The organism is endosymbiont 'TC1' of Trimyema compressum, from assembly GCF_001584725.1.
In the GTDB taxonomy this organism is placed as follows: Bacteria; Bacillota; TC1; order TC1; family TC1; genus TC1.
This window is the reverse complement of the sequence record NZ_CP014606.1, coordinates 1,434,135-1,491,805: the sequence shown is the minus strand read 5'-3', so window position 1 is coordinate 1,491,805 and position 57,671 is coordinate 1,434,135. Positions and strand designations below refer to the sequence as shown.

The 57,671-nt window shown below is 31.4% G+C and carries 57 protein-coding genes, 1 other RNA gene and 16 pseudogenes (1 of these 74 only partly in view); 39 read left to right on the top strand and 35 right to left on the bottom strand.

Annotated elements, in window-relative coordinates:
- The first annotated feature begins 306 nt into the window (after positions 1 to 306).
- The 6 genes and pseudogenes from AZF37_RS13545 to AZF37_RS13535 all read left to right on the top strand — a co-directional run.
- Positions 307 to 423, top strand: a complete 117-nt coding sequence (locus tag AZF37_RS13545; protein WP_088370698.1) for an NAD(P)H-dependent oxidoreductase — start codon at positions 307 to 309, stop codon at positions 421 to 423.
- Between the two features lie 378 nt (positions 424 to 801).
- Positions 802 to 1,053: a hypothetical protein gene (locus AZF37_RS09275; protein ID WP_088370517.1), complete on the top strand. Its 252-nt coding sequence runs from the start codon at positions 802 to 804 to the stop codon at positions 1,051 to 1,053.
- Complete coding sequence (locus tag AZF37_RS09270; protein ID WP_088370516.1) at positions 1,044 to 1,847, top strand: hypothetical protein; 804 nt, start codon at positions 1,044 to 1,046, stop codon at positions 1,845 to 1,847. The genes AZF37_RS09275 and AZF37_RS09270 overlap by 10 nt, the downstream gene beginning before the upstream one ends.
- On the top strand, positions 1,832 to 2,338 hold the full coding sequence (locus tag AZF37_RS09265; protein ID WP_088370515.1) for a hypothetical protein: 507 nt from the start codon (positions 1,832 to 1,834) through the stop codon (positions 2,336 to 2,338). The genes AZF37_RS09270 and AZF37_RS09265 overlap by 16 nt, the downstream gene beginning before the upstream one ends.
- Positions 2,323 to 2,448 carry a MucBP domain-containing protein gene (locus AZF37_RS13540; protein WP_425425472.1) on the top strand — a complete coding sequence of 42 codons (126 nt, stop codon included), beginning with the start codon at positions 2,323 to 2,325 and terminating at the stop codon, positions 2,446 to 2,448. Before AZF37_RS09265 ends, AZF37_RS13540 begins: the two co-directional genes overlap by 16 nt.
- A pseudogene (locus tag AZF37_RS13535) lies at positions 2,436 to 2,666 on the top strand (MucBP domain-containing protein); the annotation flags it as partial. The gene AZF37_RS13540 and the pseudogene AZF37_RS13535, both read left to right, overlap by 13 nt.
- 743 nt (positions 2,667 to 3,409) lie before the next feature.
- Here AZF37_RS13535 and AZF37_RS09250 read toward each other — a convergent pair.
- Positions 3,410 to 3,640 (bottom strand): hypothetical protein, encoded by a 231-nt coding sequence (locus AZF37_RS09250; protein ID WP_088370514.1) that lies wholly within the window; start codon positions 3,638 to 3,640, stop codon positions 3,410 to 3,412.
- Between the two features lie 795 nt (positions 3,641 to 4,435).
- Here AZF37_RS09250 and AZF37_RS09245 point away from each other — a divergent pair.
- The 4 genes and pseudogenes from AZF37_RS09245 to AZF37_RS12560 form a co-directional block, all read left to right on the top strand.
- The gene (locus tag AZF37_RS09245) at positions 4,436 to 4,864 is read left to right on the top strand and encodes a hypothetical protein (RefSeq protein ID WP_088370513.1); all 429 of its coding nucleotides are present in this window, start codon (positions 4,436 to 4,438) and stop codon (positions 4,862 to 4,864) included.
- Position 4,865: 1 nt separating this feature from the next.
- Positions 4,866 to 5,177: a hypothetical protein gene (locus AZF37_RS09240; protein WP_088370512.1), complete on the top strand. Its 312-nt coding sequence runs from the start codon at positions 4,866 to 4,868 to the stop codon at positions 5,175 to 5,177.
- Positions 5,158 to 5,280, top strand: coding sequence for a hypothetical protein (locus tag AZF37_RS12565; protein ID WP_281178871.1), 123 nt, complete (start codon positions 5,158 to 5,160; stop codon positions 5,278 to 5,280). The genes AZF37_RS09240 and AZF37_RS12565 overlap by 20 nt, the downstream gene beginning before the upstream one ends.
- Positions 5,281 to 5,295: 15 nt before the next feature.
- Positions 5,296 to 5,511, top strand: a pseudogene (locus tag AZF37_RS12560) (InlB B-repeat-containing protein); the annotation flags it as partial.
- Here AZF37_RS12560 and AZF37_RS09230 read toward each other — a convergent pair.
- Positions 5,501 to 6,557 (bottom strand): annotated as a pseudogene (locus AZF37_RS09230) (DDE-type integrase/transposase/recombinase). The pseudogenes AZF37_RS12560 and AZF37_RS09230 overlap by 11 nt on opposite strands.
- Positions 6,558 to 6,594: 37 nt before the next feature.
- On the opposite strand from AZF37_RS09230, the gene AZF37_RS09225 reads away from it, so the two are divergent.
- Positions 6,595 to 7,227: a helix-turn-helix domain-containing protein gene (locus AZF37_RS09225; RefSeq protein WP_088370510.1), complete on the top strand. Its 633-nt coding sequence runs from the start codon at positions 6,595 to 6,597 to the stop codon at positions 7,225 to 7,227.
- A gap of 26 nt (positions 7,228 to 7,253) precedes the next feature.
- Here AZF37_RS09225 and AZF37_RS11965 read toward each other — a convergent pair.
- The 5 genes and pseudogenes from AZF37_RS11965 to AZF37_RS12935 form a co-directional block, all read right to left on the bottom strand.
- A pseudogene (locus AZF37_RS11965) lies at positions 7,254 to 7,865 on the bottom strand (phosphopantothenoylcysteine decarboxylase domain-containing protein).
- Between the two features lie 138 nt (positions 7,866 to 8,003).
- Positions 8,004 to 8,413: pseudogene (locus AZF37_RS11960) on the bottom strand (flavoprotein).
- A 155-nt stretch (positions 8,414 to 8,568) separates the two neighbouring features.
- Complete coding sequence (locus AZF37_RS09215) at positions 8,569 to 9,054, bottom strand: type III pantothenate kinase (protein ID WP_088370509.1); 486 nt, start codon at positions 9,052 to 9,054, stop codon at positions 8,569 to 8,571.
- Positions 9,055 to 9,201: 147 nt separating this feature from the next.
- On the bottom strand, positions 9,202 to 9,648 hold the full coding sequence (locus tag AZF37_RS09210) for a hypothetical protein (RefSeq protein ID WP_425425430.1): 447 nt from the start codon (positions 9,646 to 9,648) through the stop codon (positions 9,202 to 9,204).
- A gap of 58 nt (positions 9,649 to 9,706) precedes the next feature.
- On the bottom strand, positions 9,707 to 9,877 hold the full coding sequence (locus AZF37_RS12935; protein ID WP_342668659.1) for a hypothetical protein: 171 nt from the start codon (positions 9,875 to 9,877) through the stop codon (positions 9,707 to 9,709).
- A gap of 612 nt (positions 9,878 to 10,489) precedes the next feature.
- Between AZF37_RS12935 and AZF37_RS09205 the strand changes: the two genes are divergently transcribed.
- The 3 genes from AZF37_RS09205 to AZF37_RS09195 all read left to right on the top strand — a co-directional run bounded on the left by AZF37_RS09205 (position 10,490) and on the right by AZF37_RS09195 (position 13,830).
- A complete protein-coding gene (locus tag AZF37_RS09205; protein WP_088370508.1) occupies positions 10,490 to 11,032 on the top strand; it encodes an ABC-2 transporter permease in 543 nt (180 codons plus the stop codon).
- Between the two features lie 165 nt (positions 11,033 to 11,197).
- A complete protein-coding gene (locus AZF37_RS09200) occupies positions 11,198 to 11,614 on the top strand; it encodes a DUF4064 domain-containing protein (protein ID WP_088370507.1) in 417 nt (138 codons plus the stop codon).
- Positions 11,615 to 13,674: 2,060 nt separating this feature from the next.
- Complete coding sequence (locus AZF37_RS09195; protein WP_245611956.1) at positions 13,675 to 13,830, top strand: helix-turn-helix transcriptional regulator; 156 nt, start codon at positions 13,675 to 13,677, stop codon at positions 13,828 to 13,830.
- 753 nt (positions 13,831 to 14,583) lie between these two features.
- Here the strand turns inward: AZF37_RS09195 and AZF37_RS09190 are convergent.
- From AZF37_RS09190 to rpmH, 8 genes are read right to left on the bottom strand one after another with little or no spacing between them, the layout of a single operon-like run.
- Positions 14,584 to 14,850 carry an alpha/beta fold hydrolase gene (locus tag AZF37_RS09190; RefSeq protein ID WP_088370506.1) on the bottom strand — a complete coding sequence of 89 codons (267 nt, stop codon included), beginning with the start codon at positions 14,848 to 14,850 and terminating at the stop codon, positions 14,584 to 14,586.
- A 39-nt stretch (positions 14,851 to 14,889) separates the two neighbouring features.
- The gene (rsmG, locus tag AZF37_RS09185; protein ID WP_088370505.1) at positions 14,890 to 15,591 is read right to left on the bottom strand and encodes a 16S rRNA (guanine(527)-N(7))-methyltransferase RsmG; all 702 of its coding nucleotides are present in this window, start codon (positions 15,589 to 15,591) and stop codon (positions 14,890 to 14,892) included.
- 4 nt (positions 15,592 to 15,595) lie between these two features.
- Positions 15,596 to 17,479 (bottom strand): tRNA uridine-5-carboxymethylaminomethyl(34) synthesis enzyme MnmG, encoded by a 1,884-nt coding sequence (gene mnmG / locus AZF37_RS09180; protein WP_088370504.1) that lies wholly within the window; start codon positions 17,477 to 17,479, stop codon positions 15,596 to 15,598.
- 15 nt (positions 17,480 to 17,494) lie between these two features.
- Positions 17,495 to 18,850 (bottom strand): tRNA uridine-5-carboxymethylaminomethyl(34) synthesis GTPase MnmE, encoded by a 1,356-nt coding sequence (gene mnmE, locus AZF37_RS09175; RefSeq protein WP_088370503.1) that lies wholly within the window; start codon positions 18,848 to 18,850, stop codon positions 17,495 to 17,497.
- A 29-nt stretch (positions 18,851 to 18,879) separates the two neighbouring features.
- Positions 18,880 to 19,602 carry an RNA-binding cell elongation regulator Jag/EloR gene (gene jag, locus AZF37_RS09170; RefSeq protein ID WP_088370502.1) on the bottom strand — a complete coding sequence of 241 codons (723 nt, stop codon included), beginning with the start codon at positions 19,600 to 19,602 and terminating at the stop codon, positions 18,880 to 18,882.
- 5 nt (positions 19,603 to 19,607) lie between these two features.
- Positions 19,608 to 20,309, bottom strand: a complete 702-nt coding sequence (locus tag AZF37_RS09165) for a YidC/Oxa1 family membrane protein insertase (protein ID WP_162474050.1) — start codon at positions 20,307 to 20,309, stop codon at positions 19,608 to 19,610.
- 28 nt (positions 20,310 to 20,337) lie between these two features.
- Positions 20,338 to 20,655 (bottom strand): ribonuclease P protein component, encoded by a 318-nt coding sequence (gene rnpA, locus AZF37_RS09160; protein WP_088370500.1) that lies wholly within the window; start codon positions 20,653 to 20,655, stop codon positions 20,338 to 20,340.
- 12 nt (positions 20,656 to 20,667) lie between these two features.
- Positions 20,668 to 20,802: a 50S ribosomal protein L34 gene (gene rpmH, locus AZF37_RS09155; RefSeq protein ID WP_088370499.1), complete on the bottom strand. Its 135-nt coding sequence runs from the start codon at positions 20,800 to 20,802 to the stop codon at positions 20,668 to 20,670.
- 302 nt (positions 20,803 to 21,104) lie between these two features.
- Between rpmH and AZF37_RS10770 the strand changes: the two genes are divergently transcribed.
- From AZF37_RS10770 to AZF37_RS09135, 4 genes and pseudogenes are all read left to right on the top strand, one after another.
- Positions 21,105 to 21,284: a hypothetical protein gene (locus AZF37_RS10770; protein ID WP_162474049.1), complete on the top strand. Its 180-nt coding sequence runs from the start codon at positions 21,105 to 21,107 to the stop codon at positions 21,282 to 21,284.
- A 200-nt stretch (positions 21,285 to 21,484) separates the two neighbouring features.
- A complete protein-coding gene (locus AZF37_RS09145; RefSeq protein ID WP_088370497.1) occupies positions 21,485 to 21,871 on the top strand; it encodes a glucosaminidase domain-containing protein in 387 nt (128 codons plus the stop codon).
- A 160-nt stretch (positions 21,872 to 22,031) separates the two neighbouring features.
- Positions 22,032 to 22,234: pseudogene (locus tag AZF37_RS09140) on the top strand (helix-turn-helix transcriptional regulator).
- Positions 22,234 to 22,647 carry a hypothetical protein gene (locus tag AZF37_RS09135; RefSeq protein WP_088370496.1) on the top strand — a complete coding sequence of 138 codons (414 nt, stop codon included), beginning with the start codon at positions 22,234 to 22,236 and terminating at the stop codon, positions 22,645 to 22,647. The pseudogene AZF37_RS09140 and the gene AZF37_RS09135 overlap by 1 nt, the downstream one beginning before the upstream one ends.
- A gap of 132 nt (positions 22,648 to 22,779) precedes the next feature.
- Here the strand turns inward: AZF37_RS09135 and AZF37_RS11955 are convergent, their stop codons facing one another.
- Positions 22,780 to 23,040: a hypothetical protein gene (locus tag AZF37_RS11955; RefSeq protein ID WP_245611955.1), complete on the bottom strand. Its 261-nt coding sequence runs from the start codon at positions 23,038 to 23,040 to the stop codon at positions 22,780 to 22,782.
- Positions 23,041 to 23,081: 41 nt separating this feature from the next.
- Between AZF37_RS11955 and AZF37_RS11950 the strand changes: the two genes are divergently transcribed.
- The 5 genes from AZF37_RS11950 (at position 23,082) to AZF37_RS11940 (ending at position 24,597) form a co-directional block, all read left to right on the top strand.
- A complete protein-coding gene (locus AZF37_RS11950) occupies positions 23,082 to 23,339 on the top strand; it encodes a YdjY domain-containing protein (RefSeq protein ID WP_342668724.1) in 258 nt (85 codons plus the stop codon).
- Positions 23,330 to 23,479 carry a hypothetical protein gene (locus AZF37_RS11945; protein ID WP_245611954.1) on the top strand — a complete coding sequence of 50 codons (150 nt, stop codon included), beginning with the start codon at positions 23,330 to 23,332 and terminating at the stop codon, positions 23,477 to 23,479. Before AZF37_RS11950 ends, AZF37_RS11945 begins: the two co-directional genes overlap by 10 nt.
- Complete coding sequence (locus AZF37_RS09125; RefSeq protein WP_088370495.1) at positions 23,479 to 23,682, top strand: hypothetical protein; 204 nt, start codon at positions 23,479 to 23,481, stop codon at positions 23,680 to 23,682. Before AZF37_RS11945 ends, AZF37_RS09125 begins: the two co-directional genes overlap by 1 nt.
- A 208-nt stretch (positions 23,683 to 23,890) precedes the next feature.
- Positions 23,891 to 24,013 carry a hypothetical protein gene (locus AZF37_RS12555; RefSeq protein WP_281178870.1) on the top strand — a complete coding sequence of 41 codons (123 nt, stop codon included), beginning with the start codon at positions 23,891 to 23,893 and terminating at the stop codon, positions 24,011 to 24,013.
- Positions 24,014 to 24,342: 329 nt separating this feature from the next.
- The gene (locus AZF37_RS11940; protein WP_342668723.1) at positions 24,343 to 24,597 is read left to right on the top strand and encodes a VTT domain-containing protein; all 255 of its coding nucleotides are present in this window, start codon (positions 24,343 to 24,345) and stop codon (positions 24,595 to 24,597) included.
- A gap of 60 nt (positions 24,598 to 24,657) precedes the next feature.
- Here AZF37_RS11940 and AZF37_RS09115 read toward each other — a convergent pair whose 3' ends face one another.
- Positions 24,658 to 25,680: an XdhC family protein gene (locus AZF37_RS09115; RefSeq protein ID WP_088370494.1), complete on the bottom strand. Its 1,023-nt coding sequence runs from the start codon at positions 25,678 to 25,680 to the stop codon at positions 24,658 to 24,660.
- Positions 25,681 to 25,829: 149 nt separating this feature from the next.
- On the opposite strand from AZF37_RS09115, the gene AZF37_RS09110 reads away from it, so the two are divergent.
- Complete coding sequence (locus tag AZF37_RS09110) at positions 25,830 to 27,002, top strand: iron-containing alcohol dehydrogenase (RefSeq protein WP_088370493.1); 1,173 nt, start codon at positions 25,830 to 25,832, stop codon at positions 27,000 to 27,002.
- A gap of 243 nt (positions 27,003 to 27,245) precedes the next feature.
- Here the strand turns inward: AZF37_RS09110 and feoB are convergent, their stop codons facing one another.
- The 5 genes from feoB to AZF37_RS09085 form a co-directional block, all read right to left on the bottom strand.
- Complete coding sequence (feoB, locus tag AZF37_RS09105) at positions 27,246 to 29,243, bottom strand: ferrous iron transport protein B (protein WP_088370492.1); 1,998 nt, start codon at positions 29,241 to 29,243, stop codon at positions 27,246 to 27,248.
- On the bottom strand, positions 29,233 to 29,904 hold the full coding sequence (locus AZF37_RS09100) for a metal-dependent transcriptional regulator (protein ID WP_172793111.1): 672 nt from the start codon (positions 29,902 to 29,904) through the stop codon (positions 29,233 to 29,235). Before AZF37_RS09100 ends, feoB begins: the two co-directional genes overlap by 11 nt.
- Before the next feature lie 411 nt (positions 29,905 to 30,315).
- Positions 30,316 to 30,516 carry a hypothetical protein gene (locus tag AZF37_RS09095; RefSeq protein WP_088370490.1) on the bottom strand — a complete coding sequence of 67 codons (201 nt, stop codon included), beginning with the start codon at positions 30,514 to 30,516 and terminating at the stop codon, positions 30,316 to 30,318.
- 789 nt (positions 30,517 to 31,305) lie between these two features.
- Entirely contained in the window at positions 31,306 to 32,028 is a 723-nt protein-coding gene (locus tag AZF37_RS09090) for a hypothetical protein (RefSeq protein ID WP_162474048.1), read from the bottom strand.
- 599 nt (positions 32,029 to 32,627) lie between these two features.
- Entirely contained in the window at positions 32,628 to 32,942 is a 315-nt protein-coding gene (locus AZF37_RS09085) for a PadR family transcriptional regulator (protein ID WP_088370696.1), read from the bottom strand.
- 218 nt (positions 32,943 to 33,160) lie between these two features.
- Here AZF37_RS09085 and gyrB point away from each other — a divergent pair, with 218 nt between their 5' ends.
- The 5 genes and pseudogenes from gyrB (at position 33,161) to tsaA (ending at position 40,266) form a co-directional block, all read left to right on the top strand.
- Complete coding sequence (gene gyrB, locus AZF37_RS09080) at positions 33,161 to 35,080, top strand: DNA topoisomerase (ATP-hydrolyzing) subunit B (protein WP_088370488.1); 1,920 nt, start codon at positions 33,161 to 33,163, stop codon at positions 35,078 to 35,080.
- 27 nt (positions 35,081 to 35,107) lie between these two features.
- Positions 35,108 to 37,552 (top strand): DNA gyrase subunit A, encoded by a 2,445-nt coding sequence (gene gyrA / locus AZF37_RS09075; RefSeq protein ID WP_088370487.1) that lies wholly within the window; start codon positions 35,108 to 35,110, stop codon positions 37,550 to 37,552.
- A gap of 6 nt (positions 37,553 to 37,558) precedes the next feature.
- Positions 37,559 to 38,821 carry a serine--tRNA ligase gene (serS, locus tag AZF37_RS09070; protein WP_088370486.1) on the top strand — a complete coding sequence of 421 codons (1,263 nt, stop codon included), beginning with the start codon at positions 37,559 to 37,561 and terminating at the stop codon, positions 38,819 to 38,821.
- A 59-nt stretch (positions 38,822 to 38,880) separates the two neighbouring features.
- Positions 38,881 to 39,687, top strand: a complete 807-nt coding sequence (locus tag AZF37_RS09065) for a MerR family transcriptional regulator (RefSeq protein ID WP_088370485.1) — start codon at positions 38,881 to 38,883, stop codon at positions 39,685 to 39,687.
- Positions 39,688 to 39,784: 97 nt separating this feature from the next.
- A pseudogene (gene tsaA, locus AZF37_RS09060) lies at positions 39,785 to 40,266 on the top strand (tRNA (N6-threonylcarbamoyladenosine(37)-N6)-methyltransferase TrmO).
- A gap of 48 nt (positions 40,267 to 40,314) precedes the next feature.
- Here tsaA and AZF37_RS09055 read toward each other — a convergent pair.
- Positions 40,315 to 41,105 (bottom strand): annotated as a pseudogene (locus AZF37_RS09055) (P-loop NTPase).
- 167 nt (positions 41,106 to 41,272) lie between these two features.
- On the opposite strand from AZF37_RS09055, the gene AZF37_RS10765 reads away from it, so the two are divergent.
- On the top strand, positions 41,273 to 41,419 hold the full coding sequence (locus AZF37_RS10765; protein WP_162474047.1) for a hypothetical protein: 147 nt from the start codon (positions 41,273 to 41,275) through the stop codon (positions 41,417 to 41,419).
- 196 nt (positions 41,420 to 41,615) lie between these two features.
- Here AZF37_RS10765 and AZF37_RS09050 read toward each other — a convergent pair whose 3' ends face one another.
- Positions 41,616 to 41,969 (bottom strand): hypothetical protein, encoded by a 354-nt coding sequence (locus AZF37_RS09050; RefSeq protein WP_088370484.1) that lies wholly within the window; start codon positions 41,967 to 41,969, stop codon positions 41,616 to 41,618.
- Positions 41,970 to 41,983: 14 nt separating this feature from the next.
- Complete coding sequence (locus tag AZF37_RS10760) at positions 41,984 to 42,151, bottom strand: hypothetical protein (RefSeq protein WP_162474046.1); 168 nt, start codon at positions 42,149 to 42,151, stop codon at positions 41,984 to 41,986.
- A gap of 800 nt (positions 42,152 to 42,951) precedes the next feature.
- Between AZF37_RS10760 and galE the strand changes: the two are divergent.
- The 4 genes and pseudogenes from galE to AZF37_RS12550 all read left to right on the top strand — a co-directional run bounded on the left by galE (position 42,952) and on the right by AZF37_RS12550 (position 46,790).
- Positions 42,952 to 43,934: pseudogene (gene galE / locus AZF37_RS09045) on the top strand (UDP-glucose 4-epimerase GalE).
- 182 nt (positions 43,935 to 44,116) lie between these two features.
- Positions 44,117 to 44,462, top strand: a pseudogene (gene tnpA, locus AZF37_RS09040) (IS200/IS605 family transposase).
- 16 nt (positions 44,463 to 44,478) lie between these two features.
- Positions 44,479 to 45,457: pseudogene (locus AZF37_RS09035) on the top strand (RNA-guided endonuclease TnpB family protein).
- 1,204 nt (positions 45,458 to 46,661) lie between these two features.
- Positions 46,662 to 46,790 carry a hypothetical protein gene (locus tag AZF37_RS12550; RefSeq protein WP_281178869.1) on the top strand — a complete coding sequence of 43 codons (129 nt, stop codon included), beginning with the start codon at positions 46,662 to 46,664 and terminating at the stop codon, positions 46,788 to 46,790.
- On the opposite strand, the pseudogene AZF37_RS09030 reads toward AZF37_RS12550, so the two are convergent.
- A pseudogene (locus tag AZF37_RS09030) lies at positions 46,780 to 47,929 on the bottom strand (IS3 family transposase). The gene AZF37_RS12550 and the pseudogene AZF37_RS09030 sit on opposite strands and share 11 nt — an antisense overlap.
- An 18-nt stretch (positions 47,930 to 47,947) precedes the next feature.
- Here AZF37_RS09030 and AZF37_RS09025 point away from each other — a divergent pair.
- Positions 47,948 to 48,460, top strand: coding sequence for a hypothetical protein (locus tag AZF37_RS09025; protein ID WP_162474045.1), 513 nt, complete (start codon positions 47,948 to 47,950; stop codon positions 48,458 to 48,460).
- A gap of 73 nt (positions 48,461 to 48,533) precedes the next feature.
- On the opposite strand, the gene AZF37_RS09020 is transcribed toward AZF37_RS09025, so the two are convergent.
- Together AZF37_RS09020 and AZF37_RS09015 are read right to left on the bottom strand one after the other, a co-directional pair.
- Complete coding sequence (locus AZF37_RS09020; RefSeq protein WP_088370482.1) at positions 48,534 to 48,899, bottom strand: DUF4180 domain-containing protein; 366 nt, start codon at positions 48,897 to 48,899, stop codon at positions 48,534 to 48,536.
- Between the two features lie 131 nt (positions 48,900 to 49,030).
- A complete protein-coding gene (locus AZF37_RS09015; protein WP_245612106.1) occupies positions 49,031 to 49,498 on the bottom strand; it encodes a GNAT family N-acetyltransferase in 468 nt (155 codons plus the stop codon).
- 1,358 nt (positions 49,499 to 50,856) lie between these two features.
- On the opposite strand from AZF37_RS09015, the gene ffs reads away from it, so the two are divergent.
- Together ffs and AZF37_RS12930 are read left to right on the top strand one after the other, a co-directional pair.
- An RNA gene (ffs, locus tag AZF37_RS09005) (signal recognition particle sRNA large type) lies at positions 50,857 to 51,123 on the top strand.
- A gap of 105 nt (positions 51,124 to 51,228) precedes the next feature.
- Complete coding sequence (locus AZF37_RS12930; protein ID WP_342668657.1) at positions 51,229 to 51,510, top strand: GNAT family N-acetyltransferase; 282 nt, start codon at positions 51,229 to 51,231, stop codon at positions 51,508 to 51,510.
- Between the two features lie 516 nt (positions 51,511 to 52,026).
- On the opposite strand, the pseudogene AZF37_RS13530 reads toward AZF37_RS12930, so the two are convergent.
- The 7 genes and pseudogenes from AZF37_RS13530 to AZF37_RS13520 all read right to left on the bottom strand — a co-directional run.
- A pseudogene (locus AZF37_RS13530) lies at positions 52,027 to 52,227 on the bottom strand (TIGR04076 family protein); the annotation flags it as partial.
- A 98-nt stretch (positions 52,228 to 52,325) separates the two neighbouring features.
- Positions 52,326 to 52,797, bottom strand: a pseudogene (gene msrA, locus AZF37_RS08990) (peptide-methionine (S)-S-oxide reductase MsrA).
- Positions 52,798 to 53,078: 281 nt separating this feature from the next.
- Positions 53,079 to 53,615: an alpha/beta hydrolase gene (locus AZF37_RS08985; protein WP_088370478.1), complete on the bottom strand. Its 537-nt coding sequence runs from the start codon at positions 53,613 to 53,615 to the stop codon at positions 53,079 to 53,081.
- A pseudogene (gene glpK / locus AZF37_RS08980) lies at positions 53,605 to 55,102 on the bottom strand (glycerol kinase GlpK). Before glpK ends, AZF37_RS08985 begins: the two are co-directional and overlap by 11 nt.
- Positions 55,103 to 55,113: 11 nt before the next feature.
- Entirely contained in the window at positions 55,114 to 55,350 is a 237-nt protein-coding gene (locus AZF37_RS08975) for a carboxymuconolactone decarboxylase family protein (RefSeq protein ID WP_088370477.1), read from the bottom strand.
- A gap of 145 nt (positions 55,351 to 55,495) precedes the next feature.
- Positions 55,496 to 55,684: a pirin-like C-terminal cupin domain-containing protein gene (locus tag AZF37_RS13525; protein WP_425425471.1), complete on the bottom strand. Its 189-nt coding sequence runs from the start codon at positions 55,682 to 55,684 to the stop codon at positions 55,496 to 55,498.
- A gap of 46 nt (positions 55,685 to 55,730) precedes the next feature.
- On the bottom strand, positions 55,731 to 56,210 hold the full coding sequence (locus tag AZF37_RS13520; RefSeq protein ID WP_425425429.1) for a pirin family protein: 480 nt from the start codon (positions 56,208 to 56,210) through the stop codon (positions 55,731 to 55,733).
- 347 nt (positions 56,211 to 56,557) lie between these two features.
- Between AZF37_RS13520 and AZF37_RS08965 the strand changes: the two genes are divergently transcribed.
- Positions 56,558 to 57,172, top strand: a complete 615-nt coding sequence (locus AZF37_RS08965) for a TetR/AcrR family transcriptional regulator (protein ID WP_088370476.1) — start codon at positions 56,558 to 56,560, stop codon at positions 57,170 to 57,172.
- Positions 57,165 to 57,671, top strand: a pseudogene (locus AZF37_RS08960) (ABC transporter ATP-binding protein); it runs 198 nt beyond the window's last position. Before AZF37_RS08965 ends, AZF37_RS08960 begins: the two are co-directional and overlap by 8 nt.

Genomic DNA, 57,671 nt, shown 5'->3' with positions numbered 1-57,671 from the left:
AAAAACCAATATTACACTTTATTTAATGATGGATGAAAAAGAGAGAGCGTCTTTAGTTAAAAAAACTAGGCAAATGCAAGCTAGGAAAAGGCTGTATTTATATTAACAAGTTGGAGGATGTCAATATAGAAGTTATTAAGGAACTGATTAGAGTTTCAGAAATATATCTTAATAAAACATATCCAAATGTTGAGAGTCTAAAATAAGGATGGTTTTAATTCTGTAATGACAGAATCTGAGCTTGTTGTATTTTCTAAAGAGCTTTTAGTGTCCTTTTAGTTTTTAAGTATCAAAAAATACTAAAAAATAACAGATGAGATTATTTTTATTTTTCCAACTTGGTGGTTTAATATTTCTGCTATATTAAAAGGTTTTTTGATAAAGTTATGCATAAAAACTTTGCTTATAAGGAAGTCAATCTAGACTTACAAATTAACTAACTCATAAAAAGAAAACAGCTGTGATTACAACATCATATTTACCTAAAATCTATATTCATCTATTTGGTGACAATTCAATTAAAGGAGTATTTAAAGATTTAGGAATCAGTAATGATTTCTCTGGGGATACATTATAAATAATTTATCACTGGAAACCTATTTATTTTTATTTAAATCAGCATAAAACAAATGGATGAAAATAAATTTTTTAAGTTTTATTTGTCATAATAATATTGAATGAATTATATCAGTGTTTTAATATTAACAGAAAATTGTGGATTAATAATTTTTTATGTATTGATTTTACACTTAAAATATATCATGACAAGGTAAAAATTTAATAAAGAAGGAAGAGATGTTTATGAAGAAGATTAGTAAACTTACGGATATTGTAATGAGTAGTTTGATTATTTTTATCACTATGTCTGATGGAATTAAAGCAACTGCCATCGACCGATTTACTGTAAAAGACATGGATGTTGTTTTATTAGCATATGGTTTAATTGTGGCAACAGAAGATGGACAAATACTTGTTTCAGGAAAAGAATATAATGGTGAATTTGGAGATGTTGACCAAGGCCAAGGGCGCGAGAAGATTAGTATGTGGAGTTGACAGAAATTGACAATACCTTTCTTGATGCAGGAACAAAGGTTACGGATGTTGTTTCAGGTTATGGATCTACATTATTATTAGGAGACAATGGCAGTGTTTATCAAACTGGAGTGTATTCTGATGTGAGCGGAACAACAACAATTAGCTTTAAAAAAATAGATCCTATTAAATTTGGTAATTCTCCAGTAGTGGAAATATTTAGAAATATTTTCTATTATTCAGTTTTGACAGCTGATGGAAAGTTATATGCAATAAGTGCATATGATATTGATACATTCGTTGAAATTCCATTGCCTGAACCAGGTTTTAATGTCAAGCAAGTTATGGGTGCTTTTAGTTCTGGACGACAGACTTACATTCTTAATACAACAGGCAAAGTATGGGTTGGAGATGTTCATAGCTATATGTATAATCAATCAGGTGGAATGAATTGGGAATCTGTGATTATTCATCCAGATGCTTCAGAGGATACAGTTGTAATTACCCAAATAATTCCTATTTATACGTCCTTCTTTTTGACATCTGATAATAAAGTTCTCTATCCAGGAGATTATTCAGGACTTGATGGTAACCATTTTGACTATCTTAATTATAATGAATTGGATTATACAGATTTAACCAACGTAGAAGCCTTTATGCCATTTTATTCACCAAGTGTTCATAGTAGTTTTCCTACATATAAAAGTACGGATGGAAAAATTATGATGGGCTATGAAATTTTAGAGGATTATGGTGCTAATACTGGTGTAACTCACGGGATGGTTGATATGGCACCTTTTTGTCAAGTGCAGTAGGGGCAACTTCTTTTGCAATTGATCGTTGGGCTAATCCATATTCAGCTGGAAACTTTGTAAAAAATGGTAAATTATTTGCCATTAATGCTGGGACAAGTGGCTATGCAGAAAATGGTTTGATTGCTGATCCTGATAATCCTTTACCGCTATTAACAGTAACGCCACTACTGGATTTTATTTATGTAATTAATCCTGATACACCTATTTTAAATGGTGCTACTAATGTGAATGAGAATCCAACAAGTGCTATACTAGGACCTGTTCAGGAGAGAACCATTCCAGTACAAGCCAATTGGAAAATTATCGATAGCAGCAACCAAATTGTAAAAAGTGGCGTGACAACATTAAATGGCTCTTTAGCTCAAGTTGATATTGCTGGATTAAATTTACCAGTAGGAGAGTATACAATTAGTTTTTATAGAGAGACGACAAATCCGCCTTTGCATAGTAAAAATACAGCAAGTAGTATTTTTTTATTAGTGAAAAAGTAGGTCAAAATATTATTGTTAAGTATGTAGATGAAAGTAATATTGAAATTGCTCCGGCAGATATTTTAACGGGTAATGTGGGGACACGCCATTTACAACCGAAGCAAAGATAATAGCAGGCTATACATTAAAGGAAGTTCCTAATAATGCCAATGGGTTCTTTACAGAGACGCAACAGACAGTTACTTATGTTTATAGTAAAGTAAATGAAAATACTGACAGTACCTTACCTAAAACAGGTGATAATAGTATTCTAGTTGGAGTAGTCCTAGCAACATTAGCTTCATCTATATTAGGTTTAGCTTTACGTGGAAGAAAAAGTAAAAATTAAGAATATATTAAAAAGTGTAAATATTATAAACACCATATTTTAGATAGTAAACTGGAAGAATTAGAAGTAGAGCGGGCTTGTATTAGGTTAAACTTAACAATGGAATGGGTGGGTTGTGTTTTACACCCACTAAAGAAATACCAGAGGACATCTGCTGCCCTAGCTTGGTAAAAGCAATGCCATTAATCTGGAAAATTATCAGGTTGAGGTGTTTCCTGTTATTTAGAAGATTCTGTTTTTTAAGCGTTTCTCGAAATAAATTTCAAGCTAGGAATGAATTTGTTCCCAATCCTTACGATGATCTACACATTTTTTAAAAATGTCTATTGTTGCATAATAAAGCATTTTTAAAAGACTATCAATCAGATGGAAAAACGATTTTGCTTTTAGTTACTTTGCGAAGCTACCGATTATAGCAGTTGCAGTATAAATCAGGCGTCTTACGGCTTTAGGATATTTGGAATCCCATTTATTAGGATTGTTCCAAAGGTGTATAATAACATGATGAAAATTCATACTATTACTATAGGGTATAGAAAATAAACATATTAGAATAAAATAATAGAACTCCACTCTTAATTTACATTGAAGTGGGGTTCATATTATTAATTTTTAACGAATAATGAATACTTTTTAATAACCTGAAGTGGTCCTGCTGCTGAAAATGCATCATATGGGTTTGTGTAATCATTTCTTGCAACAACTTGAGCAACAACATTTATTTCTTTTACAGCAATGTTTCTTCAATCTGTTATACCTATATTACTTTTAATATGTAGATTAGAAAAAACAGGATTTAATGTAGTATCTGAGTTATTATTATTTGAAATTATATCGTTGCACATATATTCATAAACAGCTGTATCTCCATCTGGAGCATGTTGACCTATATATGACCAATTTGAACCTGCTGTGAAATGTCCATCAGATTCCGTATCAAAGCTTCCAATAAAGCTATTAGGAACTTTTGCCAATATTCGTGCATAACAATCACTACTTCCAGTCTGAATTGTAAGGGTTGGATCTTTTGTAATAGTTTTGCCAGGTGCTATAATCCTATTATCTGGATTTTGATTAAAGTTTGGTTCATCTAAAGTAGCACTAACTGACTCACTTACCGAAATACGTTTTGTATAGAATTTGTGTTGTAAAAGAGAACAGCAAGGGTGCAGGCAATAAGACTCATAATTATAAGTAAAGCAATTCCACCAATTATAGACTTTTTCTTTTTTGTTGTCATAATTAATTCCTCCTTATATTTTTATTTTTCGTCAAAAATAGTAATAAAAAAATTATTTATTATGATAGCTTAACTTTTTAGAATTTTATTTATTATACTATATCATATAAAATATGCTTTTTGTAAATTTTGAAAAACAATCATTGTCTTTATAAATGTTGATATACAATCTGAAATTATAAAATTAGCTTTTTAAATTGACGATTTTGTTACAATTTGTAGAGGTTGTAATTTTTATGTACATAAAAATGAGATGGTTTTATAATATTCAAAATAAATATTATTTACTGATAGTATATATCAAGAATTTTCATGTGATTTTGCGTTAAAGTATATTATAATACTATGAATTATGACGCTATGACGAAAGTATAATATAACAATATGCTTAGCTAAAGATGATGAAAATTTATAAAACACTTGAGGTGTTTTTTATTATTTATATGCTGTTATGTGTCTATGTATAGTTTGCTGAAAGTTAAGGAGTAAAAATGAATGTTAAAAAAATTTTTGTGGAATAATATTAATAATGTTTTTAGTTGGTTTTATGATGTTTTGTTGTTCATTGATTGAAAATGGAATACAAGGATCGCAAATTATACCTTATCCAACAGAGCTTCAAAATAAGAGTTTTGATGAATCTGATTATTTTACTATGCATACAATAGAAGATAGCAATTTAATAAATGAAGAACAGGTTCCTGGGTGGTCATTATCAACGCATAAACCTATTAAAATTTGTAGAGAAGGGATTCTTAATCCCAAGCCTCATAGTGGAAAAAATTTTGATAGTTTGGATAGTGATACGTATAGTTCTGGAATGTTAGGTCAAACATTATTAACAGATGAGGGGGCTCTTTATTCATGGTCTTTTTGGCATTATTCAGGAGGGGCGCCTAGTTATGCTGTGATTTCGATGAATAATGAATATGCAGTAGATAATAATAATACTAACTGAGTTGTATTCTGCTTTTTCATGGGCATTTCACTATGGATATTTTAATGCAAAATCTTCTGTAACAAGAATTAATTATTGTAAAAGATATATATCTTTTAGTAACTACCATCTTCATGCACAGGGATATATAGATGATTGTGATATTGTTAAGTTAGCCTCTCCAATTAGAAAAACAATTAGTATTGGTGATCCAATACCAGAGGATACTAATTTAGTAGCATATTTGAGAGACGGTTATACAGCTAAAAAGACACAACCCATTGATTTTTCAATTATTGGAGAAAAAATTAACTATGGATATTATAGACTCTAATAATAAGGTTGGGAGTGTTATTTCATATGTAACAGTAAAGGGTGTTAGCACCATGAAATTTGATAGTAATGGTGGAATAGGAACCATGAATACTATTACATAAGAAGGAGAAAGTCAAAATTTACCAAAAAATGAATTTTTAAGTGATGAAAATACTTTTATAGGTTGGTCAACACAAGAAGATGGAAATATAGAGTATACTGATGAAGCACTATTTACAATGGGAACAAGTGATGTTACTTTGTATGCGGTATGGGAAAAAATTGACATAACATATACATTAGCTTGGAAGAATGTCAATAGAGTAGATAGAAAAAGTGAAATTAAGTTTTAATAGAAGTGAAAAAATAGTCTTCTTTGGAATTAGGAGAAAGAATGTTATTAGCAGAGTGGGGACGTATAGGGGGTTGTAGAAGCCCTCAATGTGTTCAAAGCAGGAAAGCTTAATTTGAGCAAAGGAAGAAAAAGACCTACGAAGAATTTCTTCTTTTTTCATATATTTAAAAAGGACTCAACGACAGCATTGTCCCAAGGATGAGAAAGCTTAGAAAAAGATTGAATGATACCAAAAGAATCAAGGAGCTTTCTAAAGATAAAAGAAGTATATTAGGAACCTCTGTCAGAATGAAAAATAAGAGAAGTAGAAGGTTTTTGAGAATAAAAGGCTTTGATAAAAGTATCCTTAACAAGAGAAGTATCAATTTTAAGAGAGAGCTTCCAAGCAATAATTTTACGAGAAAATAAATCCATATTTAGGTAGTTAGGGCAATCAAAATTGGGAATAGACCTCGGATGAATAAACCGAAGTTTGATAGTAGGCATTTTAGGAAGATTCATGTCAGTCATCAGGCGGCTCGCTCTACCAATACTGATGTTGATGCCATAGTCATAGGAAAGAAGAGCCTTAATCTTAGATGGGCCAATACGTCTCTTAGTAAGATGACAAATCTCCGAGAATAAGCTGACGGAGTTTTTAATTCTCAATAGTTCTAGGAGAAAGTTTTTCCGAAAAGTATTTGTAATAGGAGCTGCGGTTCACTTTAAGGACATGACAAAGAAAAGAGATAGCGTGCTGAAAACGAAGGGTATGAACAGCCATTAATCTTTGTCTGAGTGAGGCGTGAATATGGCAATTGCTTTTTTTAAAATGATATTTTCCTCCTAGAGTCGAGCATTACGCTTTTGAAGATCCTTAATCTGCTTAGCGGTTAGAATAGTATCATCATCAATTCTAACCTGAGAATAAAGTTTAATCCACTTGTGTAAAGCAGACATGGAGACACCATATTCTTTAGAAAGTTGGGATTGAGTTTTACCGTTTTGGTGTAAATTAACAATACTTTTTTTAAATTCTTCATCGTATTTCTTGTAATTATTCATAATTTTATCCTTTCTTATGTGTCTACTTATTTAAAACATGTTTCACTTTTTCCTGTCTACTTTTTTAGTATATGTCCAGTTAAGTGGTTTGTTGGGAGTAAGTAAACAATCAGTTTCTAGATATGTTAACGATCAAAGAGAAATGGACTATGCTACTATTAGGAAAATTGTAGCTATCTTTAATGTAACTAGTGAATATTTACTAGGCATTGATAGAAATGAAGAGAAAATAGCAGAAAGTGTTGAAGAATTATCAACTAGAGAATTTAGAATTCCCTTAGTGAGCCACTTCATAGGCGAAAAACCATTTTTATCAGATGAAAATGTTATAACCTACTTTCGATTTGCCTGCAGTGTTTTTGGCGCAGGTAATTTTTTCTTTTATCGATTGGGAGATGAAGGGAGATTATATTATCATAGTGCTATCAGTCAAATCCTTTTAGATCAATACGTATTAATAAGACGTCGAGAAAAATTTTTTAATGGAGATGTATTGGCCATTGTCTTAGAAGGTAGTGAAAAAATTAATATAAGGCGCATTAAAATTAAAGATACTAAGTTGTATTTTGATTTAAATGGCTTAGGTGAAGAATTATTTTTTACTATTGATGATGTGGGAAAAAGATTCCGTGTTATTGGAAAAGTGATTAGCTTAATTGCAGCAATGTAAATTTAATATTTATAAATATTATACTTTTACTTTTTTAAAAGAATATCAAATATTTTAGTTGCAAGATTGCTTTTTTCTTGTTTGTTAAGATGGTTAATACGGCCATCTGCTGATAGAACAGAGACTGTGTTATAGTCACTAGAAAATCCACTATTTTTTATAGTAATGTCATTTGCAATAATGTAATCAAGGTTTTTTAGTTTTAATTTTTTCATTGCATAGTCCATTAGATTATTAGTTTCAGCAGCAAAACCGACTAAAAGTTGGTGGGATTTTTTCACCTAATGTTTTAAGAATATTTTGGTCTTTTATGAGTTGAAGATTTAATTTCTCATTGTTTTTTTAATTTTAGAATTAGAAAAATCCTTAATTTTATAGTCTAATACCGCTGCTGCCATAATGACAATATCCATTTCTTCATAAATTGCATCTATTTCTTTTTTCATTTCCTCGTTTGTAGTTACAGACATAGTCTTAATGTAAGGGATTTCTTTAAGCTGTGTTAGCCCTTTAATTAAGGTAACAAAGGCTCCCCTACTCCTAGCTTCTCTGGCAAGTGCATAACCCATTTTTCCTGAAGAAAAATTTGAAAGATAACGAACAGGATCAAGTTTGGATTGTGTAGGTCCTGCCGTAATAAGTATTTTTTTACCTTTTAAATCTTTAACATGGCTTATTAAGCTGCGGATGTAGTCAACAATAGCTTCTGGAGAAGGCAGCTTTCCTGCTCCAATATCACCACAATAAGGGATTAATAAAATAATAGCCTGTGGATTTTAGATAAGCTTCATTTTTTTATAAATTGGATTGTTGTACATGTTGGTATTCATAGCAGGTGCAAAAATAACGGGCGCTTTTGTTGCCATAACAGTTGTTGAAAGTATATCACCTGCAATACCGTTAGCAACTTTTCCAATAATATTAGCAGTAGCAGGTACTATTAATAATAAGTCTGCTTTTTTGCTAATGAAATATGTTGTATATTAAATGATGTTGGTTTTATGAACATATCTGTTATTACTTCATTACCACTAATTGATTGAAAGGATAATGGTCTGATAAATTCTGTTGCATTTTTAGCCATAATCACATGAACATCATAATCTAATTTTTTTAAGCTGGATGTTATTTCCAATACCTTATAAGCAGCAATGCCGCCGCAGACACCTAAAACAATAGTTTTCATGGGATGTTCTCCTTTTATATATTCTCTTTATAAAGCACTTCTAAACCTTTAAAAATTAAATTAGGTTCAACTTGATTAATTAGTTTTGTTCCTTCGGAGACATAGGAAGCATGATCGCCAGTAGCAATTACTAAAAGATTATCAATACCTAATTCTTATTTTAAAGAATTAATTATGTGATTAACTTCGCCAATTTTACTATAATAGAGTCCTGCAGCAATGCTTTCCTTAGTGTTTTTCCCTGTATAGAATCCCTTCTTTTGAAGTGCCTCAATTTGAGGTAGCTGAGCCGTATTTTGAGAAAGGCTTTTTAATGTAGATTCAATGCCTAGAGTAATAAGCCCAAAAGACAGAATACCATTTTCATTTATGTAGTCATAGGTAATAGCAGTTCCAAAGTCAATAACTAATAAATGCTTATTTGGGTAAAGGCTTTGAGCACCAATATTATTAGCAAATCGATCATTGCCAAGGGTTTCTGGGTTTTCTAAGCCAATGTTTATATTACTCTTAAAAGTAGTATCTACAAAAATAGGTGTTAAATTTAATGTTTCCTCTACAATTTGAGAAAATACTTGAGATTGTTTAGGGACAACTGAAGAAATAAAGCAATTATGGATAACCTTATTTTTATTAAACAAACACTTTTTAAGAGCTCTAAATCACCATAGGTGCCAAATGAAATTGGTTTATAAAGTTTTTTCTTTAAAAAGATCAAGGGATATTGTTGTATTCCCAATATCAACTAAAAGTACCATTATTCGTCTCTTTTCAATTGGCCCTCTTTTTTATAAGGTAAGTAGAGCCTTACCAGCAGCAAATGTAACAACAGCAGCAATGAGGGCTTCAGGGATGCCTATTGTACCAACAATAGAAAGAACAGCACCATATAGAACTTGTACTGAAACTTCCTTAATAGAGGCATAAGCATCTTGAAAGAGAAAGAATATTAAGTGCATGACTAATAAGGTATTTGTCATTGCGCCAGCAATACCAGCAATACCAGCAATACCAGCAATACCAGCAATACCAGCAATACCAGCAATAGATAAAGATATCGCTTCGAATTTTGAATTGCCTTTGGTTAACTTTTGTAGGATTGTAAAAACATAGTAGGGTACAATGCCTACTAGAATACGAGGTAGAAAACAAACTACCAATGCCAATAAACTGCCATTTTCCGTACCTGGTATAGGGATAAAAGGGGAAAAAGCAAAGGATAATAGTACTGGCATAAAAGTATTGCTAATTAAGCTTGTAAAACCAAAAAGAAGGCCAAGTAATCCACCAATTTTAGGTCCTAAAATAATGGGGCCCTAAAATAACAGGTATTGTAATAATAGTGGCCTTAATTAATCCTAGTTGTAGATAACCAATAGGTGTGAATGCCATCAATAATATTATAGCAACAAATAAAGATGTAATTAAAAATGTCATTGTATTAAATGACTTTTTTCTTTTCATTGTATAGCTCCTCCTATTTTTATTAAATTTTGAATTGACAAACAATCCTCCTTTTTATTAATTCAATAATAGTATAATTGTATGCTATTTTTTATGATTCTGTCAATTCATAATAATTAAATAGATCTTTTTTACTAATTATAAAAACTTTAATTAATTTTTATTAATTATGTTTAAAGATTGCAGGCTAAATTTTTATATGTGAAATATAGATTTGGAGGTGTTAGTTTGTGAATAATTTTATTGAACAGTTGTATGCATATGGATTATTAGAAATTTTATATTCATGGAATTGAAAATATTATTCAAATGCAAGGAAAGAATGAAAATGAAAAAATATATATTTTTTCATTTTTTTAACAAAAATACTTGCATGTAGTTTTTGATGAGTATATAATATAAAAATATAAAAAACAGTTGTATAATCTATTTTAAATGATGATTTTGTTAACCTTATTTGTAGCAAAAAATATATAAAATCAACATGCTAGTCATTTGTAATTACTTCTGTGCTTACTGTAAACAGTTGGCGTATGATGTTATTATGAATGATTTTTTTATTTAAACTATATAAGTGATGCAAAATAAATTTTGGAATTTTTAATTTAATTGATGGACAACGTGTTATTGAGAATTAATAATAGAAATACTTATAATTTAGATGATATCTTAGTTTTTGCAAATGGAGGCGCTAAAATGTTTCAATTAATTAAGAAAGATATACTTTTTAATTTTAAATACTTTGTAATTTCTCTGGGATTTGTTTTTGGTTTTTTTATTGCTAATTATTTCTACTCTCAAGATAATATGAGATTTGGTGGTTGGTTTATTTTTCCATGGTTAGCAGCTATGTTATTTATTGGCAAAATGTGTTATACGGAAGATAACGCTAGTACAAGGATGTTATTAAAGTCTTTGCCTGTAAAAAAACTATATATTGTACTTTCGAAATATGTTGAAGCAACTCTATTTGTTGTAATTGCCTATGTACTAATGATTATATATACAAGTTTTTCAGGGACTGGTTTTAATATGCAAGAAATACTTGTTTATTTATCATTAATATATATTTGTATTGCTTTATATACAACTTTTTTTCATGTTAGAAACTATAATGATGCACAAATGGTTATTGTATTTTTTATCCTGCTATAATTCTATCATCAATTATTAATAATCAATTAGGGATAAGTATTATGACCATAGTAGAGCCCTTTGCATATATTGTTTTACCAATACTTGCAATTGTTCTCTGTGTTTCATTAATTACATATACTGTAAAAAAATATAAAAAATAAGAAATATTAATGGAGGTATTTTATGAAAAGAAAAACAGAATTTGTACTTGGAATTGTAGCTATTGTTATTGCAATTATTGCAATTATTATATCATTTGTAAGTCTAAGTGCATTTGAATCACCTATGATGTTATCAGCTCTAAAAAGTTCAGGTATAACGGATGTAAATAAATATGTTGCAGATATAACTAATCAGACATATATTTCTATTGTTGTATGTAGTGTTTTATCTGTTATTGTTTTAATAACATCAATAATGATTAAAAAGGATAAATCACCCCTCATTTGCGGTATTATATTTTTAATGTGTGGCGTTTTAGGATTCTTTTTTGGCTTTGGCTTTTGTATTAGTAATATTTTAGTTATTGTTGCAGGATTCTTATTAATCCTCAAAAAAAATAAAGATGAAAAACTAGAGTATGTAAAAGAGGGAGAATAAAAAACTAAAAAATGAATTAAAAAGGGTTTTGCTACTTAGAAAAATATTTAAGAATATAAGCAACCCTTTGAACAAAAAAGAGTATTTACTTCTAGATAATAAATATTCTTTTTTGTTGCTTATTAAATTATTAGAAGGTTATCATGTCAATTTACTATTTGAGTTATAAAGAAGGGTTTGCATGAATCCAGGTCTTTCTTTTATTATTTAAGTGTTTACTGAGAAGTAATGTTTTTTAAGCAAAGTTTTTTGTATATTCGAAGTAAATAAATTAGAGTGAAAAAATATATTTTTCTCTTGTGAGAAAATAATCTGACTATTTTAATTGAGCTTTAATAAAGCGTTTAGGTACAATAAACATTAACAGTTGACAAATGCCCAAAAAACTTTAAACTTGTAAAAGTAAAATAAAAAATTGTTACCCCAACCCTTGCAAAGCAGAGTAACAATTTTTAAAACAAAAGATACGTGTAAATACGCAATAATTATGCCTATTTACTAATAAACGTAACCTCTAAGTACATATTAGCATAGAAAAAATATACAATCAACCTAAAAAACAAATATTATTACCAAATTATCATAAAAATATGATATTCACTTAATTTTTATCTACTACATTCTGTAGCAATTATTTCAAGTAGCATTTAATAGTAAATAAAATTATTTTTACACTTAGTTTTTTCATCATTAATAATAAAAAATATACTAAATTTATTTTTTATTAGCAGCAGTACCTTATACACTATTTAAGAAAACAAGCTTTTGTTTTTTTAATAATGTCTGGAGACTGTAGTATGAAGCAAAGAAGAAATAAGCCACCCTGAAATGAGGTAGCTAGAAACTTTGATCTTTTAAAACAATCTAGTTCTAAACTTAGGTGAAAGCAACTAGATTAAATATTGATTAAAATCCTTCCTGGATATTACTAGGCATAGGGAGCGTATTTATTATCATATTAATGAATACAGGACGTAGCGTCACGTAAGGTTTATATCTTTACATGTCCTATAAGATAACGCTAGATTACAATAAGTTAGTGCTAGGGCTTATTGTGCTAATCTGTAGAAACTAGTATTAATCAAAAGTTTCATTAGCTTTTGATTATCATAATTTATAAATTATAGGATTTAGAAGTTATGTAGTTTACTTGTGACTAACAACATGGGTATTGAAAGAGTGAAGAATATTTATATTTTGTTACATAACAATAAGAAGTAAATAGATTTTAATGACTTTCAACTTATTATATATAATAGCTAGTCTTTTCTATAATTAAAGATTGCTATTATTAGCAACCATAAAATCTAAATGTAAGACATTAAATGTCTTATGCTATTATAATTCAGTTTGTGTAAGAAATGAGATGATATAACAATGAAGCAAAAACCATATAAATATGAGCTTGCAGAATACAAGTATATTAATTTTAAGGGGGGGGGTAAAACTGTATGCTGTAGGAGCTTTAAAAAATTTTTATACACTTAAGGTCATCTAATCAGAAAAGGTGAGTATGGTGGATATGTTGAAAGTCTTAATATTTTATCACAACGTGGCAAGTCATGGATAGAAAAGAGGCAAAAGCATTAGGTTCTTCTTATTGTTAAGGATGATAGTATAGTAGAATCATATGCTATTGTAATAGATATAGTTTTAGATAAAAAAGATTTTTTATTCTCAAAAATATAGATATAGAAAATTAAATAAAAAAGCCCGTTTTTAGGCAGTAAAAAATGTTCAAGTTTTCATCAAAAGATAATTAGATTATAATCATAAGAAATAATATTAAAGGTGAATAAATGTCAACTGAATAAACCTGAAAAATAAAATTCTATTCTTTATAAAATGAATAAATAGTATTCTGTGATAATAGGAGAAAATTTGTTATTAGAAGAATGGTAAAGTTATGTTGTTGAGTTTACCGATATACTAAAAAGAGCAGTAAAAAATACTAATGAATAAAGGGAACTTTGAAAATAAAAGCTTCCTTTTTTGTTTTAGTTTTTAATAAAAAATGAGAATTTTGCTCTTTAACTAAAGTTAGAATAGGAGTTAATTAAATGAAAAAAGACTTAATTAGAAGTAAAAGAGAACAAAAAGGTTATACACAAGAAGAATTAGCAGAATTGGCAGGATGTGCAAGGCAGACAATTAATTTAATTGAGGCGGGTAACTATAGTAATCCAACGTTTAAAGCTTTGTTTAAATATTTGTAATGCTCTTGAAAGTGATTTAAATACTTTGCTTGGAAATTAAGAAAGAAAGTAGTAATATATATGGAATTTAAAAATATGAAAGGCATTTCTTATTTTATTATGATCTGAATTACTGGATGAAAAATATGTGCCAATGTGAGTTTACTGAAGCATACAGTTTTGCAAAATAATAGCTTCTTGATTTTTGTATATCAAGAAGCTATGTTTAAAATTAAAGAACATGGATTTCTTGAGCTATTGTATCTAAGCGTTTAAATATGTTGTGATTGAAAAAATTTTACTTAATTTATAAAAGGAATCTTCTTGTGAGAGTAAAGAGGGGTGTTTTCCTGTTTCAAATAAGTGTATTTTTCCATGACCAATTCTTAAAAGCATGTTTTCATACTTTTTTTAAGATGGTTTGGTGAAAATAATGTAAAATATTCATCCTCCATGCTACCTGTTAATAGAATCTCTGGCTTTAAAGTTTCTATTTTTTATGAAAAAAATAGCCTATTTCTTTTTGGTGTTTTACAATTTCATTGGTATCTTTTTCAATTACTGATTGCCAATCAAAGCCATGCATGAAATATTGAAAAAAGTGCGCTTTTATAGAGTGTGTAGATTTTTTTCTTTCATAAATTAAATAATCAATAATTGGTTTAAGTGATTTCTCTCCTTCAAAACTATCGGCTACTATCTTATTTATTAAATGGGGTGCTTCTAATGCAATATTAATTGCAACTAAAGCCCCGCCACTTATTCCAATGAGATTTATTTTATCAAATTTTTTTCATTTATAAAAGCAAGTACTTGTAGAGTTTCATAATACCATAAATCCGTTGGAAAGGCTTGAAGTCTTTCTGATTTTCCATGACCAAGAAAATCAATTAAAACAACGTTATAGTCTTTTTCATATTTTTTTGCGAGGCTATAGAACATAGTTGAAGAGACACCATTTCCATGGAGTAAAAGCAAAGGCCTTCTATAACCTTTTTCTTTGTAATATATTTTCTTGTTTTCAAAGTAAAAATAACTCATTAAATGCCTCCTTCATTAAAGGTTCTATTGGCAACACTGTTAGAATAGTGGTTTTTTCTTTGGGGTGCCTGCTTTTCGGGGATATATGTTTGGTGTTTTTTGTTCTTTTTTTATGTAGATAATGGCTCTCTCATTATTGTAGACAGGGAGTGTATAATTTCTTATTATATCAATTTTACCACCTAGAAGTTTAATAGCTTTTTTGCTTTTTTCAACTTCCTCTTCATAAGGTGCTTCTTTAGTTACAATACAGTAGCTTCCAACTTTTACTAAAGGTAGAAGATATTCACTTAAGGTTGGTAAATAGGCTACAGAACGTGCTAAAATAATTTGGAAGCTTTCTCGATAGTTTTCATCTCTTCCTAAGGCTTCGCCTCTAGCATGAAGAACTGTTGTATTTTTTAAATTAAGTTTTTCTATAACTGTATTTAAAAAATTTACTTTTTTATTTAAGGAATCTACTAAAAGAATTTTTTTTTCTGGATAAAGAATGGAAAATGGAATTCCAGGAAGCCCAGCTCCAGTTCCTAAATCAAGAATCCTGTTACCTTTTTTTAGCATAGCCATCTCACTGTAGATAATGGAGTCTACAAAATGTTTTATAAGGGTTTCATCTTGATTTCGAATGGCAGTTAGATTAAACTGTTTATTATAAAAAGTTAGAAGACTATAGTATTGGCTAAACTGATAGAGCTGTTTTTCACTTAAATCAGCATATTCTTTTAAAGTATCAATTGTCATCTAACTAGCTCCTTCTTTTATGTTCTAAGTAAATTAAGAGCACCTGAATGTCTGCTGGTGTAATACCAGAAATTCTACTAGCCTGCCCAACAGAAATTGGCTTAACTTGATTTAACTTATCTATAGCTTCTCTAGGTAGCCCTTTTACTTGATTATAATCTATTAAATCATGAGGGATTTTTTTCTTTTCTCCTTTATTAAACTTTTCAACTTGTTCAATTTGTTTTTTAATATATCCTTCATATTTTATAAGGAGCTCAACTTCTTCCTTTTCCTTATAGGATAACTCCACTTCAGGAGGGAATATTCTTTCTAAATCCATATATTTTATTTCTGGTCTTTTAAGTAAATCACCACCTTTAATGCCTTGTTGTAATGGTGTGCTATTTTTTTCTTTAAGGAGATTTTTTACTGCTTCATTTTTGAGCGAAATGGAAAGCTCTTTTAGACGTTCTACTTCAGCATTAATGCGCATTATTTTCTCTTTAAAAGCTATAAATTGAGCATAATTAATCAAGTCGAGTTCATAGGCTTTTTCTGTTAATCGTCGATCACTATTGGATTGTCTTAAGAGCAAACGATATTCTGCTCTAGCAGTAAACATTCTATAAGGTTCTTTGGTACCTTTTGTTACTAAATCATCGATTAATACACCAATATAGCTTTCACTGCGTCTTAAAATAAAGGATTCCTTTTTCAGAAGCTTTAAACCACTGTTTATGCCAGCTATTAATCCTTGGGCGGCTGCTTCCTCATAACCTGATGTTCCGTTGATTTGACCAGCAAAATAGAGGTTCTCAATCTTTTTTGATTCAAGTGTTAAATGAAGATCTTCAACATGAATAACATCATATTCAATTGCATAGGCTAATTTCATAATATGGGCTTTTTCAAGACCCGTTATAGAATGGACCATTTCTTCTTGAACATCAGCAGGTAAGCTAGTTGAAAAACCTTGTAAATACATTTCATTTACATCCTCGCCTTCTGGCTCAATAAAAAGGTGATGGGTATTTTTATCTGGGAAACGGATTGTTTTATCTTCAATAGAAGGACAGTACCTAGGTCCTACCCCTTCAATAATACCTGAAAGAAGGGGCGAACGGTGAAGGTTTTTTTCTATTATTTTTTTTGTTTCTTTTGAGGTATGGGTTAAGTAGCAAGGAATTTTAGGCAGTGGATTTTCCACTATATTTTCAGAAAAACTGAAAGTATAATAATCTGCATCTCCTAACTGTACCTCAAGCTTAGCATAGTCTAACGTTCTTTTATCGAGTCTTGGTGGGGTTCCTGTTTTAAATCGCATAGTATTAAAACCTAAATTATGCAAATTTTCTGATAGTTCAAAAGTACTTGTAATTTCATTAGGGCCAATATTCTTTTCGAAATCCCCGATAATCACTTTTGAACGAAGGTAAGTTCCTGTTGTTAAAATAACGCTTTTAGCTTTATATGTTAAGCCCGTATTTAATACAATCCCTTTAATTGTTTGATTGTTTACATGTAAAGCAGTTACTTCACCTTGTACAATAGCTAGATTATGGACGCCTTCAAGAAAAGAGATCATTCTTCTACTATATTTAAAGCGATTAACCTGAGCTCTAAGAGCATGAACAGCAGGTCCTTTACCTTGATTTAGAATTCTTTTTTGAATAGCAGTTTTATCAGCAATTTTTCCCATTAAGCCACCTAGAGCATCTATTTCAAAAACAAGGTGGCTTTTAGCAGAACCACCAATAGATGGGTTGCAGGGCATTAAAGCAATGGTTTCAACACTTAATGTAACCAATAGTGTTTTAAGTCCCATTTTTGCAGTTGCATAGGCTGCTTCACAGCCTGCATGACCACCACCAACAACTATTACGTCATACTTTTTACTATTTGCCATAGTTTCCCTCCTTATTTATTTCCCAATACAGAACTTTGAGAATATTTCATTGAGTAAATTTTCTTGAAGTGCTGTGCCTGTAATAATGCCTAGTGCTTCGAAAGCTTCTTTTAAATCGATTGATACTAAATCATAAGGCATAGCACTTTCTAGTGCTTCTAATGCTTGTAAATAGGCTTTTTTGCTTTTTTCTAATGCTTCATAATAGCGATAATTGGTTAAGTAAATATTTTCTTCATTTTTGTGTAAGAATATTTTTTTAATAGCATTTTCTAAATCTTTAATTCCTAAATTATCTTTTGCAGAAATAGGAAGACTATTTTCAATTAAATTGTCTGTATTTTTAGCTAAATCTATTTTTGTGTTGAGAATGAGATAATGTTTTTTCATTTTCTTTATTTTATCTAACAATTGTTGCTCTTCATTACTGACAGTTTTTGTACTATCTAAGAGGAAAAGTATCAACTGGCTTTTTTCAATGTAATCATAAGTTTTTTCAACTCCTATTTTTTCAATAGCATCTTCAGTATCTCTAATACCAGCCGTATCTACTAAGTTAAGAATTAAATCTCCTATTGTGGTTTTTTCTTCAATACTATCCCTTGTTGTGCCAGGAATATGGGTTACAATAGCCCGGTTTTCTTTTAGCAGTGTATTAAGGAGTGTTGATTTACCAACATTTGGGGCACCTACTAAAACAGTAGTAATACCTTCTTTTAAGATTTTTCCATCATGATAAGTTTCTAGTAAACCATTAATTTCCTTAATAATCTGATGGATGGTTTTTTTTAAATCTTCTTTTGAGAATACACTATCAATTTCATCTTCAGGGAAATCAATAGAAGCTTCTAAAAATCCAATCATGGAAAGGGTGTCTTTTTCAATATTATGAACTTTACTAGAGAGACCACCTTCCAGCTGGTTTAAGGCCATTTGCAATGACTTTTTATTTTTAGCTTGAATCACATCAAGGATTGCTTCCCCTTGAGATAAGTCTAAACGCCCATTTAAAAAGGCTCTTTTAGTAAACTCTCCTGCTTCACTTAAAGTTGCACCTTTTTTTAAAAGGAGTTTTAGAATGGTGTCTAAGATAAAGGGGTTACCGTGAGTCTGTATTTCTACAATATCTTCTCCAGTGAAGGAATTTGGACCTTTCATTAGTAAGAGTAATACTTCATCTAAAACTGTTTCTTGATCTTTAATATAACCTAAGTGAATGGTAAAGGTTTCCTTTTTACTATAGCGTTTTTGATTGACAGGGGTAAAGAGGTCATCAACGATTGATAAGGCCTGACTGCCACTTACTCGAATAATACCAACGCCACTTTCATAAAGAGGTGTAATAATATTTGCAATTGTTGTTTCTTCCATTTTTTACCTCCAAATAAGAAAGAAACCCGTTATTTAAGGGTTTCTTTTAGAATAATTTTCACGTAACGTTGACCTTCGTTGCCTTCACTGATAGTTTCCACAAATTCGTGTTCTTGTAAGGACATATGAATTACTTTTCTTTCAAGGGGATTCATAGGTTCTAAGGAAACAGGTTTTCTTGTTTCAACTACTTTTTTCGCTAAGCGATTAGCAAGAGCATCTAGGGTTTTTTCTCTTCTTTTTCTAAAATCCTCAATATCAATAATGAATTTTAAACTGTTGTCATCATTGCGATTTGCAGCTAAATTAACTAGATATTGGAAAGCGTATAGTGTTTCACCTCTTTTTCCAATTAGGTTACCTACGTTTTTCCCTCTAATATCAATTCTAATAAATTCCCCTTCATCTCTAATGAAGTATTCAACAGGATATTCTAAAGTGTCTAAGACTTCTTTTAAGAAGCCAGTCCCCTTTTCTATTTTCCTCTGTCTATCTTCTTCAGTTAAAGGCATCTTATTATTTTCAACATTTTTAACAGTTTCTTTTTTCACTACCTTCTCATCTTCTAATAGTGATGAGATTGGCGTTTCTTTTAATGTAACTTCAATTTGGGCTTCTTTGTTACCAATTAATCCTAACAAACCTTTTACAGGTTCTTGTACGATAGTAATATCTAATTCGCCTTCTGTAACATTTAGGCTTTCTAAAGCAGCGGTAATGGCTTCCTCAACTGTTTTTCCTTTGAAATTCATTTTACTCACCTATTTTTTCTTTTTTTCTTCTTATCATTATTATTGTCTTCAACTACAACAATATGCTTTCTTAAAAATACTTTTTTAACAAGCAATTGTTCTAGCATGCCAAATAAACTAAATGAGAACCAGTAAATACCAAGAGATGCTGGGTAACTATAGGTTAACCAACCGATAAATACAACCATGAAAATTGTTAAATACTTCATATAGGATGGCTGTGGTGTATTGGTTAATCGAGAAGTTACATACATAGATGCGGCCTGAATCAGTAATACTGCTACGGCTAGTACAATGTGGTGATTTGTTGAAATATCTGCCATCCATAGGAAGGGAATTGGTGTTCCCTGTGCACTGAAGTTATTAAAGTAATGTTGCAATAATTGGAACAATGCAATAATAACTGGCCAAGAAATAAGTAATGACACACAAGACAAAAATGGTGAGAAGGTGGAGAGGTTATGCTCTGCATATAACTCCATCATTTTCTGACCTCTTAACTCAGGGTTATTCTTATATTTCTCATTAATCTCTTTAAGTTCTGGTTGGATTTTTTGAGTTTTCATCATAGCTCTTTGGCTAATAACAGTCAAAGGCAATAAAACTAATTTAACTGTTAATACTAACAAGAAAATTGAAACTCCATAGCTGTGAACTATGGAATTAAAAAACTCAAGAATACTAACTAAAGCTCCTGAAATATCCAAGTATTGTCCTCCTAACATGGGATTGATTCTAAAATTTGCAAATTAAAAAAAGAATATCTACATCTAATTGCTGAAATGAGGCTTTTTTAATACCTGCATTGGCTACAATAATATAATTACCTTTACCTAACAAAGGCAAATATTTCCTTGTGATATGTTGTAATCGCCTCTTGTATAAATTCCTAGTCACTGCATTTCCTATTTTCTTAGAAACAGAAAAACCTACAGATAGTTTCGGACTCGGTGTTCTATATATAGAAACATATTTACCAACATATTTTTTTCCTTTTCGATAGACGTAAGAAAATTCTTTTTTCTTTTTTAAACGATATATTCTTTTTAACATTTAAAATCGAAATTAAACAGATAATTTCTTTTTGCCTTTTGCTCTTCTTCTTTTGATGACATTTTTCCCATTGCTAGAACGCATTCTTACTAGAAAACCACTAGTTCTTTTCTGTTTTCTATTATTAGGTTGAAAAGTTCTTTTCATTTTTTCACAGCCTCCTTTGTTTCTTTGCTTGAATCTAAATAAATGAACTGTTTCCAGCTCATGAAATTTTATTCATAGTTACTAATTATTATATAAAATAAGGCGAGCTATTGTCAATGAAAAAGTCCATAAAGAAAGGAAAAAATGAAAAAATTTGTCAAAAAAAGAAAATTACTGATATAATATTACCCGTGCTACAAAAGAACCTTTAGGAAGGAGTGGTTATCCGTGAATCAAAAAACCTTTTTTTTATTCAAAAGAGGTAAGGTTATTAAAGCTTTTTTGTTGTACTAATCAGTGTAGTGATTATTGCCATTTTAGGTATTATTAGCAATAATCATTTACTTCAGGCAAAGGGAAACGCAGTTACTATAGGGGAAGCGGAGTCCTTAAGAGAAGGTGCATTGTCACTATCTTTTAGAAAAGAAATTGAGAAGAAACACAGCATATATGTAGAAGAGAACGAAAAAATAATAAAATAAGAAGCTGTAGCTAAGCAAAAAGCAGAGGAAGCTACAAAAATAGTAGCCGAAGCTAAAAAAGCAGAGGTTGTTAAAACAACAACAGAGGCAACTGTAATACAGGAAAGCCAAGAAGCTGCAGCTAAAGCACAAAAAGAAAAAGACATTGCAAGCTTGCTCAAGCTGCAGCGAGAAGCAGTTACAAAGATCACAATACCCTTTTGAGTAGTGTTTCTGGTCTGAATGCAGAGATTTTAAATCAAAAAGCACAAGGAACAGGAATGACTGGATTAGGAGAAGCCTTTATGGCTGCTGAAAGAAATTATGGCGTTAATGCTGGATTTCTATTTTCGCTAGCTGTTATTGAAAGCGGATGGGGCAACAGTGGTATGGCCTCACAAGATAACAACTTATTTGGATTTGGTAGTAAATCATTTTCAAGTAAAGAAGCCTGTATTGATTATGTAGCACAGTTCATCGGAGAAAGTTATTTATCCAGCAATGGCAAATACTTCAGAGGTGGAACCTTAGCAGATTTAAATAAAATTTATTGTCCAGCAAGCACAGGTTGGAGTGATAAAATTATGTCTGTCTGGAATGGGCTGTAAAATCGAGAATTAGGTATGTAAATTGATTTAAAAAAGGGACTGTAGATATATATCTACAGTCCCTTTTTATTTTCTTTGAAATGTAAATGTAGCTTGACAGAATAACTTCTATGTGGTATTTTTATTATGTAAAGCTAACTTTACGTCAGGAGGGATGAGTATGGATAATAGATTAGAGGCAATTAGAGTTGAAAAAAAGTAACTCAAGAGGAACTAGCAAGGGCTTTAGAAGTGTCTAGGCAAACCATTAGCTCTCTTGAAAATGGACGCTATAATCCTTCGATTTTATTAGCGTTTAAAATATCTAAATATTTTAATTTGACTATTGAAGAAATATTTATTTATAAGGAGGAAGAAGCATAATGAAAAACAAAAAATTACCTATACATAGTATTTTATTGATTATTGGTATTGGCTTAACATTCGTTGGCGTTTATCTAAAAAATACAGGTGCTTTGCCTCTGGTTATGCCGGCTATTCTTATTTCGGGAGCATCTTTAGGAACCTATGCTTTCATTAAACTAATTACATTACTTACACTAAGTTCTGAAGCCCAAAAACAAAGAGAAATTGATTTTAAAGATGAACGAAATATAGCCGTTCGTGGAAGTGCAGCATGGACAACAAATATGGTTATGCTAGTTGTTTTAGCTCTTATTGGAATTATTTTAATCTATTTATACTATTTTATTCCTTCACTTTTAGTTGTAGGAGCCATTATAATTCAAAGTATTTTATTAATAGTTTTTTCTGTTTTTTATGATAAAAAGTATTAAAATATCTGAAAAGAATAAACTTTATCATATGATAAAACAGCTTGTATGAAAACTTTCTATATAAAGGCATTTTTCATTGTAAGAAGCCGAAAACAACTATATAATAATAGGTTTGGAAAAAGAAAATGAAGATTAATTTATATGGGAGAGAGAAACAGATGAAAAAGGTTTAACAATTGCAATTTTATTATTATCCGCTTTTCTATTATTTGGTTGTAGTAGCGAAAGCAAAACAGCAACAATAGAAAAACAAGATAGTGTTGAAAATGTATCTTTAGAAACACCAGTAGCAGTTAATAAAGAAAAAGGTACAGTTACTATTTTAGGAACAGCCAATGGAAAATTCTTAACAGAAAATACACGACATGGAGCAGTTAACGGAGACGGTGGCAATGGCTCTAAATCTATATTTAAAACCTATGGTAATATAGAAGATTTTTATAGATTTTTATAATGGTTTAATTGCAATTGGTGCTCAACCAGGCAATAATATTACTCCGGAAAATAAGGCAACAAAACATGTAAGTGGTGATTCATTAGATGTGAAAATCACTTGGGTAACAGGCTCCACAGTTAAAACTGTTTCTATTGATGAGGCCATTAAAGACAGTAATGGGGAAAAATTAGATATTCGTTTCGGTGGTAATTTAGCAACTGCTAAAGATAAAAAACAGGATGTATTATGTGTTTAGATAGTTGTCCAGTTGGTATTACTAGTAATGCTGTTTATACTTATGGGGCAGTAGAAGAAAAAAGAAGTTGTTTTAATGGCAATGAAGCTGTCTTACCTGAGGATGGAACTTATGTTGCTATAATTTTTTCTAAAAAATAATGATAGGCAATAAAGTGCAAAGTGGTTTGTATTATGGTATTTGTGGAATTATAGTGGGGATGATTTTTAGCATAGCCTTAAGTCAATGGGTTTGGTTGTCTATGCGTTTTAATATTGGCTTATTGATTCCTTTATTCACCTTAGTAGGCGTGTTTATATCAATTAAAATCAATGGCATTAAACCTTTACTACTCCTTTTTTAGAAGGAATTTTACTAGCTACTATTTTAGTCATTTATGGCAGTCTGAGTCCAATTTTAACAATTCCTAGTAGTTTATTCAGAGATGGAATTTATTTAGATTTAACACTTAAGAACATGAATATAATTCCAATAACTATTTTAGTTATTGGAACCAGTCTATCTTTATGGGCATTAATTAAAAATAGACTAGGTAAAGCAAGGAGAGTTTAATGAAAAAATTATCGAAGCAGACTAAAAAAATTATTACTGTTACTATAGGTATTCTTATTCTAGCAGCTATTTATTTATTGGTGCCAGCTGTTAGAAATGAAGTGAACTATACTATTATATAGTATCTTTGTTTGCAACACTGAATTTGGGAGGGATTAAAGAATATATTTTAGCGGCAGGTCCATGGGGACCTATCATCTCTATTTTGTTAATGATTTTTCAGTCTGTGTTGGCTCCCTTGCCAGCATTTCTCATTACATTTGCCAATGCTTGGATTTATGATTGGGCTTGGAGTGCCGTTATATCATGGACAGGAGCTATGTTAGGCGCAGTTTTGTGTTTCTTATATTACTCGCGTATATGGTCGACTTGTAGGAGAGAAATTTGTTGGTGCAAAAGCATTGGATAAAAAAGATGCCTTTTTAAGCGTTATGGAAATCATGCTGTTTTAATTGCTCGCCTTATTCCTTTTATTTCTTTTGATATTGTTAGCTATGCTGCTGGTTTAACCAGCATGTCCTTCCCTAGCTTTTTTATTGCTACAGGATTAGGGCAAATTCCAGCAACGATTCTTTATTCCTATTTTGGGCAACAGATTACCCGTTCAGCTAAAATATTTTTATATGCCTTTTCAGCAATAATTATTATAGGAATTTTGGTAATGTTATTTAAGAAAAGTAAGAAGAAAGAATCAACTGAAGAGTAAAAAAGAAGTTATAAAAAAGCAATGGATAAAAATCCAGTGCTTTTTTATTATATAATGTATTTATTGATTTATTGCTTCCAGCCAGACTTTAACAACACCACCACAAACCATACCTTCTTCAGCACTAGCTTCTGCAGTTAAGTCTAATGTTAATAATTCTGATTGATTATTTTTACTATAGTCTATAGCCTTTAAAATAACATCAGATTCTACACAGCCACCACCAATAGTTCCTTGAATAGAGCCATCTTCATAAATTAATATTTTACTGCCAACACCTCTAGGTGCTGATCCTTTTTTAAAAACAATAGTTCCTAAGACTTTTTTTCTTGCATCACTTTCATTAATAGCCTTTAATAATTCTTTTGTAAACCCTTCACCTGAAACTCTTTGATTTTTTACAGCAACAATTTCACTTAAAACAGAAAGACCTATTTCTTCTGGTGTTTGGGCACCTATATTTAAACCAATTGGAGAATGGACTTTTTCTAAAGATTGAGGATTGACGCCATTATTTATAAGTTCTTGGAAAACAATGGAAACTCTCCTTTTACTGCCAATCATGCCAATATAGTTATTTTCTTTTTGAAGAATCGTTTTTAAACAAAGTTGATCATGACGATGACCTCTTGTTACAATGACAAAATAGCTGTTTGGAGTTCCTTTAATATTTTCTAATGCGCTATTAAAAGTCTGACAGACGACTTCATCAGCACCAGCTTTTTTAGCTTCATTTATGAAGGAAAGACGATCATCAATAACAATTGTTTTAAAACCTAAGAGTTTACCAATTTTAATGATTGGAATTGAAACATGACCTGCGCCACAAATTATTATCTCAGATTCTGGAAAAATAAATTCAAGATATATTAAGTCATTACCTACAGTAATTAAGCCGCTTTTTTTTCTTTCAGGGAGTATCTCTTCTATTATATTCATTGTATTGCTATCAAAATCTGAAGCAATCCAAACATTGCTTTCATAGAGACCTTTTTTGTTTTTTAGTTGCCCAGAGAGACCTGTTAATGCAACTGACTTTTTACCGCCATTTAAAGAGGCTAATTCTTTATAAAATCCTTTCATTTGAGTTATTCCTTTCTGTATTTATACTAGTCTTATTGTACCATGAAACTCAGTTATTGTTATCTGAATTAGCAGTAATTAAAAATGTTTGTAGAGGATTATTTATGGTGTTACAATAAAAAGAAAGATAGTATCATTAGGAGGGAAGAATGAATAATTTTATATTTTACAGTCCAACAGAATTTGCTTTTGGAAAAGATACTGAGGAATTGACAGGGAAACTTGTGAAAAAATATAAAGGGACTAAGGTGTTAGTTCACTTTGGAGGTGGCTCTGTTAAAAAAAGTGGTTTATTAAACAAAGCAGAAGACTCCTTAAAGGCTGAAAAAATTGATTATATTTTATTAGGAGGGGCTAAACCTAATCCCATTAATGCTTTAGTTTATGAGGGAATTACCCTCTGTCGAGAGGAAAAAATTGATTTTATACTAGCTGTCGGTGGTGGCAGCGCTATAGATTCAGCCAAAGCTATTGCAGCTGGAGTACTCTATCATGGAGACTTTTGGGATTTCTTTGAGCGAAAAGCTGAAATCAAAGAAGCTTTGCCTGTAGGGGCTGTTCTTACTATTCCGGCAGCAGGTAGTGAAGGTTCTAGTAATACGGTAATTACTCAAGAATTGTCAAAAAGAAAGTTAGGGACAGGGGCACCTGCTTTAAGACCGGTTTTTTCTATTTTAAATCCAATTTATACCTATTCTTTACCACCTTTTCAAACTGCTTGTGGGATTGCAGATATGATGGCTCATATTTTAGAGAGGTATTTTACGCAAACAACAGGTGTTGAAATTAGCGACCGTTTATGTGAAGGTATTTTATTAACAATTATTAATCAGGGCCCTATTGTTTTTAAAGAACCGGAAAACTACAATGCTAGGAGCAACATTATGTGGGCTGGCACAGTAGCTCATAATGGAACTTGCGGTGTTGGTAGAGTTGAAGATTGGGCAAGTCATGGTTTAGAGCATGAGTTAAGTGCTTTATATGATGTAGCTCATGGTGCGGGGCTGGCTGTTATATTTCCAGCATGGATGAAATATGTTTATCAAGAAAATGTTTCTCTTTTTGCTCAATATGCTAATCGGGTTTGGGGTGTTGAGGTTTCCGAGGATAAAGAAGCTATGGCTTTGAAAGGTATTGACGCAACTAAAGAATTTTTTGCCTCAATAGGATTACCAACGAATTTTATACAATTAGGTGCTAAGAAAAGTGATATTGATAAGCTAATATCCAATTTAGCGGTTAACTGTGGCGGTAGCATAGGAAGTTTTAAAAAATTATCAATGGAAGATGCCAAGGCAATTTATGAAATAGCTTGTCAGTGAAGTGTAATTAGGTAATTAAATAAAAAGAGGATGGTTATCCATCCTCTTTTTATTATTCAGTTGAATTTTTACCTTTGTTTTTATCATCTGTATCTTTTGATTCACAATTACTACAATTAGTCCCATATTTTGAGCAACAGCCCTTTTCTTTTTAGAGGAGCGAACAAATGAGCCGATTACAACCCCTAGGGCAATTAAGCCAATGATGATAATAATGATTAGTTCAATGATAATCTCCTTTTATTATTTTAAACCTAATAGTAGGCCACCTTGATATATGATTAGAGAAACAATGTAACCGAGTATTAATGTATAGCCCATTGCAAAAAACATCCATTTAAAGCTACCAGTTTCCTTTTTTATAGTAGCAAGTGCAGCTAAGCAAGGAACATAGATAGCACTCATTACCATGAATGAATAGGCTTGAATGGCACTCCATTGAGTACTAATTACTTCTACTAAGCCACCGCCAGTTGCGCCATAAATAGTGCCTAAAGTGGAGACTGCTACTTCTTTAGCTACAATACCTGCAATAAGTGCAGATGATGCTGCATAGTTGCCAAAACCTACTGGTGTGAAAATTGGTGCAATAAAGGCACCAATTTGACCTATAATACTTTGTTCTGAACCATATTCAACACCTAGAGGCAGTGCGGAAAGAACCCATACAATAATTACCATTGCCAAGATTAATGTACCTGCTCTTGAGAGGAAGTCTTTAATTCTTTCCCATGAATGAATCCAAGTTGCTTTTGCAGTTGGAATTCGATAAGGAGGCAATTCTAAAACAAAAGTAGTATTGTCCACTTTGAAGATTGTTGATTTAAAAATTTTAGCCATAATTACAGCCAATATAATACCTAGAATATAAATTGAAAATAATACTATTCCCTGTTGAGCTACTGGGAATAAGGCAGAAACAAATAGTAAATAAACAGGTAGTCTTGCACTACAAGAAATAAGTGGAGCTACCATAATAGTAGTCATTCTGTCTGCTTTATTTTCAAGTGTTCTAGTTGCTAGAATAGCTGGGACTGAACAACCGAATCCTGTAATCAAAGGAATAAATGCTTTTCCTTGTAAACCGAAGAAGCGCATAAAACGATCCATTAAATATGCAGCTCTTGACATATAGCCTACGTCTTCTAAGAAAGTTAGGAGCAAAAACATGAGGATTAAGTTAGGTAGGAAAGTAATAATGGTACCAACACCACCTATAATACCATCATTAATAAAGGATACTGCTAAGTAATTGGGAATGGTATTGCCAACCCAGATACTGAGATTTTCAAAGCCCATTTCCAGAAAGCCCTTTATAAAGTCTCCCGCTGTAAATAAAATTTGAAAGACAAGAAACATAACGCCAAAAAATATTAACAATCCAGCTACTGGGTGTAAAACAATTTTATCAACTTTGTCTGAGAATTTTAAAGATTTTTCAATCTGTCTTTTTCTGACAACTGTTCTTTTAATTAAGCCTTCAATAAAACCATAACGTTGTTCAATGAATATAGATTCTAAATCATCATGGTAAATTCCTTGAAGATGGTCAATTTCTTTCTTAATAGTATCTAAAACATCATAGGGCTCTAGCAGTTTATGGATAATTTCATTGCCTTCTAAAGCAGCAATGGCAAGCATCCTACAAGTATGACCTGGAATGGAAACTTCTTTTCTTTTAAATAAATTTTCTAAAATACATAAATGTTCTTCTAATTCATTTCCATAGGGTAATCTGAATTCTACATGTTCTTTTTCTGTAGTAGCTACAATCATTTGTGTTAATTCTTCAATACCCTCTTTTTTATGGACTGTAATAGGGACTACAGGAACACCTAGAAGCTGACTAAATAATTCAAAGTTAATTTCATCATATTTTTTTTCAGCTACATCCATCATATTAAAAGCCATAACTAAATGTTGATTCATTTCTAATAATTGAATTGCTAAATAGAGATTTCTTTTTAGATTTGAGGTATCAATAACATCAACTACTAAATCAGGTTTTTTCAGTAAAAAATTTTTTGCAACTCTTTCGTCATCCGAATAAGCGCTTAAACTATAGATACCTGGTAAATCTATAATACTAACTCCTTTTTGCCCAACAAGTTTTCCTTCTTTTTTTTCAACAGTAACACCTGGCCAGTTACCTACTTTTGATGAGGAACCTGTTAGTCCGTTAAAAATAGTGGTTTTTCCACTGTTTGGGTTACCAATTAATGCAATTTTTTTATCTTCCATAAAGCTCCTCCTCTAAAAGTTCTACTATAATGTTATCTATTTCCTTTAAACGTAAAGAAAGCTTGAAATCATTAATAGCGAATTCTAATGGATCGCCAAAAGGAGCAATGCTTACAAGTTGAACAATTTCACCTTTAATAACGCCTATTTCCATTAACCGTTTTTTCATTTCACGGCCACCTTGAATCTTAAGAATTTTAGCTTTTTTATTCATTTTTAGCTCGCTTAATCTCTTTTTTCTAATTAAGTATCCTTCAGCTTCTTTTAAGCTAAATTCACCAATTGAGTCGGTTACTTTTTCCAATTGATTAACAATGGCTTGAATTGTTTCTTCGCTGATGACATGTTCAATTGCACAAGCATCCTTCTCTGCAACATCCTCTTCAACATTAAGAATGCGAATTAAAAAAGTTTTAATTAGCTGGTGAGTAAAAACTACTCTTTCTGCCTCGAATTTTCCTAAATCGGTTAATTGTAAAGGTCCATATTTTTCCTCTACAACTAAACCCATACTTTTAAGCTTTTTAACTTCCTGATTGGCTCTGGATTTGGAGAATTCAAGTTTGGCAGCTACGTCCGTTAAACGCGCTTTTCCATTTAACACTTCCATTTCATAAATGGCCTCAAGTAAATCTTGATTTTTAATGTTGAGTTTTTCCATTATATACCTCTTTTCCATTCGTCCTATAAAAAGTTTAGCACCATAAACAGCCTACTGTCAAGGTTTCTAAGTTAATTGATGTTATATATATTAAAAATGAAGAACATTGAAAATACATTAAGATTTTTCTTAATGTATCCAATTAATTTTTAGTTGTGTCCTAGGTATACAATCACTAAAATCTGATTTCAAAATAAATACTAAGGGATAAATTTTTTATAAGCAGACTGTTGAGTAAGAGCGAGTAGTCTTCAAATCCAGCTGATAAACTGAAAAGGTTTTTTCAATGGAAAACTAAATGAGCTCTGTGTATTACAGAACTCATTTCTACTATTTTTTAATTAATTTTATATTTATCATAATCTATTTGGAAAATATTACTATCAATATTTTGGTTAAGTTGTAAGTTTACTACTTTATTAGATAAACAAACTTCATTATTTTTATTATATTCTGTTTTTCTAAAACCAGTCCTGTTTCCTTATCTACAATAAGGCTAATTTTACTTACCCATGGTCTTTCATCAGTTGCTCTAGCTACTATATGATAAACAGTTCGATTCAAATAAGTAGTTTCCTCGAGAATCATCCAGCTTTCTTTATCTCTAACCATTTTTTCTAAATAACTATATTCATCACAAAGAAACTGGATATTGTCTTTGGGGAAATATTCTATATTTTTCCTATTATGAAGTATATTTATTCGATCCTTTGGTTGTAAGGAGCGAATAAAATCATCTGATTTAGCAGGCTTCAGGTTAAGGTCTGTGTCAGTATTCTTTTCATAAGATTCTTTTATAACACGTTTATCTTGGGGATCATAGAAGCTATATTCATCTTCTTCACCTAATCTTATAAAATTAAGCGAGCCCTCAAAATAACTTATAGAGAGACTTTTTTATATTTTGGCCTATCATTATATCCTTATTATAAATATAGTTTTTGCGAGGTTTATTATCAGGTTCAGTATAGAAAGAAAGTTCTGTTTTTGCTGTAAGTGTTGTAAATTTATCTTTAGTATTAAGCATTCTATAAAGTATCTTATCTTTAAAGTATCTTATCTTTTTCACCTAAGTTTTCATAAACTGCTTTTTCAAAATCACTATCAGACTTTTTAGAAAGCGAAGCTTCTTCACTTGGCACCTTATTATAGATACTGCCAGTAATATAGTAGCTTGTTTTGTAAAAAAATAGTTAGCTAATAATGCAATAAAACTAATTAAAATCAGTAAGGTGCTAGATATTAATAAACCTTTAGATATTTTTTCATAATTTACCCCCTTTGCATTATTTTTCAATTTTTGTATAACCAGTTACGTCTAAAGTAAAGGTTTCTGGTGCTATTGGCTCATTGATTTTTAATTCAGTTACTATATTTAAACTAGCAATTTTATGATTATTATCATAAAATTCTGTTTTTAGTATTAAACCAAGTTTCTTTATCTATGAGTATCTCAATTTGACTAATCGTACTATTAGTATAAAGTGTTAGGTTTCCTTTGATTAAAAAGCACGTTCTATTAAGATAGGTTACTTGATTTTGAATTACCCATTCTTCTTGTTTTAAAATTAGTTCATTAAGCAAGTCACAATTATTTATTATTGGCTGTACAGAACTTACTAAAAAAGGATAACCTATTCGCTCAGTATAAGGATATTTTCTTTCATTAGGATGAAGAACTTTAATGAAATTATCATCAACAGGGACTTCAAAGGAATCAACCTTATTGAAAAGATTACTTTTAATATAGGAGTTATCGAAGTCAAAGGTGGTAATACATTCATCATTTTGAATTAATGTTTTTGATGCGTCTACTCCATTTCTCCAATCTTTCATTAAACTAGATTTTTTTAATTTGTCTACTGAAAACTTTGTTAATATAGTTCTATCTTCCATTTCGTCGATATAGTGGTGCTTAGTAGTTGCTTCAAGTGTTTCATAATAATCAATGGAATTAAGCATTTTATAGAGAAGTTGTTCTTTTTCATTTAGCGTTTCTATATTTACCTTCGGCATGGGTGATTTAGAATTCCTTAATTCAATTGAAGGTTCTCTTGTATAGAGACTACACTCTATTGCTTCACCTCCGAAGATAACATAGGTGGTTCCTAAAGCGGATTGCACCTGTAATTATTATAACCATAATAATAGAGAGTATTGGCTTTTGAAATTTTATCATTGATGATTCCTCCCTTTAGCGTTCTTTCCTAATCTTGTTTCCAAAATACGTAATTAAGAAAACAATTATTTTAATTAGAATGTAGAGACTAAGAAGTACAAAGCCCAATCCTATTAGCATAAAAGCAATTTTGGGTATGATTGATCTTAATCCTAGTTCAGGATAATAGTATATATCTCTGCATAATAAAAATATTTTTTTATTATAAAAAAGTCTACAATCAGCGCTATTACCAAAGAAATTAGAGCAGAAGCTAAAAAAAGAACTTTGAGGTTTTTGTAAAAGTGTTATGACTTTTAAAACTTTCTTTAATTAATGCCCAGTTATGAGCAGGTGTAATAGGCTCCTGCATATAAATCCTTTTCTAATTTTTTTACAAGCTCATTAATTGGTCCAATTTTATCTATAAAAGAGGATTCTGTTTCTCCTGTGTCTTCAGCATCAGAAATACATTCTTCGAAAAAAAGAGTATTTCATTTTGATCCTCTTTAGGGAAATGCGCAATTTTTCTAGTTTTTGTAAAAAACCATACTTTGTCATAATATTAATCTCCTTTCTTTTCTGACATGGTATCAATTATAATTTTTAATTGTTGCCATTCTTTAATTGAGGCATCTAGATGCTCAATTCCCAAGGCTGTGATTTGGTAATATTTACGGAGTCGACCATTATGTTCTTTTGAGTAAGATTTTAAATATTTTTTATTTACAAGTCTTTTTAGTATGGGATAAAGTGTTGATTCTGGTACTTCAATTAATGCTTTCATTTCTTGAATAAGGCTATAACCATATGAGTCATTCCTTTTTAGAATAGCTAAAACTGACATATCTAAAAAACCTTTTTTAAGTTGACTACCCACTTCCATTTAAATACCTCCTTTGCATTGTTATTATACATTTGCTGATACTATGCGTCAATAGATATAGAGAGAATATTGAGATTTTTTGAAGATAGGCACAGAAACATACTGTTTAAGGGAAATGTTATCAATCTACTCTATCTAAAAACTGTCTTTTTCCCCCTTTTTATGGTATAATATAGAATGGGAAAAAATGGTAAAGAAGGAGCATTTTGTTTATGGGTGAAACTAAAATAGAAAAAAAAGAAAGTTATGATGCCAGTCAGATTCAGGTATTAGAGGGACTTGAGGCTGTACGCAAAAGACCCGGCATGTACATTGGTAGTACAAGTGCTCGGGGACTTCATCACTTAGTATATGAACTTGTTGACAATAGCATTGATGAGGCACTGGCAGGTTACTGTAATCAGATACGTGTTATTATTGGAACCGATAAAACCATTACAGTTATTGATAATGGTAGAGGGATACCAGTTGACATTCATCCAAAATTAAAGAAACCGGCAGTTGAAGTAGCTTTGACTATACTCCATGCCGGAGGAAAATTCGGTGGTGGTGGTTATAAAGTGTCTGGAGGACTTCACGGAGTAGGTATGAGTGTTGTAAATGCTCTATCTGAATGGTTAGAAGTTGAAATTAGCAGAAATGGTAAGATCTATAGACAGAAATTTAAAAGAGGGATTACCGATAGTCCTTTAGAAGTTATCAATGAAAATATTACTGGAACAGGTACTAAAATTACCTATAAAGCAGATAATACAATTTTTGAAACTGATGAATATGATTTTTTAACATTGGCCCATCGCTTAAGAGAGCTTTCTTTTTTAAATAAGGGATTAACTCTAGTTTTGGAAGATAAAAGAACAGGAACTGAAGAGACTTTCTTCCATGAAGGTGGCATTGTTGATTTTGTTAAATATCTTAATAGAAATAAAGAAGTTAATTTTAAAACTCCAGTATATATTGCTGGCTTTAAAGATGATGTAGATGTTGAGATTGCAATTCAGTATCATGATGGCTATGTTGAGAATATTCTTTCCTATACAAATAATATTCATACTATTGAGGGTGGAACCCATGAAGTTGGTTTTAAAACAGCTTTAACTCGTGTTATGAATGATTATGGTAGAAAAAAAGTTATTATTAAGGAAAAAGAAAATAATCTTTCAGGTGAGGACATTAGAGAAGGTATTACAGCTGTTGTCAGTGTAAAAGTTATTGATCCTCAGTTTGAAGGACAAACTAAAACAAAACTAGGTAATAGTGAAGTAAGAGGTATTGTTGAAACCATTATGGGAGAGCAATTAGCTACTTTTCTTGAGGAAAATCCTAGTGTTGGTAAGAAAATTATTGAAAAAGGAATTATGGCTAGTCGTGCAAGAGAAGCTGCTCGTAAGGCTAGAGATTTGACTAGAAGAAAAAATGCTCTTGAAATTTCCGGATTACCTGGTAAGTTAGCTGACTGTTCTATTTCAGACCCTAATATGTGTGAAATCTTTATTGTAGAGGGGAATTCTGCGGGAGGTTCTGCAAAAATGGGAAGGGATAGGAATACACAGGCTATTTTGCCTTTAAGAGGCAAAATTCTCAATGTAGAGAAATCAAGAATTGATAAGATTTTAGGTAATAATGAAATTAAAATGATGATTACAGCATTGGGAACTGGGATTCAAGATGATTTTGATATTGATAAATTACGTTATAGAAAAGTGGTAATTATGACTGATGCTGATGTCGATGGTAGTCATATTAGAACATTGATGTTAACATTTTTCTTTCGCTACATGAGACAACTAATTGACTGTGGCTGTGTTTATATTGCGCAACCGCCTTTATTTAAAATAAAGCATGGTAAAAAAGAGCATTATGTTTATACTGATCAGGAATTAGAGCAGTTGTTAGGTACTTTACCAGACAATAACTATGAGCTACAACGCTATAAAGGCCTTGGGGAAATGAACCCTGAGCAACTATGGGATACCACAATGAATCCAGAATCGAGAACATTGCTCCAAGTGACTGTTGATGATGCTGCAGAAGCTGATGGTATTTTTACAGTCCTCATGGGTGATCAAGTAGAGCCTAGAAAGGCCTATATTCAAGATAATGCCCATAGAGTAACAAACTTAGATATTTAAAATAAGAAAGAATAGGAGTGAACAATTTTGGAAAGCTTTACTCACGGAAAAATAGTTCCCATAACGATTGAAACTGAAATGGGAAAATCCTATATAGATTATGCCATGAGTGTTATTGTAGGCCGTGCTTTACCTGATGTAAGAGATGGCTTAAAACCTGTACATAGACGTATTTTGTTTGCCATGAATGATATTGGCATGACAGCAGATAAACCCTATAAAAAATCAGCCCGCCTAGTAGGTGATGTTTTAGGTAAGTATCACCCTCACGGTGATAGTTCAGTTTATGAGGCCATGGTTCGTTTGGCTCAAGATTTTTCTACCCGTTATTTATTGGTTGATGGACATGGTAACTTTGGCAGTATTGACGGAGACTCTGCTGCGGCAATGCGTTATACAGAAGCAAGAATGTCAAAAATTTCCAATGAATTGTTGGAAGATATTAATAAAGATACAGTAGATTTTATTCCTAACTACGATGAATCTTTAGAAGAACCTGCAGTTTTTCCTTCAAAAATACCAACCTTATTGATTAATGGTTCTTCAGGTATTGCAGTTGGTATGGCAACTAATATTCCGCCTCATAATTTAGGAGAAGTCATTGATGCGATTGAAGCATTAATTGATAACGAGAATATTACAATTGACGAATTAATGACTCATGTAAAAGGGCCGGACTTTCCAACAGGTGCTTTAATTGTGGGAATACAAGGTATTGGCCAAGCTTATAAAACAGGGCGGGGTTCTATTAAAATGAGAGGTAAATCTTTTATTGAACAGAACAAAAGTGGCAAAGATAGAATTATTGTTACAGAAATTCCTTACCAGGTAAATAAAGCCAGATTAATTGAAAAAATTGCTGACTTAGTAAGAGATAAAAAAATTGAGGGTATTACAGGACTAAGGGACGAGTCTGCCAGAGAAGGTATTCGTATTGTAATTGAATTAAAAAGAGATGCCAATGCCCATGTGATCTTAAACCAACTCTATAAACAAACCCAACTTCAAGATACATTTGGTGTAATTAACTTGGCATTGGTAGATGGTAAGCCAAGAGTTCTAAATTTAAAGCAAATGCTTTTCTATTACTTGGAACACCAAAAAGAAGTTTACACAAGAAGAACAAAGTTTGATTTGAGAAAAGCAGAAGAGAGAGCTCATATTGTGGAAGGCTTGAGAAAAGCCATTCGCGATATTGATGAGGTTATTCGAATTATTAAAAGTTCTTCAGATGTTAAAACAGCAAGACAATCATTAATGGGTAAAATTGATTTATCTGAACTACAAGCAAATGCTATTTTAGAAATGAGACTTAGCAAGCTAACTGGTCTTGAAAGAGATAAATTAGAAGAAGAATACAAAGATTTATTAGCTAAAATTGCTTATTATAAAGAAATATTAGCAGACGAATCTTTACTTCTATCAATAATTAAAACTGATTTATTAGAAGTTAAAAGAAAGTATGGGGATGAGAGACGCAGTCAAATTTTCCCTGATGAAGAAGATTTTGAAATTGAAGATTTAATTGCAGAGGAAGATGTGGTTATTACAATTACCCATACAGGCTATATTAAGAGAATGGCAGCTAGCCTTTATAGAAGTCAGAAAAGAGGGGGTAAAGGTGTTAAGGCATTAACTAAGAAGACAGAGGACTTTGTAGAGCACTTATTTGTGGCTACTACTCATCACTATCTCCTATTCTTTACAAACAAAGGTAAAGTATTGCGCTTAAAAGTACACCAAATTCCTGAATCCAGTAGACAGGCAAAAGGAAATGCTATTGTTAATCTTCTAAATATAAGTAAAGATGAGAAAATTACTGCCGTTATTCCAATTAGGGAATACGATGCAGATAAGTATCTCTTAGTTGCTACTAAAAATGGTATCGTTAAGAAAAGTTCTTTAGATGCTTATGATAGCCCAAGAAAGGATGGCTTAATTGCTGTTAATTTAGATGAAGATGATGAGTTAATTGGGGTACGTTTAACAACAGGCCATGAAGATATTATTTTAGGAACTATAAAGGGTATTAGTATTCGTTTTCCAGAAGAGGAAGTGCGTCCAATGGGTAGAACAACTCGTGGTGTAAAAGGCATTACTCTTGGAAAAGACGATGAAATTATTGCCCTCGATATTATTAAGGATGGTGCTACGGTTCTCGTTATTTCTGAACATGGTTTTGGGAAACGTACTAAAGTTGAAGAATACAGACTTCAAGGCAGAGGTGGTAAAGGTTCTAAAACTATTGCTCAATCCAACAGAAATGGTAATTTAGTATCCTTAATGGTTGTGGAACCAGGAGATGATATTATGACTATCTCTATGGATGGACAAATGATTCGCCTACCAATTTCTGATATTTCAGTTATTGGTAGAGTAACACAAGGGGTTTGTGTTATGAATATTCCAGAAGAGGATAAAATTGTTGCAGTAGCAAGGGTACTAATAAAAGATGATGAAGAAGAGGAGTAGAATCAAATGCTTGATATTAAGGCCATACGCTTAGAGAAAGAAAAGATTGAAGAGAATTTAAGTAGAAGGGGAAAACCTATTTCTCTTGATTCTATTTTAGCTTTAGATAAGGAAAAAAGAGCAAAGATCCAATTAGTTGAAGATAAAAAGAGCTTTAGAAATAAGGTATCTAAAGAAATTGGTAAGCGTAAAAGCCAAGGTGAAGATGTGTCTGATATTATGAAAGAAGTAGCTTCTATTGGAGATGAAATTTCAGAAATTGACGGTCAGATTAAAGTAATTGATGAGAATTTAGATAATAGTCTACTTATGTTGCCTAACCTTTTAGATGCTTCTGTACCCGCAGGGAAAAGTGATGAGGAAAATCAAGAGGCTCGTCGGTTTGGAGAGCCAAGAAAGTTTTCTTTTGAACCAAAAGCCCATTATGATATTGGTGCTGACTTAGATATTTTAGATTTTGAGAGAGGTGTCAAAGTTTCAGGGTCAAGATTTGTTTTTATGAAAGGCTTAGGGGCAAAACTTGAAAGAGCTCTTATTAATTTCATGATTGATACTCATACTGATAAAGGATATAAAGAAGTTTGGAGCCCTTTCTTAGTCACAGGACAAAGTTTAGTAGGAACAAGCCAATTACCTAAATTTTCTGAGGATATGTTTAAAATTGAAAATAGAGATCTCTATTTGATTCCAACAGGGGAAGTACCCTTTACTAATCTTTATAGTGGTGAGGTACTAAAAGAAGGTGAATTGCCAATTAAAATATGTGGTTTTACACCTTGTTTTAGATCTGAGGCCGGTTCTGCTGGAAGAGATACTAGAGGTTTAGTACGGTTGCACCAATTTAGCAAAGTTGAAATGGTACAATTTGTAAAGCCAGAGGTTTCAAAAGAGGTTTTAGAAGAAATTACAGGGGATGCAGAAAATATTTTAAAACTATTAAAACTGCCCTATAGAGTAGTGAATTTATGTAGCGGTGATGTTGGTTTTGGTTCAGCTAAAACGTATGATATTGAAGTCTTTTTACCAAGCTATGACGATTATAAGGAAATTAGTTCTTGTAGCTTATATACAGATTTTCAAAGTAGAAGAAGTAAAATACGCTATAAGAAAGAAAATGGTAAAAATGAATTTATGCATACATTAAATGGCTCTGGCTTAGCAGTCGGTAGAACTATGGCTGCTATTTTAGAAAACTATCAACAAGAGGATGGTTCAGTAAAAATGCCAGATGTTCTTATTCCTTATATGGGTACTGACTATATTAAATAAAACTATTTTTATAGACTTTCACTTAGGTGAAAGTCTATAAAAATATTGGCTAAAAAGAGGTGAAGATTATATTTAAAATTGGTGAATTTTCAAAATTAACATTAGTGTCAATTCGCATGTTACGCTATTATGATGAAGTTGATTTATTAAAGCCAACAACTATTAATGAGGAATCTGGTTATAGACTTTATGACATAGAGGCTATTCCCAAACTTAAAAAAATTATTTTTTTAAGATATTTAAATTTTATGACTGCTGAAATAAAAGAGGCTCTTAAAGATTGGTCCGATAATGCATTAATTAAGTTGTTGAAAAATAAGGAATCAGAGATAGAAACGAATATTGCAATTGAAGCAGCAAAACTTGAAAAAATAAATAAAGCATTTTTAGATATTGGGGAAGCATTTATGGATGTTCATCAGAATGTTACAATAAAAGGATTAGAGAGCCAAAATGTAATTGTTCTCAGAGGTATTCTCGAAACCCCAGACACAGAATCTATCTTATGGCAACAACTATTTGATTTTATTATTAAAGAAAATATTAAGCTACCAAAAAATTACAGAAATATAGCTATTTTTCATGATTTAGAGCATAAGGAGCAAGATGTAGATGTTGAAGTTTGTATTGAAGTTGAGAAATTAAACATCAATCAAGGACCTATTATTTTTAGAGCAACAGAGCCTTTAAAGACTGTTGCATCCATGATGATTTATGGTCCTTTTAGTTATAATATTAAAAAGGGTTATTTTAAGTTAGCTGAATGGCTTTCTGCTCATCCCTATTATGAAATATTAGGTGCAAGTCGGCAGGTTTTACATAAAGGGCCAGGTAATGAGGAAAATCCAGAAAATTATATGACATAAATCCAAATTCCTATAAAAGAAAGAGCATATTAGTTGTTGACACTCACATGATGAGAGGGTTTACCATTAAGCCGTATTAAAAATGTAGGTAAAAAATATGGAAAAATTTAAGGAGAATCCAATTGGTAGCGTTGTAGCTGAGAAAGGGAGTACTTTTATTGAAGTAGACTCAGATTTTAGAAATGGTTTAAAGGGAATAAAGGGGTTTAGCCATCTCAATATTTTATTTTGGTTTAATAAAAATGATAATGAGGAGGCAAGGGGATTTATTGAAGGGCCACGGCCTTATAAGAAGGCTCCTGATGTTTTTCTGGGTGTCTTTGCAACAAGAGGGGACCTATGCGACCTAACCCAATAGGTTTAACAACAGTGTATGTGTTGGAAATAGATGAGGAAAAAGGATTAATTAAAATTCCTTTTATAGATGCAGACCACAACACGCCTGTCCTAGATATTAAACCTTATACACCTAGTCTTGATAGAGTGGAAAATCCAGCAGTACCTGAATGGTGTAGTCATTGGCCAAAAAGCTCTGAGGATTCTGGAGATTTTAATTGGGAAGAAGAATTTAATTTTTAATAATAAAAGCATTGAATATATCTTCAATGCTTTTATTTTCTTATATAATTAAATATTTCTAAGAACTGGCATAAAATGGTCTAGCCAATGGTGTCTGTAAATTTTTCAATCTCTCCTAAATCACAGGTAGCTGAAATTTGAGGATCTAAAGGTATTTTACCAATAAGTTCAATATTGTACTTACTGGCAATTTCTTCCAGTTTACTTTCTCCAAAAATCTTAATTTCTTTTTGGCAATCAGGACAAGTTACATAGCTCATATTTTCCACTAAACCAAGAATAGGTATATTCATGTTTTTAGCCATATTAACCGCTTTACCAACTATCATAGAAACTAAGTCTTGAGGTGATGTTACAATTATAATGCCATCTACACCAATATATTGAAAAACAGTTAGAGGAACATCTCCTGTTCCTGGAGGCATATCAACAAACATATAATCAACATTACGCCAAATTACATCTGTCCAAAATTGTTTTACTGCTCCAGCTATTACTGGGCCTCTCCAGACAACGGCATCACTTTAATTTTCAAGTAATAAATTTAAAGACATAATTTGGATAACTGATTGACTTTCTATAGGTAATAAGCCATGGTCATTTTTACCAGCTTTTTCTGTTATGCCAAATGCTTTAGGAATAGACGGGCCTGTAATATCTGCATCTAAAATAGCTGTTTTATAGCCTTCGCTATTCATTAAAACGGCTAGCATTGAGGTAACTAGGGATTTTCCAACACCTCCTTTACCACTAACGACACCAATTACTTTTTTTATCTGACTTAGTTCATGAGGTTTTTCTAAAAAATTCATTTCTTTTTGTTTACATGTACTGCTCATTATATCTCCTTAATTACTGTTATTTGTTTGTATCAACTTAAATACCCATTTAACTATAGAATTGTATTAGGCATATGTCAATAAGCTATCTGGAATAACTAAATAAGGTCAAAAAATCGCTAAAGAACAAAAATTAATATGCTATAGTAAGGGCAAAAATTGGTGGTTTGCATCTTAAGATACCGGACTGTATCGGTGATGAAAAAGTGTTAAAGAGATCTCTTAAGAAAAATCCAGAGCTTGTAACAGAAGCAGAACTTAAAATTGAAAATGCTGTTAAGCTTTTAAAGGAAGGTAAAGCATCAAGGGAATGATTAGGTTTTTTATTCCATCTGTCCAGTTTGTTTGGCCAAATGCTATGGTTTAGAAACAAGATAAAAGGTTTTTGAACAAAGTCTTATTGGAAATTATTTAATCAAACAAAGATAAGATTATTTGAAATGGAAAATAAATTAAAATCATAAAAAGCACAGAATTAAGTATTCTGTGCTTTTTCATTACGTTTTTATTTTATTGGTAGCAAGAGCCGTCTCTAAGTCCTTCGCCTTTTTGGCCACTGCCGTTACCTGCTTTCTGACCTTGACCATTATTGCCTTGGCCCATTCCATTGGCTTGTTCTGAACCATCGCAAGCACCAGTTCCATTTCCGTTGCTATTACCATTACCTAAACCTAAACCTAATCTTTGTCCATCTTGATTGCCTGTTCCATCACAGGTTACTTGTCTTTCTTCAATTGTTTGCGGGGCCGTGTTTTTTTGATCTTCAGCAATAGCTCCTGTAGCTGCGCTTTCATTTAGAATAGCTTTTTTAGCTTCTAAATTTTGAGTTTGAAATTGTGCTAGGACAACCAGCTTCAGAAGCAATAGTTCCTAATGTTTTACCTTGCTGTTTTTGTGCTGTAATACTCTCTACTGTCTGACCACTTAATTGGGATAGCATATCTTGCTCTAGATGAGAAATTAGTTGCTCCAAATACAGTTCCTGTTAGGCCACCAACAGCAAATAGAGCTGTAGTAGCAATGATTAATTTTCTTTTAATAGACATTAAAAAACCTCCTTTTAAAGTTATCTGTCTTTGTTATGTTTTAATGATACAATTTATTTGTGTCAAAATAATGACATTATTGTTTTATTTTTAAGGTATTTTATTTTTAAAAACATAAAACAATATAAGCATAAAATGGCATTATTAAAGAGTGAAAACAGAATTTTTGAGTGGAGAATGAGCATGAGAAATTTATTAATTGCTGATTATAATGAAAAAATTGCTTCTATATTAGAACAATATGCTAAAAAGGATTTCGCTTTACTAAAGTTTTAGTTGCCTTTCTGAGAAAAAGTTTTATATAATGAGGGCTTAAAATATGTTCTTAAAAATATAGCCATAGAAAAGTAGAATGCTTTATTTGAAAGTTTATTGAAATTTGAAATAGTAAATCAGAAGTGGTGACAATTTTGAAAAAAGATTAATATATATTATTGACAATCATAATTTTTATTGTTAAGATAAATTTCAATTAATATAAAATAATGTTAAATGAATTAAAACTTAAACATAGTGTTTAAGTATCCTCAATTGGATGATTCAATATTATAGATGAAAGAAATAAGTTTTTTGTCAGACATTATTGTTTTTCAATTACTTATACTAGTTTAATATGCATGGAAAATAATAGCTATGTTTTATTTAAACTGAGAATAATTCCAGTGTATTTGTTTGGAAACACTGTAAGCTAATCATTAGATGATATTTTAATATCCTTTCATAAAATGACAGGGTTTTGTGGCTTTTCAAAAAGAAAAACATTATCATTTCACAATATAACAAGTTAAGGAGAAAAGAATTTGAAAAGAAAAATTTTAATAACAGGCGGAGCTGGCTATATTGGATCCCACACAGCAACCGCATTGCTCAATGCTAACTATGAAGTGTATATTTTGGATAATTTATCAACTGATTCGCTTGAAGCGGTTGATAAAAGAGCTATTTTTGCGAATTAGATGTATACAATGAAAAAGATTTAAAAGAATATTTAACAAAAAAAATAAAATTGAAGCAGTTTTGCATTGTGCGGGGGAAATTGTCGTTAGTGAAAGTATTGATAACCCAAGCAAATATTTTTCAGCAAATGTTGCAGGAATGAACAATGTCTTAAAAGTTTTAGCTGAATTAAATATAAATAGAGTAATGTTTTCTTCAACGGCCTTCGGTTTATGGTAATGATTGTATCAATTGCCCGGCCACTGAAAACACTGTTCTAAATCCTATTAATCCATATGCAGAAACAAAACAAATGGGAGAAAGGCTTATTTATTGGATGTCAAAAAGATATAATTGGAAATATATAATTTTTAGATATTTTAATGTTGCAGGAGCAGAAATAGATGCTACAAATGGATTGCGAATAAAAAATCCTACACACGCTATCCCTAATATAAATAAAACTGCTTTACAACAAAATGATATGTTTACAATATTTGGAGAAGACTATGATGCTAAAGATGGTTCGTGCATAAGAGATTACATACATGTGCTTGATTTAGCCTATGCACATGTATTAGGATTTAACTATTTGTTTGATAAAAATACTAGTTCTGAAATTTTTAACTTAGGGACTGAAAAAGGATATTCTGTCAAAGAAATATACGTAACAGCTACAAGTATTTTAAATAAAGAAATCCCATGCAAAATTGATAAACGTAGAGCAGGAGACCCTGCAAGCGTTTTAGCTAATACTGCAAAAGTTAAAAAGCATTTATCATGGAAACCTAAGTATAGTCTAGAGGATATAATTATGTCAGATTATAATTGGAGAATTAATTACTAACTCAATAAATAAATTTAACTGATTTAGGCAGAAGTTGCCCATCCTCTGTAGGTGGGTGATGAATGCCATTCAGTATGAGGATTATCTTTGGTGATTTAAAAACCGACAGATAAGACGTGTTGCCTTTATATTTTATTCCATGTTACAAAATCTAGTCTATATAAGAAAAGAGTTGGTATAACATGGAATTGGATACAAATAATTATTCAGTGTTTCTTCTCTGCAATCATCTTTTTTAGTAACCAAATATCCTAGGCAGGTGATTGATGATGAACTATCTGATTATGCTAAAGTAGCGTTTGAGCGAATATAAAAATCATATCACATAACATTAGTTGGGCGGGATTATGATAAAGACCATATTCACATCATGTTCAAAGCTCGACCTAAAACAGAATTAACAAAATTTATCAATGCTTATAAAAACGCCTGTTCATGATTGATAAAACGTGAGTTACCTAGAAGTAAAACACTTTCTATGAAAGGGAGTAGGAATATATTCAAAATCAAGGAAACAATCATAAATAGAAAGTAGATGAACCTTATTAAGCGATTAAAAGCATATAAATTCAGACTATATCCAACAGAAGAGCAAGAAATTTTCTTTGCTAAGTCTTTTGGTTGTGTCCGTAAGGTCTACAATCTAACGTTTAAAGATTGAATGAAATAGATATGAAGAAACTAAAAACGATTCTTTTAAAGAAATGAGGTTTTCAACTCCTGCAAAGTATAAGACAGAGTTTCCTTTTTTGAAGGAAGTTGATAGCTTTGCTTTAGCTGAAGCATATAAAAATTTCTTTCGTGATAAATCCATTGGATTTTCTCGGTTCAAAAGTAAGAAAAACCTGTTCAGAGTTATACAACGAATAATCAAAATGGAACAGTTGCTTTGACGGATAATAAATTCATCAAATTGACTAAATAGAAGTCCTTAGTTAGAGTTAAGCTTCATAGATAGCCTAAAGGAACTACTAAATTCGCCACGATTTCCAGGCATTCAAGTGGTAAATACTATATTTCTTTGTTATGCAAAGAAGACATTGTTGAGCTACCCAAAACAAATTCTGTTCAAAAATGGAGAAGAAACTAAAACGTGAACAATGAAAACTATCAAGACGAGCATTGTTGGATAAAAATAAAGTAATGAATCAACGTACGGATTTTCTAAATAAGTTGAGTACAGAAATTATCAAAAATCACGATACTATCTGTATTGAGGGCTTAAACATAAAAAGTATGTTGTGTAATCATAAATTATCAAAAAGCATTTCTGATGTATCTTGGTCTGGTTTTGCCATTAAACTACACTATAAAGCAGAGTGGTATGGACGTGAAATTATCAAGATAGATACATGGTTTCCATCAAGTCAAATCTGTTCATAATGCGGACACAAAGAAGGTAATAAAGCTCTCAAAATTCGTGAGTGGGCTTGTCCAGAGTGTCATACTCATCATGACCGAGACATTAATGCGAGTATAAAAACATACTGACCGAAGGTCTACGAATACAAGCATTTGCTTAGATACAATCAAGAACCGTAGGAACTACGGAGATAGCTTGACAAATAAGAGAAACTGCTATTAGCCTGATTCTAATTAAAGGATTGATTGAAACACGTTCTGTTTTTGGATATTAAAGCTATCAGAATAAAATTATAGCTTTCCAAAAGCATGAAAAAGAGATAAATTAGCAAAAGGGCAAAATGCTATTGAAGCTAACATAAAAGACGTGACAGACAGCAAAATTCTATTATCTGATGATGAAACATAATTAAATCTATTTTCAAAAAATTACAAAACAATTTCTTCAGGTGGTGGAAGAATTGACTCACTATGACGTTGGGAAGAGTGGAAACGGAGTGGCGATTCTAAAAACTGGTAAAGAAATTGATAATATCATTAAAAATTTATAATAAAAAATCAAATAGACAGTGTTTTTATGACGCTGTCTATTTTTATATATAACACTAGCTATATATAATAGAGGAACAAAAAAGGAGAGAAATAAATTCAATTCCTGCATATAGCTTTGCTGGGAAATTAATGATGAGCTGAGAGTAAAAAATACTAACAACCTATTTTAATTATGCTTTTAGAAAGCGCGAAGTACAATAAACATTAACAGTTAACAAATACAAAAAACTTTAAACTTGTAAAAGTAAAATAAAAAAATGTTACCCTCGCCGTCGAAAGCAGAGTAACAATTTTCTAAGCAAAAGATACGTGTAAATACGCAAATAATTATGCCTATTTACTAATAAACGTAACCTCTAAGTACATATTAGCATAGAAAAAATATACAATCAACCTAAAAAACAAATATTATTACCAAATTATCATAAAAATATGATATTCGCTTAATTTTTATCTACTACATTCTGTAGCATTCAATAGTAATGGAAATTATGGTTTTAGTTGTTAATTTCAATTAAGTTAAAAATAACAAGCAATAGTCAATTAAACCATTGACAACAATTAGTGATTGAGAAACTAATAAATATCTTCCTTGCGTGTTAGATTTAATAAAGATATCCAATGGTTATCCTATGCGATAAGAAAAAACTAGTAGAATTGCCTGATGAAATTTCTGAAAAAAGGGGAAAGGAATGCCGGCATCTAAAGAAAAAATATTTACCATTCAGTTAGAAGAAAAAAGAGAAAAAATCGTTAAAGTAGTGGCAACAAGCGAAAGCAGAGCACTTTTAAAGCTTTAGAATCAGATAGATAATGGTGACATACTTAAGTGATAAAGATGAGTGTGGCTATTATACAATGGGTGTAACATCATTTAAACTATTTGAAAAAGACTGGAAGAATGTCAATAGAGTAGATAGAAAAAGTGAAATTAAGTTTTAATAGAAGTGAAAAAATAGTCTTCTTTGGAATTAGGAGAAAGAATGTTATTAGCAGAGTGGGGACGTATAGGGGGTTGTAGAAGCCCTCAATGTGTTCAAAGCAGGAAAGCTTAATTTGAGCAAAGGAAGAAAAAGACCTACGAAGAATTTCTTCTTTTTTCATATATTTAAAAAGGACTCAACGACAGCATTGTCCCAAGGATGAGAAAGCTTAGAAAAAGATTGAATGATACCAAAAGAATCAAGGAGCTTTCTAAAGATAAAAGAAGTATATTAGGAACCTCTGTCAGAATGAAAAATAAGAGAAGTAGAAGGTTTTTGAGAATAAAAGGCTTTGATAAAAGTATCCTTAACAAGAGAAGTATCAATTTTAAGAGAGAGCTTCCAAGCAATAATTTTACGAGAAAATAAATCCATAATAACACAGAGATAAGCAAAAGAGGCATTTAAATTAATATAGGTAATGTCACTAGCCCAGACTTGATTGGGCTGAGGAACATTAAAATTTTGATTTAGGTAGTTAGGGCAATCAAAATTGGGAATAGACCTCGGATGAATAAACCGAAGTTTGATAGTAGGCATTTTAGGAAGATTCATGTCAGTCATCAGGCGGCTCGCTCTACCAATACTGATGTTGATGCCATAGTCATAGGAAAGAAGAGCCTTAATCTTAGATGGGCCAATACGTCTCTTAGTAAGATGACAAATCTCCGAGAATAAGCTGACGGAGTTTTTAATTCTCAATAGTTCTAGGAGAAAGTTTTTCCGAAAAGTATTTGTAATAGGAGCTGCGGTTCACTTTAAGGACATGACAAAGAAAAGAGATAGCGTGCTGAAAACGAAGGGTATGAACAGCCATTAATCTTTGTCTGAGTGAGGCGTGAATATGGCAATTGCTTTTTTTAAAATGATATTTTCCTCCTAGAGTCGAGCATTACGCTTTTGAAGATCCTTAATCTGCTTAGCGGTTAGAATAGTATCATCATCAATTCTAACCTGAGAATAAAGTTTAATCCACTTGTGTAAAGCAGACATGGAGACACCATATTCTTTAGAAAGTTGGGATTGAGTTTTACCGTTTTGGTGTAAATTAACAATACTTTTTTTAAATTCTTCATCGTATTTCTTGTAATTATTCATAATTTTATCCTTTCTTATGTGTCTACTTATTTAAAACATGTTTCACTTTTTCCTGTCTACTTTTTTAGTATATGTCCAAAAGGTATTATTGCAGAAACATTAGGCGCTACAATAGATGAATTGTTAAATGGAAAAGAAGATAATGAAGACGAAGAAGCAAAAGATAGTCCAGATAATAAAAAAGAAAAACGTCCATATTTTGGACTGATTCCTGGTGTTGTCAATAAAGACATTCATGGTGATGTAGGTAAAATAAGAGGTGTTGTTAATGGTGATATTTATGGAGATGTTAAAGGAAGCATTATGGGAGAGGTTAATAATGTTTATGGCCACCAGTGTATTTGGCAGTGTATGGGGAACGGTAATGGCGATATTACAGGCTATATAGGTGGAAACTTGTGGGGCATTGTAACAGGTTCTGTAAAAGAAGGTGTTCATGGACGTTTTGGGGGCAAGTTCTTGGAGCTGGTATTAATGAAGATAAGAAAAAGAAGGGCAAGATATAAGAGTGTTGAATATAGGTTGCTTTAATAGATATAATTGATTATTTTAACTAAAGAAAGAATCTACTAGTTATTTGCAGATTCTTTCTTTAGTTAAAATTTTACTTACTATGTAGTGTCTCAAGGGCTTTATCTTCATTTTCTAAAAAGAAAACATTGTTCCCTTTATTAGACTCATACATAAAGTCTTTAAGGCTTTTATTATTGTAGATAGAAAAATCACCAATAATAGCAATTTTTATACCATAGTTAGTATATTTTTGAAGAATTTCTCCAGCAAGACCTGTTTTCAAATCAAAAAATTCTTCTGTTAAAGCTTCTTTGTGAATTAAAATTTTATGGCAACCATATTGATAGTTAACAGTAGCCATTAAGTCTAGAGCTTCTTGTACATTTTCAATAATTACATTTAAATCATTTACAATTGCTACTTTTGAATTACCTCTAATATCCGTTGTAATAGTCATTGTCTTTCCTTTCTGAATTAAAATTGCATCTATTAATTATTATAACATCAATATTTTTCTGTAAATGAGAAGCATTGTATTGGATTTATAGTAACTATATTAATCTCTATGAAGCTCTTTTACCCTTACACCTAAAGTAAAGAACCAGGATCCAAGGGTTTTAGCATAGGTTTTTTTATTACATGTTTGTATGAGTTAATAAAAAAATTAGGATCTTTCATTAATAGAAGGCGATAATTGTAAATATTTAGAAAAACATTTTCGACTAATGTAAAATTACACTTTTCGTAAAAAGAAATGCGTTTTGTGCGAATTTTAAAATCAACAGCATCTTTTGCATATTTGGGGTCTTCTACTTCAAGGAGCAGTGACTTGTTTAATATGTGTTTTCTAAAAAGTTCAATCATTTTACTACCATATCCTTTTGAACGAAACTTTGGTTCAATTGCTAAATAGCATATATGGATGCCATCATATTCTTCAATTTCTGTATAGGTTACATAGCCAACTACATTGGTTCCATCTTTTAATAGAACAGCATAAACACTTTTTTTGGATAGCCTTAATAAACATTTTTTGTTAAACTTGTTTTGGAAAATCCCGTTCCATACTATCTAATAAATTGTTAATTTCATTTTCTTTAATTTTTTATTTGGAGATTCATTATAAATCACTTCCTGTTTTTGTATATTAATTAAATTTATTTACTTTTTTCCTTTTTTGCAATTGCTTCATAAAAGTTTAAATATTCTTGACTGATTAAAATATCTTTGGGAGCTAAAATTCCAATGTCATTTATTAAAAATGGTGAATGTTGAATCCAGGGATTAAGCATATTGTGCTCAACATGAGAAATTTTTTATACTAAGTTGATTTTCTGGAATACAATCTTGGTAAATTTTCTTAGTTTCTTTTGAATCTATATTACAATCGTATTCTCCTAAAATTAAGTAAATCCTTGATTTTATTTTTTTAATTCTGCAGTAGCATCAGCGTGAATATTTTTTCGGATAAAATTGTATCTTTCTTCATTATTTTCATAGCTTCCACTATTTGAAATATAGTCTTGATGACTTTCATATTTTAAAATTAAATTAATGTCGTTGTGGAATTTCTCCTTCTCAGCTATTATCTCATATTCATCTTTTTCATCAGCTTCTAATTCTTTTCTGAAAAAATATTGGTAGTTGCCTAGGCTGTATTAGACCTTCATCAATGAATAACTTAGGGTATATTTGGATATATCCATTAATTTTACAACTTCTCCAGTTGCTAAATAATTCATAATTGCCTCCTTTAATTTCATTATAAACTGCGTGGTTAGTACACAGTCAAGCAAGATATTTAGAATATTAAAATTTTTTTAAACTATTTTAATTTCGAGTAACTTTGCTAAAGCAATGGCTTGTTCTTGATTGACTATTGCTCCTTTTATATCATCAATTAATAGATAAATATTTTCAATGTTAGAAGTCTATAAATCAATATCTTTTAAAGGACTGTTGGTGAAAACACTTTGTTTTAGGTTACAATTATTAAATTCCACTGATAGGGAACTATTTGAAAAGTTACTATCTTTTAGGAGGCATTTATTAAACTGAGTAGTTTTCATATTACATAAGGGGATATTCAGATAAGAGCAGTTACATTCGTAAAAACTTGTATTGCGGATATAGCAGCCGTCTAATTTACTGCTTCAGCATGGTAGCCTTTAAGGTATTCATAATATTGGTTTTCGAATACGCAACCATTTATAGTTAATTCCTCACGATTATATAAGGCAAGCGCCTCTTCTAATGGTGTATTTTAAACAGCTACTTAGGAAGTTGCGGTCTTTGAATTTTCATATCTATACTCCTTATTTCAATCTTTACTCTATTCTAACATAATATTGTAGTTTAAATTTCGCCTTAATTAGGTTCTTTTTTTAGTTAAAATATGCTAGAATAGAAAGATGTTGTACTAGATGGGGAGCTAGCGGTTCCTTGTAACCCTCAATCCGCTATAGAGGGATTGAATACCTGTCTGAGGGATTAAGGTTTAATATTAATTGGTAAATATGTGGTGTTGATAATTGAGCCCTTTGCGACGAGAGCCCATGAACCCTGTCAGATCCGGAAGGAAGCAGCAGTATGTGGATACTTTTGGGTGCTGAAGGTAAAACTTGATTGGAGCTAACGTTTATTTGATTATATTAATATCTTGTTTCGACGACAGGGTACAACTTTTTTAATTTAAGATAAGGATTTAAAATGCCATCAATATATTGATGGCATTTTATTATTTGGTTTTGGAGGTTAACTTTTTAATTTAATGAGGAGGAGCTATAATGAATAATCTTATTTTGCTCAAACCGACAAAGGAGCATGAAACGGCTGCTTTAGAATATTTGGAAGAACATTTATCTATTGGAGAACAGGACTTACATGGTGCTTCATTGCTTGAAAAAATGAATACTTATAGCGATTGGCTAGAACATCTTGAACAACAATCCCATAAAGATACTTTAAATTTAGACTGGGTAGTTTCTGGTACCCGATTTGCTATAGATAAAAGGACAAATAGAATAATTGGCATTATAGATATCCGGTATGAACTCAATGCTTTTTAGCCAATTATGGTGGACATATTGGTTATGGCGTAAGACCTTCTGAATGACAAAAAGGCTATGCTACTGAAATATTAAGTTTGGGATTAAAATTCTGTAGAACAATACCTTAAAAAAAGTGATGTTGGCATGCTATCAGGATAATATTGCCTCTAGTAAAACCATTATTAAGAATGGGGGGGCATAGAAGATAGGTCATTTTTTCATACAGATGGAAAAATAGTTCAAGCGTATTGGATAACTTTATGAATGACGTAATCTATTAAAAAAATAAAATAAGGCAGCGAAGATTATTTTAATCAAGCTGCCTTGAATGTTCCCCTTCCAATAATACAGATTTAATTCCTGGATATATGGTCATTAATAGTGTTAAAACCTGCTTTTTAGAATAACCAGATTATTGCTTTTAGCTTTTTTATTTAAATTTTTGAGCCTAAAATGGCTGTATTAAAATAATCAATTCCCTAAATATAGAATTAGAACAGGTTGGTTTCAAATTTTTAATTACTTTTGTGTTTATTAAATTATTGAAATCTTAAAGATTACAGATCTTTTAGCATTGGGACAACAAACAGTTGTTTCCCTTTTTTTAGAGTCCCAAGGATGTCTTCCTCCTAATTCAATGACTCTCAGATGAGGCCAAAGTGTATGAAATGCAGTAGAACAGAAGCCTCCTGGACACAATTCAAATCCTATGTCATAGGTTTCTCCCTTCTTAAAAAAGGATAGGGTCCGCCTTCTGCATCGGGGCTTGAGACTATTGTAATTTTAACTTTTTTGGTTCATTATAGCTAATATCCATTTATACTTCCTCCATACTATAGTTTAATATGACAATAACCACCAGGATTTTTTTTTGCAAATAGTCTTGATGATAAGTCTCTGCTTTTAAATAATTCTTTAAAGGTAATACTTCATTTACTATAAGTTTTTGGTATTTTTCTTGTTCTATTTTTAATGAAGCTAAAATAATAGGTAAATCTGTTTCATCTATATAATAAATACCAGTCCTATATTGTGTTCCCTAATCATTACCTTGTTTGTTTAGGCTTATTGGGTCAACAATAGACCAATATTTTTCGAGCAAATAATTTAAGGAAAATGTTTTCTCATCATAAGTAATTTTACAGGTTTCTGCATAGCCTGTCGTGCCTGTTACAACTTCATCATAAGTAACAGGGTTACCATTGCCATTGGCGTAACCTACCTCCGTTTCAATAATACCATTGATTTTTTATAAAATGCTTCAACTCCCAAGAAACAGCCAGCAGCTAAATAAATTGTTTTCATTAGTAATCCCCTTTTTCTTTTAATTTATTGTAAACTTCTAAAACACCCTTTCCATAGTTTCCCACAGGGTCTTGGTCACCAGAAATCATGAGAATAGGCATAGTTTTAGAAATAGAATCAAACCATGTCGTATCATTAGCTTTCTTGTTTAAAGTAGCTAGATCTTTAAAGCCTGATGTTATAAATACAAATTGAGCGTAAGGGTCTTATAAATACAAATCTACAATATCTGTATCTTTCGTGAGCCAGTCTTTAGTCGTTCGAGGATTAGTAATTTTTTGTTAAACTGGCCTAAAACAATTTGGTCTAGCTTTTGAGAATGTTTTTTCGCCACCTACTTTTGCAGCTAAGGATGCAAGTGTAATGCCAATATTGGCAACTGCTGTTGGTTCTCCTGTTCCACTAATTATGAAACCATCATACGCTTCTTTATAGGTTGTTACACAGACTCTGGCAATAAAGGACCCCATAGAGTGTCCAATTAGAATATGAGGAATATTAGGAAAATCCTTTTTTATTAGTTGTCCAAAATTATAAAGGTCGTTAACTAAAGCTTGATCGCCATTTTCAGTTTTGAAAAATCCAAATGTTTCGTCAGGCCCTACGGACTTTCCGTGTCCGATATGGTCATGACCGCAGATTACATATCCTTCTTTTACAAGGAAATTCATGAATTCATTATAACGGCCAATGCGCTCTACCATGCCATGGCTAATTTGAATTAAAGCTTTAGCTTCATTTGTTGGCCAATATACAATACCTGAAATTATACTAGTTCCATTACTGCTTTTGAGTGTCTTTAGTTCTTTATTCATCATTTTCTACCTCTTTTAACCAACCTTCAGAATGGTTAATTGCTTTTTCAGTTTCTTAATTCTTTTTCCCTCTTTTGATTATCCATTGATGGTGAAAATGTTTTTCTACTGTTTCAATTTTTTTAAGGATAGTTATACTTTCCCAGAAGCCAATAGCTAGACCTGCTAAGTAAGCAGCCCCTAATGCTGTTGTTTCTAAAATAGTAGGTCTTTGAACAGGATAATTACTTATATTGGCTTGAAAACTCATTAAGAAATCATTACTGCTTGCTCCGCCATAAACTTTCAAGCGTTTTACAGGAATGTCTGTATCGTTTATAATGGCTTCAAGAAGGCTGTTACATTGAAACGCAATAGATTCTAAAGCTGCCCTAATAATATGCTCTTTAGTTGTTCCACGTGTTAATCCAAGTAGCGTTCCTCGAGCATACATATCCCGGTAAGGAGCGCCTAAACCGGTGAAAGCAGGCACCATATAAACACCTCCAGTGCCTGGAACACTGACAGCATAACCATGTGATTCCGCTGCACAGTTTAACAATTTTAATTCGTCTCTTAGCCATTGGATTATAGCACCACCAGCAAAAACACTACCTTCAATAGCATATTCAACAGGTCCATTGCTAGCAGCTATCGTAGTTAACATACCATTGTTGCTATAGCATGGTTTTTTGCCTGTATGCATGAGCGTAAAGCAACCTGTACCATAAGTGTTTTTTTACATCACCAGAATGAAAACAGGACTGACCAAATAATGCTGCTTGTTGATCACCAGCTACTCCTGTAATTGGAATGGCTTAACCTGCAATGTTAACTGTACCATAATATTCACTTGAGGAGTGAACAGAAGGTAATATTGATTGAGGAATTGAAAAAATTCAAGAAGATATTTATCCCAAACGCAGGTCTTAATATTGTAAAGCATAGTTCTAGAAGCATTTGCTCTATCTGTTTTAAAAATAACACCATCAGATAGCTTCCACATTAACCAGGTGTCTACTGTTCCAAAAAGCAATTTTCCTGCCATTGCTTTTTCACAAGCTCCTTTTATATTTTCTAAAATCCAAATAAGCTTAGCGGCGGAAAATCAAGCATCTGCAACAAGTCCGGTATTTTCCTTAATGTAGGGTTCTAAGCCAGTTGCTTTTATTTTTTCACAAATAGGAGCGGTTTCGCCTACATTGCCACACAATAGCGTTGCAAATAGGTAAACCTGTATCTTTATCCCAGACGATAGTCGTTTCTCTTTGATTGGTAATGCCAATAGCAGCAATTTGATTAGGAGAAATATTGTTCTGAGCTAAAACTTCATTTAGAACCCCTAATTGGGTACTAAAAATTTCCATTGGATCCTCTTCAATCCAACCATCCTTTGGATGAATTTGATTTATTTCTTTTTGAGAAATACCAACAATTTCTTGATTTTTATTAAAAATAATGGCTCTAGAACTTGTTGTACCTTGATCTAAAGCAATTACATATGGTTTCATTTAATTTAATCCTACTTTCTATAAGCATCTAAAGCAATACCCAGTGATGTAGTAACTATTTTGCCTGCCACAGGTAATCCCATTAATATAGCACTGATGAGTTCATCTTCAGTACCCTTAGCATTTTTGAGTTGCTGAACATGGTGTGGAAGTCCAGTTTCTAAACCTAGTGCTGCTAAAAGAGAAACATAGATTAATTCTCTTGTTTTCTTATTAAGGGTGTTTGTTTTATCTAAATCTTGAATCATAGTATTACAGATTTGACCAAAACCATTGCCTTCCTCTAAAACAATTTGAAAATCATTTTTGTATCCATTGAATAATCCTCACTTTCTATTGTGGCTGATAAAAATATTTTCTTCTAATTGTTTGAATGCGGTATTTAATTCTTCTTTAGTATTCATTACAATAGGTCCCCCAGGCAATGGGCTCATTTAGTGGTTTACCTTCTAATAGTATAAAACGCATTCCCTCGTTACCAGCTTTTATTTCAATATAGTCACCAGGATTAAAGAGAACGGCTCTTTTATTTTCTATATAGCCTTCATTATTTTCTTCAAAATAGCCATTGCCTTCAAAAATATAGACAAACAGTGTATTGTCAGATGTTGATTGATAGTGCCAATTACTATTTTTTATCTAATGTTACATCTAAATAAGTGGTTTCAACATACTGTCCTGTCAGTGGTGCTTTTACATGTTCATAGTTTCCTGCAAGCACTCTGACGATTGAACCTTTTTCTTCAATAACTGGAATATTGGTAGCTGTGATAGCGTGATAGTTAGGCTCTACCATCTTATATTTTTGTGGTAGATTAATCCAGAGCTGAGACCCTAGCATTCTTTTCGTTGGTTGAGGATATTCTTGATGAATAATACCATTACCAGCTGTCATCCATTGATATTCACCGCTTTTAATGAGACCTTCATTGCCTAAACTATCTCCATGAGTCATTTCGCCTTCAATTAAATAGGTAACTGTTTCAATTCCTCTATGAGGGTGCCAAGGAAAGCCTTTTTCATATTCTTCATGATGAGTAGAATCAAAAGCATCTAACATTAAAAAGGGATCAAAATCTTCTGTAGTCACATTGGATAAAACTCTCACTAAGCGTACGCCGGCACCATCTACAGTTGGATAACCAGTTACTACTTTTTTACTGTTCTTCTTTTCATATTAATCACCTCCGAGTATATATTTATTGTTTGTATTATATCATAAATACAGCATAAGGTTGTTCCCTGATGACTCATTATAAAAAGATGCAAAATAGGGCTTCAGCAATTAAGCTGAATCCCTATTTTAGGCAAATTATTTTTTAAGTATTTTTGTGATGATAAATAATCCTATTCTTATTAATAGGATACTATTTTATAAATGTTGAGTTTTTTAAACAAAAATATTGACTGAATAACAGTCAGTATTGTATTATAGATTTATAAGGAGGGGATAATATGGTGAGAATTAGTAAAGCGCCTGAGGAAAGAAGGCGGGAAATTATTTTGACTGCAAGAAAACTGTTTTTTGAGAAAGGCTATAATAATACATCTATAAAAGATATAGTTGGAGCATTAGGTGTAGCACAAGGTCTTTTTTATTATTATTTTAAATCAAAAGAAGAAGTATTTAAAGCAACTATGGAAGAGTATGCTGATGAATATATTTATAGAATTGAAAAAGTTTTATTTAATGATGCATGGAAACTTCCTAAGAGAATTATATTAGCTTTTCATGAATTTTTAGAATTAGAAAATCAGGGTAAGGATGCTTTTTTAGCAACAATTCATGATTCAGAACATCAAGAACTTCATGATAAAATTTCTCTTCATGTTGTAGAAGCATTAACTAACCCTGCTATAGAAATTTTAAAAATAGAGGTGTTAGAAACAAGATTACAGATAGAAAACATAGAGACTACAGCTCGTTATTTATTATATGGTATTTTTGGAGTAATTCATCAGGAGATTTCTATTAATGAAATAGAGGAAAATGTTCCGAGTCTCATTAAGTTAATAGCAGAGACATTAGGTATGTCTAAAGAACAATTTATGGAGGAAGCCTATGCATAAACTAATAGAGGTAAAAAACTTAACGAGAAGATATATAGTTGGTGAAGAAGAAGTTTTAGCTATTGATGATTTAACATTTGAAATACAACAAGGTGAAGTTGCGATAATTTTAGGACCATCAGGTTCTGGCAAGAGTACTTTATTAAATATTTTTGGATGGGATGGATAGAGGTACCTTAGGTCATGTCGTAATTGGGAATCAGGATATTAGTAAATACAGTGATAAAGAATTAAACACCTATAGAAGAACAGATATTGGTTTTGTTTTCCAATTCTATAATTTGATGCCTAAATTAACTGCTTTAGAAAATATTCAAGTATCAGCTAATATCAGTCTCCAACCAATGGATTCAGAAAAAGCGCTAAACTAGTGGGTTTAGAAAATAGAGGAAACCATTTCCCTGATGAATTATCTGGAGGAGAGCAGCAAAGAATTTCAATTGCTAGAGCCATTTCTAAAAATCCAAAAATTCTATTATGTGATGAACCTACAGGTGCT

Coding starts and splice junctions, on each gene's coding strand:
- AZF37_RS09275 (WP_088370517.1), top strand. CDS start 802: ATGAAGAAGATTAGTAAACTTACGGATATTGTAATGAGTAGTTTGATT.
- AZF37_RS09245 (WP_088370513.1), top strand. CDS start 4,436: ATGTTTTTAGTTGGTTTTATGATGTTTTGTTGTTCATTGATTGAAAAT.
- AZF37_RS12565 (WP_281178871.1), top strand. CDS start 5,158: ATGGATATTATAGACTCTAATAATAAGGTTGGGAGTGTTATTTCATAT.
- AZF37_RS09225 (WP_088370510.1), top strand. CDS start 6,595: ATGTTTCACTTTTTCCTGTCTACTTTTTTAGTATATGTCCAGTTAAGT.
- AZF37_RS09210 (WP_425425430.1), bottom strand. CDS start 9,648: ATGCCAGTACTATTATCCTTTGCTTTTTCCCCTTTTATCCCTATACCA.
- AZF37_RS12935 (WP_342668659.1), bottom strand. CDS start 9,877: ATGAAAAGAAAAAAGTCATTTAATACAATGACATTTTTAATTACATCT.
- AZF37_RS09205 (WP_088370508.1), top strand. CDS start 10,490: ATGGACAACGTGTTATTGAGAATTAATAATAGAAATACTTATAATTTA.
- AZF37_RS09200 (WP_088370507.1), top strand. CDS start 11,198: ATGAAAAGAAAAACAGAATTTGTACTTGGAATTGTAGCTATTGTTATT.
- AZF37_RS09195 (WP_245611956.1), top strand. CDS start 13,675: ATGAAAAAAGACTTAATTAGAAGTAAAAGAGAACAAAAAGGTTATACA.
- AZF37_RS09190 (WP_088370506.1), bottom strand. CDS start 14,850: ATGAGTTATTTTTACTTTGAAAACAAGAAAATATATTACAAAGAAAAA.
- rsmG (WP_088370505.1), bottom strand. CDS start 15,591: ATGACAATTGATACTTTAAAAGAATATGCTGATTTAAGTGAAAAACAG.
- mnmG (WP_088370504.1), bottom strand. CDS start 17,479: ATGGCAAATAGTAAAAAGTATGACGTAATAGTTGTTGGTGGTGGTCAT.
- mnmE (WP_088370503.1), bottom strand. CDS start 18,850: ATGGAAGAAACAACAATTGCAAATATTATTACACCTCTTTATGAAAGT.
- jag (WP_088370502.1), bottom strand. CDS start 19,602: ATGAATTTCAAAGGAAAAACAGTTGAGGAAGCCATTACCGCTGCTTTA.
- rnpA (WP_088370500.1), bottom strand. CDS start 20,655: ATGTTAAAAAGAATATATCGTTTAAAAAAGAAAAAAGAATTTTCTTAC.
- rpmH (WP_088370499.1), bottom strand. CDS start 20,802: ATGAAAAGAACTTTTCAACCTAATAATAGAAAACAGAAAAGAACTAGT.
- AZF37_RS09135 (WP_088370496.1), top strand. CDS start 22,234: ATGAAAAACAAAAAATTACCTATACATAGTATTTTATTGATTATTGGT.
- AZF37_RS11945 (WP_245611954.1), top strand. CDS start 23,330: ATGTGTTTAGATAGTTGTCCAGTTGGTATTACTAGTAATGCTGTTTAT.
- AZF37_RS09125 (WP_088370495.1), top strand. CDS start 23,479: ATGATAGGCAATAAAGTGCAAAGTGGTTTGTATTATGGTATTTGTGGA.
- AZF37_RS12555 (WP_281178870.1), top strand. CDS start 23,891: ATGAAAAAATTATCGAAGCAGACTAAAAAAATTATTACTGTTACTATA.
- AZF37_RS09115 (WP_088370494.1), bottom strand. CDS start 25,680: ATGAAAGGATTTTATAAAGAATTAGCCTCTTTAAATGGCGGTAAAAAG.
- AZF37_RS09110 (WP_088370493.1), top strand. CDS start 25,830: ATGAATAATTTTATATTTTACAGTCCAACAGAATTTGCTTTTGGAAAA.
- feoB (WP_088370492.1), bottom strand. CDS start 29,243: ATGGAAGATAAAAAAATTGCATTAATTGGTAACCCAAACAGTGGAAAA.
- AZF37_RS09100 (WP_172793111.1), bottom strand. CDS start 29,904: ATGGAAAAACTCAACATTAAAAATCAAGATTTACTTGAGGCCATTTAT.
- AZF37_RS09095 (WP_088370490.1), bottom strand. CDS start 30,516: ATGGTTAGAGATAAAGAAAGCTGGATGATTCTCGAGGAAACTACTTAT.
- gyrB (WP_088370488.1), top strand. CDS start 33,161: ATGGGTGAAACTAAAATAGAAAAAAAAGAAAGTTATGATGCCAGTCAG.
- serS (WP_088370486.1), top strand. CDS start 37,559: ATGCTTGATATTAAGGCCATACGCTTAGAGAAAGAAAAGATTGAAGAG.
- AZF37_RS10760 (WP_162474046.1), bottom strand. CDS start 42,151: ATGTCTATTAAAAGAAAATTAATCATTGCTACTACAGCTCTATTTGCT.
- AZF37_RS12550 (WP_281178869.1), top strand. CDS start 46,662: ATGGTGACATACTTAAGTGATAAAGATGAGTGTGGCTATTATACAATG.
- AZF37_RS09020 (WP_088370482.1), bottom strand. CDS start 48,899: ATGACTATTACAACGGATATTAGAGGTAATTCAAAAGTAGCAATTGTA.
- AZF37_RS12930 (WP_342668657.1), top strand. CDS start 51,229: ATGAATAATCTTATTTTGCTCAAACCGACAAAGGAGCATGAAACGGCT.
- AZF37_RS08985 (WP_088370478.1), bottom strand. CDS start 53,615: ATGATGAATAAAGAACTAAAGACACTCAAAAGCAGTAATGGAACTAGT.
- AZF37_RS08975 (WP_088370477.1), bottom strand. CDS start 55,350: ATGATTCAAGATTTAGATAAAACAAACACCCTTAATAAGAAAACAAGA.
- AZF37_RS08965 (WP_088370476.1), top strand. CDS start 56,558: ATGGTGAGAATTAGTAAAGCGCCTGAGGAAAGAAGGCGGGAAATTATT.